Raw genomic sequence first — 56,237 nt, 5'->3', positions numbered from 1 at the left:
CCCGCGATCCAGTACTCGCCGCTGTCGGGCTTCACCCAGGGGTGCGACCCGCCGGTGAGGACGTTCAGGACGTCCATCGGACGCGGATCGTTCCCGCCGAACAGCGCCGGGTCGTCCACGCCACGCAGCAGCGGGAACTTGTCGATCTCCGCGACACCGGGCAGCCGGACCTGGCTGTTGTAGCCGCCGCCCAGGCAGATGCCCTTGACCCGGAACCACGGTGGGCCCAGGCCCTGGGCGTTCTTCTCGCCGACGGAGAGGCTGCCGAACAGGAAGAAGGAGGCGAACGGATCGCCCGTGGGACGGGCGTACGCTCCGACGACGGTGGCCACCAAGGAGGGCAGGGTCAGGAGTCCGGCCCCCTCGACGAGCGGATCGTAGTGGTCGTCGGACCGATAGCGCAGCGCCGCCAGCAGCTCGGCCGGGCCGGTCCTCACCTCCACTCCCAGGCCGCTGATCGTCGGCTTCTGCCGGCCGTGTTCGGAGCCCTTGAGACAGTAGGCCAGCCCGAGCCCGTAGACCTGGAAAACGATCGGCCCCAGGGCGAAGGTGAGGTCCATGGTGATCGCCATGGTGCCGCCCTCGTATCCCAGGCTCACGGTGTCCAGACGCAAGGGCCCCTCCGAGGCGGGTCGTGGGTGTTGCTCGGCCTTGGCATCAGGAGGGGTGTCGTCCGACTCGGTGTCCTTGGACAGAGCGCCGAGCCGGACCTTCACGCCGTCCCGCGGGATGCCGCCGATCTTGTAACCCAGTGTCGCGATCGCGCCGGCCTCCAGCGGCGGGTCGGGGAGCGTCGGCACCGGGCGGGCGGTGGTACCGACGGTCTCGCGCAGGATCTGCTGAAACTCGGTGAGCTTCTCCGATTCGAGCTTTCTGCGGACGAAGGTCAGCCCGGCGCTGGAGACCACGAGGCTGGACGTCGACGGGATGATGTGGGCGAGGGGTGAGAGCGAGGGGACGTCCCAGCCCAGGTCGGCGGTCACCACGGTGATCCCCCAGAGGAGGGGGTCGAGCCATTGCAGGACCGCCACCCAGGCGACCTGGTGGCCCTCGGAGAGCCGGAGGCTGCCCGTGATCACCGTCGCCTTCCTGCTCGGGTCGTTGCCGATCCACAGGTCGGTGAGCTCGATGTCGAGCTGTTCGTCCATACCGAACCCGAACGCCTTGGCGGCCTTGCCGAGGGTGAGACCGCCGGGTGTGGTGACGGTGCCGGAGCCGTCGAGGGCGAACGCGTAGGGGGTGTCCCCGGAGGTGCAGGTGAGGACGCCGCTGCCAGTCGACTCCTGGCCCCGCAGGACGAGCGCGGGCGAGGTCAGGGTGCCGGATTTCTGCAGAGTGCTGTAGTCGTGGACCTTTCCGTCACTGGTGGTGACAGTCCAGCCGGAGGCGAGCGGGAACGTGAGGGTGTAACCGCCGACGTCGTCGGAGGCGGCGGTGAACGCGGCCTTCACGGCCGTCGTGCCGCCCTTGCCCGGCAGCGTGACACTGCCGGCCGCCGTCAGCCCGTCCGGGTCCGTGGCCGCAGCGGTGATGGTGAGCGTGCCGCCGGTGAGATAAGTGCCGAAGACCGTGTCGGACGCGCCCACGCCGAGTTCCGTGCCGGTCAGGGTGAAGGTCCTGCCTTGGGCGTCGGCCAGCCGGGTGCGCAGGTCCTTCAGCGTCATCGAGGCCATGGGCGGCTCCTGTCAGGTCTCTACGCGGAGGGTGAGAGTGACGCGGGCTCGATCACCGGAAGCCAGACGTCGTTCGTGCCGCTGTCACCGCACGGCCAGAGCACGACCGGCTTGGCGGAGTCGGGGGCGCCGAGGCAGTACGGGGTCTCGTCGCTCCTGATCCGGAAACCGCCCGCCTGGGGCACGAACCGCCAGTGGGTGACGTCCGACCCGGCGCAGTCGGTGTTCACGATCTGGGTGCCCTGGCTGCCGTTCGGGGCGGAGACACAGCGGATGCCACCGTCGCCGATGATGTACGGGCCTGTGCCTGCCCGGCGGTCGATGAGCCAGCGTTGGCCGGTGAGCTGAGGATCGAAGTCGCGAATGACCAGGGGGCCGCCGGGGTCGGTGAGGAGTTTGGTGAGGTCCGAGGCGAGTCGGACGGTGACCCAGTCCGCGGTGTCGGGCGCATCGGCGGATGCCGGTGCCTGGCAGCCGACCGCCGCGAGGGGTAGGGCAGCAGCCAGGAAGATCGCGAGTTGCCGATGGACTCCAGCTGTCACCGGACCGAGCTTAGGAGGCGGTCAGCACCGTCCCCTGCCCGGCGCGCGGAGCTTCACCTCGCCGGGGCAACGACGATCGAGCGCAGCCGGAGGAGCCTCACCGGGGCTCGAAGACCGGCAACCAGACTTGGTCCGTGTAATTGCTGCAGCTCCACACCATGACTTCTCCGGCGTCCTCGGTGAAACCGTGGAAGCAGGCCAAGGTGTTCGCCGCATCGGCGACCTGGAAGCCGGCGTCCTTGTGCACGAGTCTCCACGTTCGGTGAGGTGACTGGGCGGAATCACAGGCGGCGGGCACGATCCAGCTGTAGTTCTCCAGGGACGCCGAGGACAGGCACGAGCTGCCGCCCGGGTCCCTGATCGTGTAGCCGCCGGTCCCGTCCGGGTGTAGGAGCCACCGCTGGTCCGTGTGGTCCTTCACCTCCTCCTTGAGGTGGGTTTGTTGGTCCTGCCCCATCGAGGTGAGAAGTATCGTCATGTGCGACACCTGGTGCAGCGTCACCAGGGAGTTCGGCGCCGCCTGGGCCTGGGCCGACGGCCCCGGGCGACCGGACGCCGCCACCCAGGCGAAGACCCCGACGGCGACCCCCCGACACCACTTGCTCGACAGCACACGCACCTCCGCTCCTCGGTCCTTTGGATCCGGCTGTGGCCACGGGCCTCACGTCGTGGGGATCGACCACCTTCCGGTCGAGCATGAGACCCCCGGTCCCGGGGGCGTCTCCCCCAGTGACCACAGAAAAGCCCTCTCAGGCACCGTCGCGACTACACCGGTCCCGCTCCGACCAACTCCGCGATGACCGCCCTCAGTTCGTCCACCAGCTTCTGGGCGCTCTCCACGGTCAGGATCGCCGCGTAGAAGGCAAGCGCCATCGACAACCTGCCGTCGTCGAACCAACTGTGCAGGACCAAGTCGGCCTTGATGTGACCGAAGTCCTCCGGCAGCTTGGCCAGCCTGGTCTCGCCCCAACTCGTCGGGTGCGGCGGGTAATTGTGATGGTTGTAGGTGACCTGGAATCGCGAGCCGAACGCGGGGTTGTCATTACCCGGGATGCACCGGGCGGCAACCGGAGGCGGAAGCAAGGAGTGTGTTTGCGCCGTGACGACGCTCTCCGCGACCCTTCGCAGTAGCGCGGATGCCCCCGTGTCGTTGCGTACCAACGCGCGGATGACCAGCATTCCCCCGAACGGTCCGATGATGTCCGAGAGCGCGCCGTCCCGGCGGTTCGAGACGGGTGACCTGATGTACAGGTCCTCCTGGCCGGTGAACCGGTGCAGTACGAGAAAGAGCGAGGTCAGAAGGACGACGTACGGCGTGACCCCAGCGCTTGCACAGAGTCCCCTGATTGCTCTCGTCTCCCCCTTGCTGAAGTCGTACTGGAACGCGTCGCCCCGGTGGCTGAACACAGCAGGTCGAGTCGGGCTGGCGAGGGGGATGTCGATGTGCTCCGGAAGGCCCGAGAGGGTCTGCCGCCAGAAGAGTTCCTCGGCATCGAACGCCCCTGCCGCGACAGCTCTGCGCTCCGCCAGAGCGATGTCGCTGAAGCGGCGCGCTCGCCCGTCGTGGGCCGGCATCCCCGACTGCAGCCGAGCGTAGGCTTCACCGATGTCCCGGGTCAGCACGCTCATCGACCACGCGTCCGCGATGGAATGGTGCAGGTTGAACGCACAGACGAGGGAATCGTCCGATCGCCGGAACACCGAACACCGCAACAAGGGCGCCGCAGAGGTACGGAAGAGTGTTCGGCGCAGCGCCTCCATCGTGCCGGTGGAGCGGGACTCACACTGAATTTCCAGGGCCTCCACGCTCCCTGAACTCTCCGTGTGCGCAGCGGCGACTCTCCCGAACAACTTGCCGTCGGTATCGGTGACGAAGCTGGCCCGCAACGCCTCCTGCCGGTCGATGGTCGCGGCGAGTGCATGTGAGAAGAGGCCGATGTCGAACCCGTTGCCGACTCGAAATCCGAAACAGAAGTTCTTGAGGAAGGTGAATTCACCGGCTGGCTTCCGCAGGTCGTGTTCCTGCGAGAGGCTGGGGACGAATTCGTAGCTCTGCGCGGCCATTAGCGCATGCCGCGACGGGGTCTCGACCACTGACGGGGTTTCGACCGCCACGGTTCCTCCCAGGACGGCGGCGACCCCGCGGACCGTCCTGCCCGCGTAGATGGCCTCCATCGATGTCTCGCGCGAGAGCCGCTCCTTGATGGCCATCATCATCCTCATCGCCGTGAGCGAGTCCCCGCCCAGCGCGAAGAAGTCATCCTCCACCCCGGCGCCCTGGTGTCCGAGCGTCTCGCGCCAGATGTCCAGTAGCACACGTTCTGTCGGCGTCGCTGCCTCCGCCTGCGACGACGGCGCGCGCAACCCATCGTCCAGAGCCGAGCGCAGTGCCGATCTGTCGACCTTGCCGCTGGAGTTCAGGGGCAGGCTGTCGGTGAATCTCCACACTGCCGGAACCATGAACGGCGGGAGGTGCCGGGAGAGGTACTCGCGGAGGGACTCGCCGGAGACACCTGTCACACCTCGTGCGAGAACGACGAATGCCACCAACCCCTTGCTGCCGATGCGGTTCTGCCAGGACAGTACGACAGCGTTGTCAACGGAACGGTGACCGAGCAGCGTGGCTTCGATCTCCTCGGGTTCGATTCGGTGACCGTTGATCTTCACCTGATGGTCCGTGCGCCCGACGTACAGCAGCGTCCCGTCGTCGGTTCGCCTTACCAGATCTCCGGTCCGGTACAGCCGCCCGGGCGTTTCGCCGAACGGGTTCTCGACGAACCTGCCGGCCGTCGTGGCGGTTTGGACCACGTATCCCCGTCCGACCCCGACCCCGCCGATCCAGAGCTCGCCCGTGCCGGCGCCGTCCACACGATCCATGCGTTCGTCGAGAAGATGGATCTCGGCGCCGGGGATCGGCTCTCCGAGCGGAACGACGTCGTCGCCCTTGGTGAAGCCGACGTGATAGAGCACCACGTCGGAGCATTCCGCCGGCCCGTAGGAGTTCACCAACCGCACGCCGCGGTCGACGATCGCTTCCGCGAGACGGGGAGGAAGCGACTCTCCGCCGAGCACAACCACCCGCATGGAGTCGCACAACAACACGTCTTCCAACACGCGGAATGCCGAGGGCGCGCAGTTGGTCCTCGTCGGGCGACGGCGATCCACGGCGGCCCGGACCCCGTCGACGTCGCCCGGGCGCCGCCCAGCGAAGATCACCTCGCCGCCGGACGTCAGCGGCTCGAAGATGTTCTTCTGGGTCAGGTCATAAGCGATCGAGCTGACCACCAGGGTCCTGCTGTCACGGCCACCGCCTGTCGCCTCTCCTGAGTACCACGCGCAGAGATTCGCGAATCCATGATGGTGATTGAGCGCTCCCTTGGGCTTTCCTGTCGATCCGGAGGTGAAGATGCAGTAGACGAGGTTGTCCGCGGTGGTTTCGCGCGGGAGGTCGGTATTCGAGTGTGCGGCGACCTGCCCCCAGTCGGAGTCCAGACACAGCACCTGTTCTGCGACACCATGACGCAGGTCCAGGTGCGCCTGGGTCAGCAGCATTGAACTGCTGGCCTGCTGCGCGAGGATCTTCAAGCGGATTTTCGGATACGAGGGATCGAGCGGCACGTACGCCGCTCCAGCTTTGAGGACACCGAGCAGTGCGATCACCAGTTCGAGGCCGAAATCGGTGCAGACGGCGACGAGGTCGCCGCATTTGACTCCCGAAGCGATCAGGTATCGTGCCAGCTGATTCGCCCTGGAATTCAGCTCCTCGTAGGTCAGCTGCTCGTCACCGGCGGACACGGCGACCGACGTCGGGGCCTCGACGACGCGATCCTCAAACTGGTGATGCACACTGACGTACAAGGGGTGCCTCCCCGGCTCACGGTATGGCGGCCAGCCTCCGCACAAGGCTTGATGTGCGCCTATGGGTACCAGCTCGGCGATGAAGCGGCCAGCCGACACCCCACCTGGGCCTCCCCTGCCGTGCGGGAGGTGCCGATCAACTGGTCAGAGCCGGTGTGAGTGGTTCGACGGCCACTGGTTTGGCCGTCGCCCGGTCGGCGTAGTACTTCGCCTCGTACTCCTCGATCTCGTCGATGCGGCCCTGGCGCTCGCGGATCGTCGCGAGCAGAGGCCGAAGGGCGTATCGGGGTCGAGGCCTCTCGCCCGCCCCGCAGCTGGCTATGGACGAAGAGCAGAACACCACCATGCTGGTCCGACGAGGAGGGGCGCTGGAAAGGCTTCGGCACCCATTGAATGGATCTGGGCGTAATTGGTGCGAATGCTGCTGATGGCGGCAGGATTTGGCAATAATAAAAGCCTTGGGTGCAGTTGAGTCTTCCGAGGTTCGGACGCTGGGACGGGAGTATTCTGGCAGGGACATGAAGACCGCGTGGTCTGCCTTCGGCCGCCCCAGCGCCCAGCCAGCCCTCCGGCGGCCTTGGGCGGGTCGGCGGCCAGGACGGGCGTGGTCCGGCGAGTGGACAGACCACGGCACGGCAATACGGGGCGTCCGCCCTGCTTATCCGGTGGGACCGGTCGGCGGTGGGACAACCAGGGCATCGAGGGCCTGCTGGGCCCGGCCGAGGTTGTCCTTTCCGGCGCGGCGGAGGCCGGCCTTGGCGTATTTCTCGACCATGGTGGTGGACTTCCAGTCCTCGGTGATGACCAGGATCTCCGCCGCGCTGTAGCCCTGGGCGGCGAGGTCGGCGGGGACGCCGGCGCGCAGGCCGTGGCTGGTGGCGTTCTTGGCGTCGAAGCCGGGAGTGCGGGTGACCATGCGCTTGAAGGCGCGGTTCACCGAGTGGCCGGTCATGCCGGTTCCGGAGGCGGGGACGGGCATCAGGCTGCCCCAGCGGGTGATGCCGCGCAGCAGCGGCAACTGCGGCTCTGCTTGGCCGAGTTCGGCGAGCAGTGAGATGTACGTACGGACCACGGTGATCGCTACCGGGTCACGGACGACGTACTCGCGGCCGGTGGACCAGTGGTCGCTCTTCGATGTGCGCTTGCCGACGACCATCTGCTCGGCGCCGTCCTCCAGGTGCTCGAAGACGATGGAGTCGATGCGGTAGGCCGCCTGTTCGGAGCGCCGGGCGCGGGTGCGGTAGCCGAGGTGCAGGATCGTGAGGTCTCGCCAGCGGGCGAGCGGGATGTCGGCGGTCGTGCCCTGCTGGAGGTGGGCGATGCGGGCGGCGTCGACGGGCGGGCTCGACTTCGGGGTGCGGCGGGCGCGGGCGTGTTCGGCGGCCTGCTTGCGGATCAGTTCGGCGGTCGCCTTCTTCGGCGGCCAGTTCTCGTACCCCGCACGGGCGTTGGCGTCGCGGATGGCGGCCATCGCCAGGCGCAGGGAGCTGACGGGCGCGCCCGTGCCGTCGCGGCCGCCGCGGCGGCGGAGGTGGGAGACGTAGGAGACCATGTTCGCCTCGCTGGTGCGCGGCCCGGGGTGGCGGCCGTTGTCGGCGCACCAGCGGGCGAAGTAGCGCCACTGTTCGGCGTAGGTCTGGCTGGTGCGCGCGGGCCGGGCGGAGGCGAGGTCGTCGGCCGCGTCCTCGGTCAGCATCTCATTGGGATCGACCCCGGCGGGCGCGAACGGCGCGAGGGCCTGGCCGTCGTCCACCAGCTCGCCGACCACGATCTCGGTGGAGCGCTCCACCAGGACGGGCAGGCCGTCCGACGCCTCGGCATCCACGGGCGCTCTCCTTCCGGTACGGCGGGCTGATGATCCGTCCGGGACAGCCTATCTGTACCGGGCCCTGTGTCGCGTCCTCTAAATCCAGTTAGAGGACGCAACACAGGAGCTGGTACATACGGCATCTCAAGGCGCCTTCCGCGTCTCTGGCGTGTCTGTCGTGGTTATTTGTGTTCGGCCAGCGGAGCTGTAAAGGTGTCCGCCATGAAGATCACGATCACCGTGGAGAATCCGACCCCCGAGGCACTCGAGAAGCTGCTCGCTCTCGCCGCCATGCCGACTGCCGTCGTGACCGCGGTGCCCGACGACCGCTGGACGCCGGAGCGGGCCCGCTCGTACTACGACCGTCTCCCGCCCCGTGCTCAGCAGATCCTGCTCCAGATCGTCGAGGGCGAAGGTGAGTGCGCCGCAGAGGAGTTGAAGGCAAACGGCCGAAGTCTTCGGGGATCCACCGGCGCGTTCCGCCGGGTGCTCACGGAGGGCAAGCGGACCGGTCTCTGGCCCGACGCGCTTCCGGTGCCCCTGGTCTCCCACATCGTCGGCGGGCAGCTCAAGAAGCTCGAGATGCCAGGACCCGGCACGGAGCAGTACGCACTCCCGGTCTTCGAGGAAGGACTGCGCGATCTGCGGACGGGTGGCTGACAGGGCCGATCCGATCAAGTCTGCGAAATCACTCGGCGCGATGATCAGCCACTGAGTCGATCCCGGCGCCGCTCGCAACCACCGGGCGGACCCGTCCTCGGCAGGCCGGGACAGGTCCGCCTCAAGAGACCGAGACGACCGTCACGGGGTCGGTAAGCAATCGAAGCAGTCGGTGTACCAGCCCTGGTAGATCAGCTCCCGCAAGGCGCCCCCGGTCTGCGTGCCGACCATGCCGTCGATGTCCAGCCGGCCGCGCGCCCGCCCGAACGGTCTCCACCGTGCCGGGCGGGCGCGCGGTCAGCAGGAGAACCGTCTCGTCCACCTCTTCAGGGGTCGTCATGGCCGGTCAGGGTTGAGGTCCCGCACAGCCGTGATCCAACGATTTCCCGCCGGCACCGGCCCGCCCACCGGCACTGGCGGAGGCGGGACGATCCGTTCGCGGCGGCCGAGGCCGGGCCCCTCGCCGCCCGGGTAGTGTTCGGCTCCAAAAGATCAAGCGATTCCGTCGGGCTGCGCCGCGGCCTGCGGGCAAGGGGAGGCCAACGTGATCGTGGGTACCGGCCGGAGACTCGTCCTGATCCGTCATGCGCAGGCCGAACGGGAGACGGCGGTCGACAGGGAACGGCGTCTCGACGAGCGGGGACGGGAGGAGGCGTCCCGGGCCGGGCGATGGCTCGCGGGTTCCGGCATCACGCCCGATCTCGCGCGGGTGTCCGGCGCCCGCCGGACCAGGGAGACCTGGGAACACGTGGGCGCCGCGTTGCCGCGGCTCCCAGAGACGGTCCACGAGCCAGGACTTTACGACCTCAGTGTGAGTATCCATCGACGGGAAGCGGGGATCGGCGAGCTGGTCGCGATGGTGCGTGAGAATTCGGACCACGTGGGCGACCTGGTCGTCGTCGGACACAATCCGAGCCTGCCCGAGCTGGTCCGGCTCCTCGCCGGAGCAGCCGACGGCGACCTCTCACGGTGGGTGGAAGAGTCCGGGTTCCCGACCGCCTCCGTGGCCGTCCTCGAATTCGACGGTTCCTGGCAGGGGATCGGGCCCGGCGCAGCGAGGATCACCGCGTTCTGGACGCCGTCGCAGGGTTGAGACGGTGCACCCCGGGGCGTCGGCGCATCCGACCCCACGCACCACCACCATGGCCAGCCCCACCGGCTACTGAAGGTCTACCGGGGTGAGCCGCTCGGCGGAGGACACACACGGACGCGGCGCTCGACACCCTGCTCGGTGCCCTCGGGACCGGTCGCGAAGCGCTGGCGTTCACCGGCAGCGTGAAAGACGGCCTCGAGAGGTGCAACGGCTGGCCCGGGCAGGGTGCCGGCCCCGGGCCCGCGCCAGCGGTGCTCGCGGCCATCGCGGTGACGGACGACGAACGCGCCGCCGAGTCGACGACGGGCAAGCCACCATCGACGGGCTACTGAAGCGGATCTCCGACGTCCCCGCGCCGGTCGAGCCGACACCTCGGCAGATCGGCATCCCAGCGCAGGCTGCCCTGCCCAGTCGTTGGAATCGTCCAGAAGTCGGCTGGGTGGTAGCGATCAGCGGTTCAGCCGGTGTCGGATGTAGTCCGGCGGGGTCGCGCCGATCTCGATGCGGTTCTCGTCGAGGCCATTGACGATTCGCAGACGGCCCTCGGTGAAGGCGAACTCCACCGCCACCGTTGCGGCCGCCAGGTCACGGTCTGCCGGCCGCCACTCAAGCAGCGCGACCTCGCGCAGTTCCTGGCCGATGAACTGCCCCAGCCGTTCATCGCTGTGGGACCACTGGGGCGTGAGCTCGGACCGCTCCCACCCGGTGATGGCCGCTGCGGTGTCGATGGTGTTCCAGCCGATCGAGAGTTCGTCGAGCTTCGCGTGGCAGACCTCCACCCGGAGGCCGTCGAAGTCCACCACCACCGGGCAGTCGGCGAACCAGTCGTCGTCCCCGGCGAAGCGCACCAGCGCGAACCCCGTCAGCCGCCTGCCGACGAGCGTTGCCAGACGTGATTCGTGCGCCTGCCGAACCGCCTCGACTCCTACCAGGAAGGACGGTTTGAAGCCAGAGATTCCCATGTCCACAGCAGCTGAGTCTTCCTGCCCGCGACGCAATCGGCCAGCACGTATTCGAAGCGGCAGGATCCTCGGCGGCACTTGACAGCGTCGATTCCACGGAACGATACGGATGACGTGTCCTTCGACGACGCCGGAGTTCGAAAGCAGGGAGCGTCCTGCGACGATGACGGCGGCGAGGGCGCGGAGGCCGGGCTGGTCATCCTGGCGGACCGCGCCAAGCCGTTCCGGGAGCCCTCCGCTCTGGTGTCCCGTCAACATGACGGCGAAGGAGCGGATGCGCGGTGTGAGAATGTCGAGCCCGGAGTGATGGATCAGGAGGACAAATGCTCGCGGGGAGCGCTCTCGGAAAGCTGCGTGAACAGCCACTGCGTACTCACCGGCTCCGAGCTCACGGGTGCTGCTCCTCCTCAGGGTAACGACAGGTCCGCTGCCAGGAGTTCGGCCGCGTGCTCGCGAGCACGGTTTCCTCGGCGCCAGGCTGAAAGAACGGGGCTTCCGGGTCGGCCTCGAGCTTCAGCCGTGCGCAGGCTGGGTTACGGATTCGAACTGAATAGATTCGCGTATCCTGAGACGAATCACAGCAGGTCAGGAAGTGTCGGCCCCGCACACGCGGGGATGGCTCGACCACCCAGCACGAGCAGCACGAGCAGCGGCTGTCGGCCCCGCACACGCGGGGATGGCTCCGGCGCCCCGATCGTCGGTCCGTTCAGCGGGTAGTCGGCCCCGCACACGCGGGGATGGCTCCGAAGCGATCTTGCGCATCGGCCCGCCGCCGATGTCGGCCCCGCACACGCGGGGATGGCTCCTGCCGAGTACAGCCGAGCTTTTCAGGAAGCACGTAACGGTACGGAGCCGGACGCAGCCGGGCCGGCGGACGGACAACAGGATCCGATCACGCCCACGACCCGTCGGCTGTGACGTTACCGTGAGCGGATGAGTGAGAAGTCGAAGCCACAGGTGATCTCGAATCGCTGGGCCGGCGCCGTCGCTCCGGACGGCGACGAGTCGCCCCGCGATCTGTGCACATGCCTCGAGCGCCTCAGCACCAGGCCCCAGCGGCCGACCCGCTTCCACCGGGAGCGCCAGGACACCACCGCACCGGGATGGATCCGCCTTCTCGAACTGGTCGAAGAAGCGGCAGCCGACGGACGTGAGGTCTTCGAACCGCTCGTGGAACTCACCGCGGAACAGCGGCGCCAGGTCGTCACGCTCCCCCCGACCATCGCCGGGCTCACCTCGGTCAAGCACCTCGTGCTGTACGGCAGCAACCTGGTGCGCATCCCACCCGAGATCGGCGCTATGCGCAGCCTCGAGGAGTTCACCCCGTACACCTCCTACCGCCTGCACTGGTTCCCGTACGAGATCACCCGGTGTGCCGGCCTGCGTCGCAGTACGGTGAGCACCCGGGCCGTCTACGGGAACTACAAGCGACGGCCGCCGTTTCCGCGGCTGTTGGCGACGACCGCCGCCCAGGGCGTCGACTTCGAGGACCTCGACCCCGGTGTGTGGGGTGCCGCGGTGATCCGTACGTGCAGCGTCTGCGACCAGCGCATCGAGGGCGTGAACCTCCGCCAGGCCTGGATCTCACTGCGGACGTCGGGCGCCGACGTCCTGCCACTGCTGGTCAACGCTTGTTCGACGGCCTGCATCGACGCGCTGCCGGTTCCGGCCGAGGGTTACGTCCAGGCGCCGCACGCCGGCGGACCGGGTGTCGAGCAGCCGCCGGCCGGCCCGAGCCCCCGCTGACCCGTTCAACTGCCTCAGCAGGTCCCGCGCCGGGCACCCCAGGACGTCACGGTGCTTGTCACGGCGTCACGGCAGCGAAGGCCCCATGGCGCCCCGCCGGCGTTTTCCGGTCGCGCCGGGGGGATGTGCACCTGCCGTCCTTGAGGGGGACGACCAAGGCTGCCGCCCCAGGCGCAGGCGAGCGGGATTCGATGCCTGGGTGTCAATCAGGACGGCGCTCGGCCCCGGTACGTCTCTCTGAACTACGCATTGTCCTGGCGATCACCCGGCGGGGCAGGTGCCTCGCGGTATTTTGACCGGACATCGTGGGAGGGATGGGCAGGCAGGTGGACAGTGATCGGCGGCGGCATGCAGCCGTCATGGCGCTCGGTGCGCTCGGGCGGAGCCACGACTACCGTGACCGGGCGGATGCCGGTCACGGCCTGGCAGGCTTCGCCGAGATGCGGGAGGCACTCGGGCCACTGATCGAGCTCGTGCTCGACCCAGGTGACACCTTCGTGACCCGAGTGACCGCAGAAGCCCTGTTTCGGCGAAAGGACAGGGTCGGGCTGGCGATAGTCGCGTCTGCGCTGGCAGCCGCTGACTCGAATCACAGCGATTGGATCCACACCGCAATCGTCGACGTATTCGGCATCTTCTCGGACGACCGGGACAAGGCGTTGGAGCTCTGCGAGGAGTTGTCACGGGACATCGACGACCGCGTCGCCCTGGGAGCCTGCCGGTTGCACGAGATGCTGGCCGGGATCGACCCTGTCCTTCGTCCTGCGTAGCACGGGGCGAACGCGGCCGTGAGAGTGCAGGAGCTCCACAGCAGGGGTCACCTGGCCGAGCAGCGGGCCACCGGGGCCGCCCTGTCCCCCTCGGGACCTGGGCGGCCTCCGGACCGCTCCCCGTCGTCCGTTCCGCCACGACTGTGGAGCCCCACTCGAGGGCCCGCGGCTGCGCCCTGCGGCCCCTGCGGTGACGCGTAGTCCGCTGTGAACGGGCGGAAGTGCTCGTAGCGGACGGTGCGAGGCCGTTTCAGCACATGCTGCTCGGCGTCGGGGAACCGGAGCCGTTCATGCTCCGGCAGGCCCACGGCGGGGAGCCGGCGGCAACCGCGCCGACTGCCGGCGGGGTCAAGCAGGCAGATGGTCGTCCACGAACCCCTGCGGCCCCGTCCGGGCCCCTGCCGTGTTCCGGCGGCGCACCGCCTCTGCCGCGAGCAGCGCAGTCGGGATGGCCGCGGCCGGCACCGTCCACCACGGCAGGTCGGCCCAGAACGCGAGCACCGCGGGCATGACGCAGGAGAACAGCGTCCAGAAGAAGAGCGACCGGGCGAGGGCGAACGTGGTGGGACGGCCGGTGAACAGGAGTGCGCCCAGGGCGGCGGCGAGCACCGCCAGCAGCGCGGCGAAGGTGCCCAGCCCGGCGATGAGCTGCGCCTCGTCGCGGGGCTCGTCGACGGAGGCCTGCGCGACGCCGGCCCGCTCCAGGCGCATCACCTGGCCGCGCCACACCGTGCCGTCCACCCGGTCGCCGGGCTTCAGGTCCTCCAGCAGCGGCCCGGGGTTGCCGAACCGCACCGTGCCGCTCCAGGACGGCGCGCCGTCCAGCGTTGCCAGGTGGTCCTTGTGCCGGAGGACCGTGCCGCTGACGGTGAACGGCACGGTGCGCACGCATTCCTCGACCGCCGTGCCCGGGTTCCCGGCCGGGCAGGTCGTGGCGACCGAGTACGAGCGGGACCGCTCGGTGTCGTCCGGCATCCGGACGGCGAACACGTACCAGGCAGCCGCTGCCGGAACGAGCGCCGTCGCAGCGAGCAGCGCGCCGCCGGTGCGGGTCCATGGTGAGGGACGGTGGGTCATGACGGTTCTCCCCCCGGTCCGGTGCGTGGCCGGAACGCCTGGGTTGCCGTCGCCGGGGCGTGCCGCCCCGCCCCTTCCGGGGTCGGACGGCACCGGGCGGCCCGGAACGCCGGACGGTGTCTCGGTTCTCGGAATCTGTCCGAAGTCCACTGAAGCCCTGTGGACGGTGTGTTACGCCTGAGGGGCCGGGGCCGGCGGGTCCGCAGCCGGGGCCGGGCCGACGGCGTGCCGGCGGACCTCGCGTCGAGCGCCACGCACACCACCCCCGGACCGGCCCGCGGACACAACTGTCCCTTGTTCGCGGCCGTGGGCACAGGCGGTCCCCGTTCAGCGGGCCGTGTTCGCATCGGTGCTCGAAAATCTGGTGGCAGACTTCCGGACCGGTTCCTCCGCCACAAGCGGAATTGCCGACTTTCGCTTGTGAAGCGGCGGGTGGCGTTCCGCATATTCGCCTCGTCATCTGATGGAAAACACCATCAGATGATTTCCCCGTATGGCACAGTACGTCGATGTGACAGACAGGCTGATGTCTACACAGGGGTATTGGGATCCGGATCATCCCGTGCTCGAGATTCTGCGCGCCAGGCGCGACTCCGGGAGCCTTCCGGGGAGCCGCACGGACGGGGCGCGGGTCGCGCTTGCCGTCGAGGGTGGCGGCATGCGCGGGGTGGTATCGGCCGCGATGTTGTGCCAGTTGGAGGACCACGGCTTCAAGGACGCCTTCGACGTGGTCTACGGGTGTTCGGCGGGCGGGATCAATGGCGCCTACTTTCTCATGGGGAACACCTGGTATTCACTGTCGATCTATTATGACGACCTGGCGACGCGCCGGTTCGTCGACTTTTCCAGGGCGCTGCGCCGAAGGCCTGTTCTGAACCTGGGCTACGCCTTTGACCACGTCATGGAGCGAGTCAAACCGCTGGACTATGCGGCGGTGATCAACTCTCCGGCTCGGCTGGCCGTTCCGGTCACGGATGTCGACGCCCTGCGAACAGTCGTGCTGCACGACTTCTCCTCCAAGGATGAACTCAAGTCGGCGCTGCGCGCCTCCGCCTGGCTGCCGATCGCAGTACCGGGCACCGCGCGGACTTCCGACGGGAGGCGGGCCGTGGACGGCGGCGTGCTGACGGCACTCCCGTTCCGGCTCGCGCTCGACGACGGCTGTACGCACGTGCTCTCGCTGAGTACCCGCCCGATGCGCGAGCGCATGGGCGGAAGCCTGTCCCTGATGCACCGCTACACCTACCTGTACCTCGAACGGCTCCGTACCGGGCTGGGAAGCGGCTACCTGGCGGCAATCCGGCAGAAGTACCGCGATCAGGAGTGGCTGCGCAGTCAGCGGCGTTCGGTCGGCGAGGTCGGGCCGCACGTGCTGGACCTCGCTCCCCTGCCGTGGATGCCGGAGCTGAAGCGGCACGAGACGGACCGGAACCTGCTGCTCGAACACGCTCGCACGGCCTACGAGACGGCATTCTGCGCGTTGGAGGACCGACCCACCGCAATGATCGCCCAGGGCCGCATCCATGCCGTACCACGGCTGACGGTGGTGGAGACCGCGAATGGCGCCCCAAGGAGCAACGCTCGACCCGGTGCTCGCCGCCCTGCGCGACCTGACGGGCTATAGCGAGGACCGGACGGCCTCGCTGCGGTCGGCGCTGAGCCTGCCGCCGTCCGGGCCGGAGAACGCCAGGCGGCGTGCCGGCCGGCTCGTCGCCTGGCAGCGGGTGCTGCGGGACATACCGGTGGACGAGCGTTCGTTCGACACCCGTTTCGGACTCGGCTCGCGAACGGCCACGATCGCCCACCTGACAGCCTGGTGCACCCGCTACCGGGAGCAGAGCGAAGCGCTCCAGGAGGCGTGCGCCGACGTCTTCGGGTTCACCGGGTTCTTCCTGCTGACGTTGATCGGTCTTGCCGAGTCCGAGGCGCAACGTTCCCGGGTCTCGACCGCGGCCCCGGGAGACGGGGGCGACACCGCGCACGGTGCGGACGGGGGCACCCTCACCCACGACTGCCCGGCGGTCTGCGGTGTACTCGCCGCGAACGAGGAGGTCGGCCGGGTGGTGTCGGCCGTCTACAGCCCCGAGGCCGCCGCAGGGTACCGCCCCGGCCCGGACACCGCGCAAGCGGTCCTGGAATGGCGGGCCATGGCGCCGAACCTGCGCTTCCACCGTCACGGCAGCACGTCCGTGATCCTCCGGGGGAGCACCGTCGGCCCGGTGCACGGGGCCCGCCCGGACTTCGCACTGAAGCTGATCCTCTACCCGTTCACCCGGATCGAGACCTTGGCCAGGGCGACCCGCGAGTACGCGCGGACCTACGGGTCGGCTGCCCAGGGCCTGCGGCACCTGGTGCGGGTGTGGGCCAGCTCCGATGACTGGATCATGATGGAGTTCATCGAGGGCAGCACCCTCGCCGAGACCGTCCGGGCCGAGGCGGCCGGCCGTCCCGCGGGTGAGCTCCGGCTGAGTCTGGACCGGCTCCGCGAACACGGACTGAAGCTGTTCGACGCCCTGGCAGAGCTTCAGCAGGCCGCTGCGGACAATCCGTTGCACGGCCGGCTGGGCGGTGTCCACGCGGACCTCTCGCCTTCCAACATCATCGTCTCGACCACCGACGGGACCTTCCGACTGGTCGACCTCGGCCGCAACTACCTGTACACGCACACCATCACCGGCACCACCGGCGTCGCCTCCTCCTACATCGCACCCGAGGTCCGGGCCGGGGACGGCGACATCCGGCGCGCCGACCTCTACTCGCTGGGCCGGTTGCTGATGCTCTTCGGCACCGGGGCGGAGAGCACCGAACGGGTGGTGCCGGACATCTTCTACATGCGCGCCCCGCAGCTGGCCCGGTTCCTGGAGGACCTGGTCGACGCCGTCCCGCAGCGGCGGCTGCTGATCTTCTCCGATCCGGCGCGGCGGGACTTCTCCTACGTGCAGCTGAAGGAGCGCTTCCTCGCCGAGCTCGAACTGGTCCGGGCCGCCGAGCGCGACATCGGCGAGCTGCGGGTCCAGACCGGGTGGCGGGCGCTGCGCGAGCTGGCCCGACCACTGGCGGGCGACCCCGGCCGGGAGTGGCGGCTGTGGCGCAGCCGCCGGCGAAGCGGCACTCCGTCGGCTACCGGCAGCCGACAACCGCTGGCCACCTGGCTGCTCGGCTGGTCGTTGCTGTCGGCCCTGGTGTGGGCGCTCACCAACTTCGCCGTCCTGACCTGGCTGGCCCGCGACCTGAACCTGTCCTGGGACAATCGGCTGATCGAGCTGACCCAGCACCTTGGCGGCAACCGCGACGGCCTTCCGATCGTCGACTCGTGGCGGCACGCGGACTACGCCGTACCGGACTGGCGGGCCAATCTTCCGGCCCGCATGGTCGGGTTGTCCTACGCCATCGCCGCCCCAAAGTACTACCAAATGCTGTTCTCCGGCCTGACGCCGCTCGCGATCGGCCGACGGGCCGGCTCGTTGAGCCGGCTCGCCCTGACCACCGAGACCATCATGCGGATCATGGCGGTGGTCCCGTGCGGCCTGGTGCTGGCCATCACCCTGGTCGAACCGCGCTGGTGGCCCATCAACTCGGCGATCGGACAGATCCTCACCTGGCTCGCCAACGCCGTCACCCTGGCGTACGTCCGCGCCGTCATCGCGCGCTCCCGGCGGCTCGGGCTGACCACGGTGCCCGAGGATGACAGCAAGATCACCGGCCTGGCGGCGTTCACCCAGTGGTCGCCGACCTCGATGTTCTACGCGGTCGCGGTCCTCAGCGTCGGCACCCTGCTCTACCTGGGACTTCTGCACGACGTCTACGTGTACGCACTGGCAGTCACCTCGACCAACCTCATCCTCTTCTATGTCATTAAGTGCGGCCTCGGCGGCCCGCTGGTCCGGGTGGCCATCGTGCGCGCCTGCCTGACCGCCGAACGGATCGGCCGCCTCAGCAGTCGGTGACACCCCTCGCCGACCACGAGCGGGGCAGCGAACGGACCGCTGCACGTCCGGGCGGAGACGGCGGACGAGGCGGCTCTGTGGGCTCGGCGGGCCGTCCGGTTGATGCGAGGTGCTTCGATCCGGTTCCGTCGGATCCACGATGACGTCGCGGACCAGGTCATGGAGCTGGGGCGGCTGTACGACGGCTGGCAGCGTGCGACGGCCATGGCCGCACGGGCGCTTGCCGCGTTCTACGCCTCGGGCGCCTCGCTGAACCCCACGATCGTGGCGTTGCGCCGGGCCGAGACGGACGGGGTCATCGCGGCCGACGAGGGCAGCGTGAGCGAGCTGCGGGCGCTCCGGTACGGTCTGCTCGAACTGCAGCGGAGAGCAGGGGATCGGTGGCTGCGGGTGGGGCGGGGAAAGCTGGTCTACCTCTACCCGTTCGCCGTGCGCGGCGTGGAGCCCTCTGAGCTGGTCGAGGCGGTCGAGCAGGACGAGGCGTCGCGTTGGGAACTGGCCGGCACCAGCCCGGTCAGGACACACGGCTCGCTCGATCTCGACGACGTCTGGAAGAGCCACGACGACCTGGGCCACCGCTACGACGGTGCGCTGGTGGTGATGCCGGACGCCGTCGTCCGTGCGCCGGATGGGCGGGCGCTGGCCGGGCTCGGTGTCCAGGTGCGCCATTCGCTTCTGGGGAACCACTACGTGCGGTTCGAAGCGGATCTGGCCGATGTCTCGGCGGTCGAGCTGTTCGCCATGCTGTTCTGGGCCGGACCGGAGGTCGGGGCGCTGGACATCGGATTCGACGGCACTGGTGGTGACAGCACCGGCGGCGCCCGGCCGGCACGTGACCGACCGCGGTGGCCCCGCTTGTCGGCCCTGGCGATGGACCTGGCGCAGGACTCGGTGCCCGCGCGGCTGGGGGCGACGCGGGCGGTCGTGTGCCGGCCGGGCCTGTACTTCCCCACCCCGGGGGACACGAGCATCCACGAGGCCCACCCCAACGGCTACAACCGGGAAGCCGACGGCTCGCTCCGCGACTACACCGAACTGGACCCGTCCTGGGGCTGGACGGCGGGCGCCGTCGTCTCCACCACTGGCGACATCAGCCGCTTCTACACCGCGCTCCTCGGCGGTCGCCTCCTCCCGGCGGCGCAGCTCACCCAGATGCGCACCACCGTCCCCGCCGACGAGGTGGCTCCGGGCGTCCGCTACGGGCTGGGCCTGGTGAGCCGGCCGCTGTCGTGCGGTGGCGTGTACTGGGGCCACGGCGGGACGACCCCGGGCTACCGCTCCCGCGACGAGGTCACCGACGACGGTCGCGCCGCCGCCATCACAGTCACCACCGTCCCGGACGAGGCCGGCGCACAGCACATGGCGGCCGCCCTGGACGCGGCCCTCTGCCGCTGACCCTCCCCTCGGCGTGCAGCCGACCGAGCTCGGCCCACCTCAGCCCACTCCGGCCCGCCTCAGCCCGCCGGGTTCGTGCGCCGGGCCTCCACCAGGCCCGACTCGTAGGCAGCACGATCACACCGGTAGGCGCCAGCCGGGTCCGTCCTCGCCGCCGAGCCAGACCCGCTGTCCGTCGCCGGTGACGGTGATGCCGAAGTGGTCCTGGTGCGGTGCGCCGGCCGCCTGCCAGGCCTCGACGGCGTGCTCGACCTGGTCCCACAGGCGCAGCGGGCCGCGTTGGGTGACGGTCCATCCGCCGTGGCCGTCGGGTTGGGTGCGGGCGTGGGAGCCGGTGGCGTGGTCGATGAGGATCTGTTGATCGCCGGCGCCGATGCGTTCGGCGGAGGGGGCGGAGAGTTGGGCGACCCAGGTGCCGGTCCAGGTGGTGATGGTGGCGGGGTTGATGCGGGTGGGGCGTTCGTCGCCGGGGAGGAGGGTGGGGTTCTGGCGCGGGGGGCGGTCGTGGGGGCGGGCGATCATGAAGCTGGTCCAGCCGGGCAGGAAGCGGCCGGTCGCCTCGCCGGGTTCGGTGACGGTCAGCAGGGCGAGGCCGTAGCCGAACTGCCAGCCGGAGAAGGTGACGAGGATCTTTCCGCCGGGCCTGACCTGGTGCAGCCAGGGGTAGGGCAGGGTGCGCACCGCGCAGGTCGCGATCAGTCGGTCGTACGGTGCGGCGGGCTTGTGGCCGGCGAGGCCGTCGCCGACGACCAGGCGCGGGGCGTAGCCGGCGGTCTTGAGGGAGGTGGCGGCGCGTTCGGCGAGGCCGGGGTCGACTTCGACGCTGGTGATGTTCTCCTCGCCGAGGCGGTGGGCGCCGAGCGCGGTGGAGTAGCCGGTGCCGGTGCCGATCTCCAGGATGCGGTGGCCGTCGTAGACGTCGAGTTGCTGCCACATGCGCAGGACCAGGGACGGCAGGGTGGACGAGGAGGAGGGGGATCCGGCGACCGGTTGGTCGGTGTCGGCGGGGTGGATGCGGCCGTCGAGCTGGGTGATGAGGGTCTGGTTGGTGCAGACGGCCTCCAGCCAGCCGTCGCCGCCTTCCCGGACCGGTTCCCAGGAGGTGGGGAAGGAGCCGGGGACTTCGCGGAAGTAGTCGCCGACGAAGACCTCGCGCGGCACGGCTGCCGCGGCGGCACGCCAGTGCGGGTCGGTGAGGCCCTCGTCGGCGGCGAGCTGCCGGACGAGGGCTGCGCGCAGGTCCGCGGCGGCGGCGGCGGTGGTCATGCGGCAGGGCCCTTCTGGAGCTGGTCGGCGATCGCCGTGGCGATGGCGTCGGTGGTCGGGGGCGGGAAGAACGCCCACTGCCCGTTGCTGTTGCATTCGAGGAACCACCAGCGGCCGGAAGCGTCGACGGCGAAGTCGAAGGCGCCGTAGACGAGCCGGAAGTGCTCCAGGTAGCGGGCCACGGACCGGCGCACGGACGTGGGCACGTCGATCGGGGTGTGGGTGAGCAGGTGCTGGCGGCGGCGCCAGTCCAAGTCCGGGCTGTCGATCCGGACGGCGAAGAGCTCGCGGCCCACCGCGGTCAGCCGCACGTCGTGGTCCTTGGCCAGTCGGGTCTGGAACAGGTTCGGGCAGGCGGCGACGGCGTCGGTGATCTCCTTCGGGGCGACCTCGGCGACCCAGGCCTGCACCGGCCGGCCGTCCTCGTCCGTGCAGGGGGAGTTCCACAGCGGCTTGTAGACCGCGCCGTCCGGCTGCTCGGCGCAGAAGGCGCGCGCCTGCTCGGGGTCGGTGGTGACGATCGTGTCGGGGACGGCAGAACCGGCCGCGAGCGCGGCGTCGAGCTGGGCGGGCTTGTGCTCGGCAGCCCGGATCCGCCAGGGGTGGTTCACGTAGTGGGCGCCGGGCAACGCGGCGAGGACACCCCCGACGCCCCACTGGGCCTGGGCGCGGGCGAACTCGGCGTCCTGCCCGTCCATGCCGGCCGGCGCGGCCCAGCCCGAGGGGCGCCGGTACCAGACCGCGCGGACCCGGTCGAGGTCGAGGGTGCGGCTGGAGGTGGCAAGGGTGCCGCGCCGGCCGGCCGCGGTGTAGCGGGCGGTCAGCACGGCGCCCTGGTGGAGGTCGGCGCCGGGATCCGCTCGTACGACCCGCACCTGCCGCTCGGCCAGGATCCGCAGCACGATGTCGGCCGTCGGATCGTAGGCGCAGGTCAGCACCAGGACCGCCGTCCGCCGGTCACCCGTCATGGTTCAGCTCTGGTCCTGGTCGTTGGAGGTCACGGTGTCCACGTCGGTCGGCTGGGCCTGGCCGCCGCTCTGCCCGTCCCCGCCACCGCCGCCGGTGCTCGTCGGGCCGGTCCGGTCGGTACTGGTCCCGTGCTTGCCGAGCTCGACGGTGCGGCCCTGCTCGTCGTGGAAGACCGCGACCTGGGTGTCCGGGTCGATGACCGGAGTCAGGGCGGGCCAGGGCGGCGTGTCGGCGAACGGGCGCATTCGGGTGGCACCCCACGGGGCGGTGACGGCGTTCGGCATCCTGATCTCTCCCACACCTGATACGTGACTCTGGCGATGTGAGTGGTAACCATCGGTCATCATGCCGGTCGGCGGGACCTGCTGGGAGAAGTTTCGCCGAACTGCCCGTCGGCAAGGACCTGAGCCCGGTACCGCTGCATGCGGCCCTGCAGATGGACCTCGACCACCCCCACTTCCCGCGATCCGCCCCCCGTGAGTTCCAGACCGAGGACCGGGAGATCCTCAGCGAGGCGGTCGAGGGGCTGACCTTCGAAGACGACTGAGATCAGGTTCCGGACAAAGGCATGAGGGTTGCCGTTCCCCCGCACCATCGACCGCGGGGGAACGGCAGCTCCAGCGGCTCGTGTTTCGCCGCGGACGGGGGCCGGTGATGCTCGCTGTGGTCGATCCGCGAGGTCACGTCGGCCTGCATGACGAGCCGGACACCCGGATGCCCGACCGGCTGACCCCCAAGGGGGCCGGCACGTCATCTTTGCAGGTCAGGCGCCAATGGCTCCCTTGTAGCCGTCGGCCTGCGCGGGCGTCAGGAACTTGGACACGCGGATCAGCGCGGTGCCGCGGACATAGTCGTACTCCACCGCCGCGGGGAGGGACTTGACGATGCCCTGGATGTACTGCGCGCGCGCCTTGGCGTCGGCCTCGGTGGCGAACACCTCCACCGCGCCGCCGCGGGCCACCGAGTCGGCGTCCTCGCCCTCGACGTCGGCCTCCTTGACGCGCGAGTCCGTGAACGTGACCTTCGAGGTGTACTGGCCGGGCCTGCCGAGCAGGTGATTCGGGTCGTCCTCCGCCGTCACGGACCGGCCGAACTTCGCGGTCTGCACGGTCATGGCGATCATGGCGAAAGTCGCCGATGCGCTACCCGCCACCGAGCCCGGCGCCATGTTCGTCGCGACAGCGGGAGAGGTGGCAGGAGTGTCCTTGACGAGCGTGGCGCTGCCCGTCGCGGTCGGGGCGCTGACCGGTGGCTTTTCGCCACCGGACCCAGAGCTGGAACATGCGACGACGGTGGCTGTCAGGCCGACGGCAAGCAGGACGAGGGCGGTGCGGCGCATGGGGTTCCTCTGAGAACGTGGTGCAGGTGATGGGGTGACCGTAGCGATACGCACCGCTCGGCGCAGGCGATGTGACGGTTCCGTGACCGGCCTGGGATCTCCCCCGCGTCAGCCCGGACAGCCTGACGTCTCCGACCGTGAGCGGTTGAGCCTTCCAGCACCGAACACCTCGAACAGCCCCTCGGAGCGGCGGCAACGCGGAAGCATTCGAATCGACTGCAATTGGTGGGCCTCATCGGCCTGCGCCCACGCCAGGCCTGATGCCACCGCTCCGCTGGGCTACCGCTGCCGCCGGCCGCACCCGCTGCCGTCTGCCCCGGGACCATGCCCTCGCCGAGGCCATGGAACCAGTGGGAGCATCGCCGCGGAACCCGCCACGCCAACCCTCGGAGCTCGACGACGGTGCCCGCCCCACAAGCGAGAACTCGGCCCGGACACCGCCATGGGGTCCGGGCCGAGTCGTTTGACCGAAGTCGGCATGATCAGAAGAGGAGACAAGGGCGTCTCCGGTCCCAAGCTGCTGACCAGCAGGAACGGAGAAGCCAAGTCGGAGTGTCGGAGGGCGTGATCACCGTGCTGAGGAGAGGGCGGACGAGCGCGCCTCTTCCAATTCGGCCACGAGCTGCTCGATCCGCTGGTTGGGCGTGTTCCCCGACCCGTAGCCCGCCAGCATCGGGAACTGGTCGGTCTTGCCCGAGGCCAGGAGCAGTTCCGGGACGGTCGAGGAGAACAGGGTTCCCGAAACGACGGCGGGCCTCACCTCCTGGATCTCGGACCAGGTGTAGGAGCGCGAGTTGAGCAGGCCGGAGTACTTCAGTCCGGTGTCTCCGAAGGCGACGCCGTACATCGGGGCACGGATCGTCAGTACCAGGCCCGGCACACCGCCAAGGACGATGGGGATGAGGTCGTCGACCCTGGTGGCAGTGGCCGCTACAGCGACAGCGATCAGCAAGAACACGAGCCCGACCAGGAGGTAGGCGAGCGCCCACGGATTACGCCTCCTGCGCATTTTCCATTCCACATTTCTGGCGCGCCGGGGCGCCGCCCGGGATACGGACGGCGCCCCGACAGGTTGGTTCAGTGGATCGGAGTCCACCGTTGGGTCAATCTAGAAGCTGAACGGCTTGAAGACGAAGTTCAGCACCGCTGGGACGATGGCGGCGGCGTCGTCCTGAGCAGCGCCCCGGTGGCCGGGGCGTACTCGATCTAGCACTTCGGGACGGGGTAGCCCTCGTCACCGGTGGTCTCGGCGGACAGAGTGCGGCCGACGGCGTCGAAGGTGGTGACGGTGCGACGGGTCTTGCCCGCGACCGTTTCCGTGATCTCCCACCGGACGGCCTCGTCCGGCGCAAACCATGGGGACGATGGGTCCTGGCCGAGTCCTGGCGCAGCGGCACGGCCGAGGAGCGGCCAGCCCCTCGGCCGATGGCAGGTGTCGGCCGACTGCTGCAGGCGGCCCGCGCGCGCGGCAGGGTCGCGCCCTGTCCGACGTGGATGCCCGGCTGGGTGTCACGGAGAAGCTGCTGACGAAGATCGAGTCCGACGATGTCCAGAGCTTGGAGCTCCGCAGGATCGTGATGGCGTTCTCCGCGGACGTGGGCGCCAGTCCCATCAGGACCATGGCCCTTCTGAGGCGTCAGGTCAGGCATCCGATCGACGAGTTCTCGTACGCGCCCGCGTCCTCGCGCAAGACCTGATCGCCAGCCACGCATCCGTGGTGCTTCCCGGGGCGTTGCGCACCCCGCAGCGCCCCCGTGGGCGCTGGGTCCGTCCGGTGGACATGGGGCCGGCAGGACGCCGCACCCGTGCGTGGGGTCGGCTGGTCAGCTGAGGGAGAACTGCCAGTACGCGGTGTCGCGGTACCCGGGCGACTTCGGGGTGACCTCCACCGTGACCGGGCCTCCGTCCTTGTCGGGCTTCACCCGTACCGCCACGGTGCGGTGCTGCTCCGTGGCGAGGGGCGGCGTGAGGGCGGTGACGGACGCGGCCCCGTCCAGGAAGGTCATGCCGGGGGCAGGGACGGGAGCGGGGCCGGCGCTGGAGGCGGGGGTGGGGGTGGCGGAGTCGAGGGCTTTCCCCGGGCGGACGACGACGGGGGCGGAACCGCGGGTCGTGCCGAGGCCGGTGTCGGGGGACGTCCCGCCCGGGCGCAGTTCCCTGCCGGTGCCGTTGTCGTAGGTGATCGTGAAGCTGTAGCTGTTGTCGGGTTCCCGGTGGGGCGGGCTCACGGTGATCCTCAGGCCGTCGTCGTAGCGGGCGGTCCCGCCGGCGTGCAGGGGCTCGACCACGGTTCCGGGGCCTTTGACGTACCCGTGCTGGGTCAGGGAGTCCTCGAACTTGGCCAGCACGATGGCTCCCAGGACGACCAGGGCGGTGAGGAGTGCCACCGCGATCCCGCAGCCGGTGGCCCAGCGCGGGTTGACGGAGGGCTGGGGGTGGGCGGGAGCCGCGTTCGTGTCCATGTTGATCACGGTAGGAAGCGGCCGGTCGGAAGCGCATGGGCGAGCGTACTCAAGAGCCGCCTGAGTAGTGCCGAGGCACCGCTGGCGGGGCGTCCATGCTCTGCCTGAGCAATCCCCGCGAGCGCGGGGCCGACGGCGCCGGTGATGGACACCGGGACCAGGGCGGGGAGCTATCCCCGCGAGCGCGGGGCCGACCCCAGCGCTTTGGCGATTGGCCCCGGGATCATGGAGCTATCCCCGCGAGCGCGGGGCCGACCCGCTGGACGGCACGAAGGAACCGGGGTGGAGGGAGCTATCCCCGCGAGCGCGGGGCCGACGCCCGTCTGAGGCTCCGTGACGGCATCCAGGACGAGCTATCCCCGCGAGCGCGGGGCCGACCCGGACCAGGTCAGGTCCTGGTGGACCGGGCGGGAGCTATCCCCGCGAGCGCGGGGCCGACCCGGTCCCGCCGGGCGCACCGTACTGGGCGCCGGAGCTATCCCCGCGAGCGCGGGGCCGACGCGTCGGTCGCCAGGGCGACCCCGCGGAAGCCGGAGCTATCCCCGCGAGCGCGGGGCCGACACTTCCTGACCTGCTGCGATTGGGCGCAGAGTGCGCCAATCCATTCAGTTCGAAATCCGGAGCCCGCGTTGCGATATCGACGTCCCAGAGGCCATCTCTCCCAGCTGCGCCCCTGTGAGCCGACTCTGAACCTTCAACAGCATCGTACGGGCTGTTGTCAGGCATGGGTGCAGGAGACGGGTTCGCCAGTGAGGGCGTCATGGCCGACAACGGCACCCGCTACCTGTCACGTGCCTGGCCCGATGCCCTCGCCACCGAGGGCATCGCGCACAAACGCACCCGCCCCTACCGCCCCCGGACCAACGGCAAGGGCGAACGCTCAGCCGCCCCTGCTCGACGAATGGGCCTACGCACGGCGCTACCGCATCGAACAGGAACCCCGCGACGCCTGCCTCGCCAGGCTCCAGATCTACAGTCACCACCACGGACACACCGCACTCGCGGGCAAGCCACCCGCCAGCCAGCCGCATCCCCAACTTCACGGGACAGGACATCAGGAGTTCGCGCAGACAGGCACGATGGGGCTCCTCGGGAGATGAAGAGGTACAGGGCCTGGCGATCACCGGGAACCCTGCTTCTCTGTGCCGTGTCCTGGAACTCAGGCAGTGCACGAAGTCGCGGCGGGGCGCAGGCCAGCGGTGAACGCGGCCGGTGGGACACCCATGAAGTGGCGGAACTCGGCGGTCATGTGGGACTGGTCGTAGTAGCCGGCCGTCGTGGCGATGTCCGCCCATCGGCCCGCGTCGGCCGCGAGCACGGTGCGGACGCGGTCGATGCGTGCGAAGTGCTTGGGGGACAGGCCGGTGGCGTCGGTGAACAGGGCGTGCAGGCGGCGCTCACTGGTGTGCAGCCGGGCCGCGGTCGCGGAGACGGTGGTGTCGGCCAGTAGACGCGCTGCCTCTTCGAGCCGCTCCGACGGTTCCGAGCGGTCGGCCAAGGCTTCTTCGAGAGCGGCGACCGGGTCGGCGGCGAGCTGGTCGATGTCCAGGCCCGGTAGTTCGCCGAGCGGCAGGACACCGTCGGCGAGGCCGTTCAGCGAACGTCCGAGCAGGGCTTGGGCACGACCCGGCCGCATACGGACCCGCACGCACGAGCGGCCGGGCGCGGCGACGTGATAGGCGGCCCGGGTGCGGGGGCCCATGACGATCAGTTCGCGCTGGTCCGTGCGCACGAGAAGTGTGGTGGCGTGGTCGGGCACGTCGACCGCCGCCGAACCGGTCGCCGTGGCGACATCGATCCCGGCCACCCACCGCAGAAGGGCGGGCGGCACGACGAGAGTTCTCACGCGGCCCACGACAGTGCCGAAACTTCCTATCAGGAGCGGTGAGGGCGCTGTCATCGTCGGGACATGATCCTTGTTACCGGTGCCACCGGCACCATCGGTAGTCACATCGTGCGCCTGCTCACCGAGCGGGGCGTGCCGTCGTCGGCGCGTGGCACCTCGCCGCGGAGGAGGCGATCGAGGCCAGCGGGCTCGTGTGGACGATGCTGCGCCCGCCGAGCTTCGCGTCGAACCTCTTGTGGCACCGGACCCTGATCCACGCCGGAGAGCCGATCCCGAACCTGACCGGCGACTCCCGGCAGGCCGTCGCCGACCCGAGGGACGTGGCCGCGGTCGCCGTCGCCGCCATGATCGGCGATGCGCACGACGGGCAGCGGTACGACCTGACCGGGCCGGAGCTGCTGACGTCCGCGGACCAGGCGGCGATCCTGGAGGGCGTGCTGGAACGGCCGGTGAGGATCACCGACACGAACGCGCTCGACCGGTTGCCGGCCGAGATGGTCACCGGCATCGGCTGGGCACGTGCCGGCGGTGCGGCCTACGTCACGGACCACGTGCCGCGGGTGCTCGGCCGGCCGGCGGGCACGTTCGAGCAGTGGGCGCGCGACCATCGGGAGGCATTCGAGGCAATGCCGTAGCCGACGGCCGCCAGGGCTCCGGTAGTTCAAGGGACACAGTCCTCAGGAAGATCGCCAGGTCCAAGCCGGCCGAGCAGGGCCTGCCCTTCTCGACGTTCGAGAGCGGCGACGAACGAGTTCGGCCGGCCCGGGACCATCAGGTGTCGGTCCCGGGCCGGCCGAAGGCGTGGCAGAGCAGCCTGTCCGCGCTGCCCTCGGCGTCCGGCCGCAGCCGGTTGCTCACGTCCATGGCCAGGACGAGCCGGCCGTCGGCGGCCTTCGGCCGGGGCAGCGCGGCCGGCGTCTGCCGCAACCGGTCGGCGTCGAAGCGGCCGCGTTGCCGCGTTGCCGCGTGAAATCGGTGGTGGCGGGCTTCCTGTGTCGGCCATCCTGGGCACGTGGCTGACCGCGCGAACTTTGTCGTCGTCCGCGAGAACGGCGAGTACGAGCTGTATCTCTCCCGGTTCGGCGCGGTGGGGATCGACCTCGACCTGCTGGCCGGACCGACGGAAACGCTCTCGATGGTCCAGCGGCTGAGAGTCGATGACTGGTGGCTGGACGACGTGCACTGCCAGGGGGCGGCGCTGATCGACCTCGGTCGCAGGGTACTGCTGGTGTTCGCCTGGGAGGGGCCGAGTGCCGTGATGCGCCACAGGGCTGCGGCCCTGGAGCTGTTGCGAGAGGCCTGGGCGGGTTGGGATGTGCGGTGGTCGTACGACGGTCCCGCGGAGTTGCGGAGCTACCTGGGGCTGGATCCTGAGCTCGTACGCGACCGCGGCCACGGTGTTCTCGCCGGAGAGTTGCTGGAACCGGATCCGGAGGACCTGGCCGACCCCGAGCCGATGGTCGCGGTGGTGACGGTCGGGTCGGACCGCTGCTATGTGGTGGCGAACGTTGCCGACCATCCGATCCGGGAGGGGATTTCGCTTCTCGACCGGCTGAACGGCGGTCCGGAGCAGGCGGTGTGTCGTATGCCGGCGGAAGGCGGGGTCCATGTCGATCCGGTTCGGCGCCGGGTGGGCTGGTGGGTGCTCGGGGCGTCGGCCGAGGCCTACGAGATGCCGCAGCGATGGCCGGGCTGGACGGTGGAGTTCTGGCAGGACCGCTGGGAGGAACACGTCCGACGGTCCGGCGGCCGGTTCCGGCCGCCGCCGGTCGACCGCGACCGCGCGCTGGCAGAGATCCGGGCGGCGGTCGCACATCGCCGGGACACCCGAGCGCGTCCGTAGGCGGCTGCGTCGAGCGCGGGACCCGCGAGCACGGAGCCAGCAGGAGGACGGGACGGCGATCGCCGACGCACGGTTGGTCGAGCGACCGTAGGTCGGGGCCGGGACTGCCGGGCCCGGCGGTACGGCGGGCGGCTGCCCGTACCCGGGGGACCTGGTCGCCGGGTCGCTGTCGGTGCCGGTCACCCGGATCGGGGTGACCGGCACCGGCGGCGTGGTGTCAGCCCTCGGCGCCCATGTCGACCCAGTTGGTGACGTTGGCGACGGCGCCCTCCTTGACCGGGGCGTGGTGGTCGCTGGTGAGGACGCCGATGCGCTGGCCGTTCAGGACCAGGGCGACGGCGTTGCCGTTCCCCGCCACGTCGAACCAGTTGGTGAAGTTGGCGACGGCACCCTCCTTGACCGCGGCGTGGTGGTCGGTCGTGATGACGCCGATGCGCTGGCCGTTCAGGACCAGGGCGAGAGCGTTGCCGTTCCCCGCCACGTCCACCCACTGGGAGAGGTCGGCGACGGCGCCGTCCTTGACCCAGGCGTGCCCGTCGGTCGTGATGACGCCGATGCGCCGGCCGTTCAGGACCAGGGAGGTGGCGTTGCCGTCGCCGCCCATGTCGGCCCAGTTGGAGAAGTCGGCGACGGCACCCTCCTTGACCCAGGCGTGGTGCTCGCTGGTGAGGACGCCGATGCGGTTGCCGGACAGGGCCAGCGAGAGGGCGTTGCCGTTCGCGGCCACGTCGACGTATCCGGCGGAGAGGCTGCCCTCCTTGACCCAGGCGTGATGGTCGCTGGTGACGACGCCGATGCGGTTGCCGTCCAGGACGATCGAGAGCGCGTTGCCGCCCTCGTCGACCCATCCGGCGAACAGGCTGCCCTCCTTGACGTAGGCGCGGCCGTCCCTGGCGATGACGCCGACGCGGTTGCCGGACAGGGCCAGCGCGGTCGCGCCTTCGTACTGCTGGACCCATCCGCGGGAGTCGACGGTGCCGTCCTTGACGAACACCCGGCCGTCGGTGGTCAGGACGCCGATGCGGCTGCCGTCGACGGCGAGGCCAGCGATCGTTCCGGGCGCCGGGGCCGGGCCGGCGATGCGGGTGCTCTCCACGGCCGCCGCCTGGCCGACGGCCGGTGCCGCGGTCACTGCTGACGCCGCGACGGCCAGGACGGCCAGGACACGGCGCACGGTCTGGGTGGCGTTACGCATGATCGTTCCCCTTTTCTTCTGGATGGACGTACTGGCGTGGGACGTCTCCCGGGAGGCCGGCTGGTGCGTCGAAGGACGGCCCGCCGCCCTGGGCGCAGGTGACAGTCGGGGCGGCGGGCCGAAGGTCTGCCGCACGTCGGAGCGTCGGAGCAGCAAGGGCGGAGAAATTCATGTACATGACATAAAGCGCGGCGGATCGATCCCTTGGGACGCGTTTGGCCGGATGTGAAGCAACTATGCAGAGCATCCGTCAAATCTGCAAGGCCGGACTTCCGTGGACACAACCCCCGCCGCCCGGTCGACCGGAAAGACCTGCGCCTTCGGTTCCCAGAAGTCCCAACCTCCTTTTGGGTACGGGCTGTTCGGGCGCGGGACCTCCTGGAGGACTCGGATACCGGCGGTCCACCGCTGTCCACCCGAGACGAGGAACTCCTTCACGCCGACGCTCGTGGGCGCCGCCCACCGCGTCTCTTCCCCCTGGGAGCCCGTCAGGGAACCGCCGGCATCGACACCGGCGGGATCGGCACCACCGGCGTGTTCACCGACGACCTGTCCGACGACCTGTCCGACGACCTCGACGGCGCCTCCGTCGTACCCGGATCCGTCACCGCCGGCGCGAACAGCACGGCACCGTCCTGACCTGGTCCGGGCGGCCGGGCGTGCCCGACGAGGTGTTCGGGAGCCGAGGGCCGCACGCTGATCGCCCGACGGTCCCGCAGGTACCGACGCACCGCTTCCGCCGTACCCCGCACAGCCCTGGGCACGTCGGCTCCGGGCGCCGTCGCGAACACAGCGGCAGGGCCGGGGGCGGACTATCGTGTCCGGTTCGGGTGCCGGCCGCCTCGCGCGGCAGGAGGAGCGGTCGTTCGGCGGGGGGCGTGCATGCTGAAGGGACTGGCCCAGTGGGGCCAAGATCTCTACTGGACGAGGATCGGGGACCAGCGCCTCGGCCTGGCCCCGCCGGGCAGCGGGGACCCGGGCCTGCTGCGCAGTGGGTCCACCCCCTGCCTGCTGACGGTCCTGCGGCTGGCGGCGCACCAGGAGCGCGGCAGGAGGAGCGATTCGGACCTGGCGGCGGCGCTGGTGCGTGCGGGTCGTCCCGCCCTGGCGGTCGAGCTGGTTCGCTCGGGCGCCGGTCGGTCCGGGCCGGAGGAGGATCTCGTCCACCTGGTGCGGACGGCGGGCGAGGCCGGGGATCTGGACGGTGCACGGGCGCTCGCCGAGTCGCTGACCGACCGCGCACTGCGGGACAGCGCCCTGGTCGCCCACATCCCGGCGGTGGCACGCGCCGGTGACCACGAGGGTGCCGCCGGCCTGGCGCGGACGGTCCGCTACCCGCACAACTGGCCGCGTGCCTGGGCCGGGCTGGCGAAGGCGGTGGCGGACGGCGGTGACCTCCCGGCCGCACTCGGGTACGCCGCCAGAGCCGTCGAGTGCGCCGGCGCCGGCGCGGAGTCGGGGCGCGCGCTCGTGACGGCGATGGAGATCGCGCATGCCGCCGGCGATCACGTTCTGGCGGGCGTGTTCGCCGACCGCGTGGAGGAGCTCGTCCGCCGCGAGGGCCGCAAGGGTACCGGGCAGCGCGCTCTCCTCGTCGCGGTGCTGGCCTTCGAGGCCCGCAACGGCGACCTGGACCGGCTCGACGCCGTGCTGCGCAGCGTGGCCCGTGCCGCCGCCGCGAGGGCGGCCGAGAAGGCCGAGACCGACGGGGCCGAGGCCGCGGCGGCGGGGTCGCGGCAGCGTGACGCCGACCCCGATGTCCTGTGCCTCACGATCCGCGCCCGGCCCAGCCCGCACTTCGACGCGAGGATCGTGCCCGAGCTGCTGGAAGCGGTCGCCGAGAGCGCCGACCGGGACGTGGCCCTCGCCCTGGCCGACCGGGTCGAGGAACTGCTCCGCCCCGACGCCGGCTTCGAGGGCTTCGAGGGCTTCGAGGGCTTCGCGCTGCGGGAGGCCGTGACCTTGCTGCTGGCCCGGCACGGGCAGGTCGAGCGGGCCACGGCGCTCGCCGACCGGATCGACGATCCCGATCTGCGGGCGGCGCGGAAGGCCGGAGTCGTCGAGGCGCTGGCCCGGTCCGGGGACACGGACCGGGCCGAGGCCCTCGCTCATGCCCTGGCCGACCGCCGGGCGCGGAGCCGGGCCTTGATGGCGGTCGTCGGCGAGCTGGCCCGGCGCGGCGAGACGGCCCGGGCCGAGGCCCTCGTCCCCGCGATTCCCGACCGCTGGGGGCGGGGCGAGGCACTCATCGACGTCGTCGGTGCGTTGGCCCGCCAGGGTGAGCCGGAGCGGGCCGAGGACCTGGCCCACACGATCCCCCACGGCCGGGCGCGGGCGCGGGCCCTGGCCGCCCTGGTGGAACGGTCGGAGCCCGCCCGCGCCCGCAGGCTGGCCGCCCGGGCCGTGTTCCTCGGCGGCTGGGCGACGGTCCTCGACGACCTGGAGGAGATCGCCCCCGGTGGGATCGTGGCCATCGCCGACGAGGTGATGAGCGGGCGGAGGGCACGCACTCTCGGCACGGGGGGCGGTGCAACGGCGGGGACGGCCCCCGGGCCCCCGGGCCGTCGCCCGTGACGCGGGGCTGAGAGCGGCGCGGGAACGGACGAGGCGGGCCGCCCCCCGTACGGGAGCGGCGCAGGAGCGGGGCCCGCCTTCGGCGGTGCACTCCCGAGCCTGGTGCCCGGCGGGGTGGTTCGACAGGATCTTCCGGTGGCGAACCCGACCCGGATCCTGACCGTGACCCGTACCAACTTCCGCGCGGCGGACCCGGTCGAGCGGTGGACCGCGCGTGCGGCCTGGGCAGTGCTGACCGCGACGGCCTGGCCGGCGGTGATGTTCACGACCGATTTCGGAGCCGAGGTCGCCGGGACTCCCACGGGCGTCGTGACGTGGTCGGCGATCCTCCTCTCGCCGGCGGTCCCCCTCGTCTCGTGGATCGCCGTCACCTCCGAACCCGGCGGACGCCCCGGCGCGCCGGCCCTGACCGTCGTCCTCCTGCTGGCGGCCGTCCTGCTCGTCGTCGCCTTCGTCTGAGCCGAGGACCCGGGAACCCTGCCGGGCCGGCGTGTTCGAGGACGCGCTCAACGCACAGCGAACTCCTCAGCGTTCCGTGGCGGACGAGCCCCGCCACGCCACCGCGGCCGCCCCGGCGCCCAGGGCCGTGCACAGCGGCGAGTAGTACCGCAGGTTCTGCCGCCGGAACCGCTCCGTACGCTCGCTGACCCGCCCGAACACCACCGGCCCGGCCACACCGCGCGCCAGCAGCACCCCGGCGACCGCCAGGACCCCGGCCCGCCGTACCGCCGGCGGCCCGACCCGCGGCAGCACCCGCGCCTCCGCTCCCACCACGTACGACGCCGCCCCCAGCAGCCCCGCCACCGCCAGGCACGCCCCGGCCGGCGGTACGCCGTCCCCCGTCCCCACCACGACGTCCGCGAACTCCTCCGGCGTCCGCAACGGCCACGGCGTCACCACCCACACGGCGTGCAGCGCCCCCGTCGCCGCCAACGCCGCCGACACCGCACCTCCGACGACGCGCACCGGATCAGCCATGTTCGAACCCCTCCCGCAGCCGTTCATGCTTCTCCCACCGTACGGGTGCCAACACCCGACCCGGCGGCCGCCGTCGGGCTTGATCACTCAGCCGGTGCGGAGGTGCTCCCCTGTGCCGGGACCTGGCCGCCGTCGGCGCGGGCCAGGAGGCAAACACCAGGCCACGGCCCCGACCAGCTCACACGACACGTCGGACAGGCCCAGCTGCAGGACGACCGTCAACGGCAAGGTGGCGGAGTTCCGTGCGCCGAAGGGGCGACGGCCTCGCGGCGCCGGTCCTTCCGGTCGGTGCACCGAGTCGGGAGGCGTTGGCCTGAGCGAGTTCCTTGTCATCGGCGAGGCCGATGTGGGACAGACTTTGGAGACGGTCTTCCCCCGGGCGCTGGTTCAGGCACTGCGCGGCGGCTCGGCGGCCGCCGGAAAGCGGTGGGCCGAAGGCCCCGCCCGCCGACATACTGGGGCGGTTGTCCCGTTGCCGGAGGAGATGCGTCCGTGGAGGATCCGCAGTTCACCGCGCTGGTGACCGGACCCGGGGACGCGGGGCCGGATGCCCTGCGGGCCGTCAGGGCTGTGACCGGGCTGAGTCTGTGGCACAGCAAGCTGCTCCTGGGCAGCGCCCCTGTGGTGGTTCTGGAGGATGTCCCGTTCGACACGGCGGTCGGTGCGGCCCGGCGGCTGCGGGAGGCGGGTGTGCCTGCGGCTGTCCGGTGCACCTGGTGCGACCGGACGGTGCCCGGGGACGGGACGCCGCTCGATCCGGAGCCCTGTGCGTCGCGCTACTGGCCGACCGCCCATTGCCTGGCGAACTCCCTCACCAGCTGTGGCTGCGGGTTCTGCGGCACCTACGGGCCCACCCGCCTCACCCTCTGAACGCCCTGGCGCTCCTGGGGGCGGCAAGGGCAGAGGGTGAGTGCGGGTGAGCCGGGGCCGTCACGCAGGCGGCCAGCCGTGGTGGGCCAGGCCGCCGGGGTCGGTGAGGGCGCCGCGGATGCCGGCGGCGGGGTACGGGATCAGGTCGTCGGGCAGGCCGTCCTCGGTGAACCAGCGCAGGTCCAGGCACTTCTCCGGTTCGCGGTTGACCGGCTCCCCCTCCCACTCGGCGGCGAGGTAGAACAGCCCGAGGCGCAGGGTCGCCGGGTCCTGGTGGTGCAGGACGGTGTAGGCGAGGCGCAGCCGGGCCGGGTCGGTGGTGATCCCGGTCTCCTCCTCCAGTTCGCGGGCGGCGCCGTGGGCCGGCTTCTCGCCGGGGTCGAGTTTGCCGCTGGGGGCGTGCCACTGGCCGTAGCCGTAGGGGCCGCCGCGCTGGGAGAGCAGGATCTTGCCGTCCGGGGTGCGCAGGACGACGTGGACGTCCACCACCGGGAGCGGGGCGGCCGCGGTGGCGGGGCTGGTGTTGCTGGTGCTCATGTTCTCTCTAACTCCCGTACGGGATTTTGGTGTTGATCGTCCGGGGCGGGACCGCCTCCAGGATGGCCTGTGCGGTCTGTTCGGGGGTCAGGTGGGTGGTGTCCACGGTGTGGAGCCGGTAGCCGAGCCGTTCGAGGACGGGGACGGCCTCCTGGTAGAGCCGCAGCTCGCGGGCGGTGGCGGCGGCGTCGAGTTCGAAGCGGTGCCGGGTGCCGCGGTGGGCGAGGCGGCGCTGCACGGTGTCGGGGTCGGCGGTGAGGATGACGGCGAGGTCGGGGACGTCCGTGCCCTCGTTGACGGTGAGGAGGAAGTCGGTGTCGACGCCGTCGGCGCGCTGGAGGACGAGGGTGGAGGGCAGGTAGCGGTCCAGCAGCACGGTGGTGCCGGCGGCGCGGCGGGGGCGGACGTCGGTGTCGAGCTGGTGGAGGCGGTCGGCGGCGACGGCCAGGGCGAGGGCGCGGCCGCGCATCGTCGCGGCGCTCGCGCGCACGGCCTGGCCGTAGGGGGTGGCGGAGGGGCCGGTGGCGGTGTGGACGGTGTGTCCGGCCTCCCGCAGGGCGCGGGCGGTGGCGGCGACGGCGGTGGACTTGCCCAGGCCGCTGGGCCCGTCCACGGTGAGCAGCAGGCCGTTCACGCGCTCACCTCCCGGCGGGCCGCGGCGGTGTTGCGGTGGTGCTGTTCGCGGGAGATGTCGGCGAGCCAGTCGTACAGCCGGCTGAGGGGGACGTGGCCGAACTGCTGGCCGGTGGCGAAGTTGAACTCGTCGCGGCCGCGCATCGCCTCGTCGGCGCCGTGCCCGGTGAGGTCGACGTCCCGATAGGTCTGCAGGGCCTCGGGGTCCCAGCCCTGCCGGACGAGGTCGGCGAAGACGGGCGAGCCGGGGTAGGGGCGGAAGGTGAACGCGGAGGCGCGGAAGGTGCCGGGCAGGCGGTCGGACAGGGCCCAGAGTGCGCGGATGTGGGCGAGGGTGGCGAGGGCGTCGTCCCTGGTCTCGCCGGGGTAGCCGAGGATGAAGTACCCCTTCACGCCGATGCCCTTCTCCAGCAGCCGGCGGGCGACGGTGAGGGTCATGGCGGGGGTGATCCGCTTGTCCATCGCCTCCAGGACCCGGGCGGAGCCGGATTCGATGCCCAGCGCGACCTCGCGCAGTCCGTTGGCGCGCAGCCGCTCCAGCACGGTGTCGCTCTCGCGGTCGAGGACGTTGATGCGGCCGGTGGCGTCCCACACGTACCTCTCGCCGACGCGCTCGGCGGCGAAGGCGTCCAGGGCGGGGTGGATGACGCGGCGGGCGCCGAGGAAGAGGTCGTCCACCGCGCGGAAGGCCGTGCAGCCGAAGTCGGCGTCGAGCCGGTGCATCTCGGCGATGACGTCCTCGGGGGCGCGGGTGCGGATGCTGACCTCGGGATTCATGGAGGCGGCGGCGCCGCAGAACCCGCACTCGTAGGGGCAGCCGCGCGAGCACACCAGGTTGGCCTCGATGCGGCCGTCGGCGGCCCGGTACGGGTCCTGGGTGAGGAAGCGGCGGTCGACGGCGAGGGCGTTGATGTCCGGGGCGAGCCAGCGGGCGGTGTCGCCGCGTCGCGGGATGCCGCAGGCGGTGGTGCCGAGCAGGCGGTCGCGCCACATCACCTTCGGCAGTTCGCGGCGCCGGTGGACGTCCCCGAGCAGGGCGGTGACCCGGGTCTCGCCCTCGCCGATCACCAGGGCCTCCAGACGGGCGAAGCGCGGGTCGGCCAGGACGCGCCGCGGGTCGGCCTTCGCGTGGTGGCCGCCGGCCATCAGCGCGATCGCCGGGTCCAGGGCGGCGGCGATCCGCGCCGTCAGCTCGTACGTCGGGGCGAGGAGGTTGAACGCGGCCCAGCGCGGCCGCAGCGCGTTGACGACGTCGGCGGTGCGCCGGATGCCGAGTCCGTGGGCCTCGGCGTCCAGGATCCCGACGTTGAAGCCGTGCGCGGCGGCGTGGGTGGCGATGTAGCCCATGCCGAGGACCGGCAGCGTGTAGTCGTTGACGCGCGGGCGCAGGCCGTAGTCGCGCAGCGGGGCGTTGACGAACAGGCAGTCGAGGGCGCGGTCCGGGTCGGCTCCGGCGACCAGGTCATGGGTGGTGCGGGTCTGTTCCTCCGAGCTGATCGGTGCGGGCATGGGCCCCCCAGGTGAGTGTCGACAGAGTGAGGGTGTGCAGGTGGCGCGGCGCGTTGCCGGCCAGGCGGTGCCAGTGCGCGCCGAACAGGGCCTCGGCCTTCTTCGGTTTGTCGGCGGCGGGCCAGGGGTGGTCGGGGGCGATCCGGGCGGCCCAGGTGCGGACCGCGAGGTCAGCGTGCGGGTACACGGAGAAGTCGCCGGTGAAGTCGGCGGCGGCCGCGGCCGCGGTCCAGGGCCCGATCCGCGGCACGCCGACGAGCTCGGCGACCAGGACCGGGGCCTCCAGCTGCTCCCAGCGGGTGCGGTGCTCCAGGTAGGCGCCGGCGGCCGCGCGCAGAGCGGTGCGGTGGAACGTCGTTCCGACGGCGGCGAACTGCTCGTCGGTCAGGGTGAGGACGGTCTCGGGCGTCGGCGCGGTGCGGAGGGCGTTCCAGGGGACAGGCAGTTCGGTGCCATGGGTCGCGCACCAGCCGCGGTAGAGGCGGCGGGCCTGGTCGGCACGGACGACCTGGCGCAGGACCGCGGTGGTGATCGCGTCCCACAGCCACGGGTTGGCCGCGCGCACACTCGGCCCGAGACCGCGCAGGCTGGTGAGGAGGGCGGCCGGGACGGTGGCGGGCAGCGACGTCGGGTCGGTGGTGACGAGGGTGGGCTTGGTGTCCTCCGTGCCGTCCACGCAGGCCAGGTCGAGGCCGTCGGGGGTGAGGGTGGCCAGCCAGCTGCCGTCGGCGGTGCGCAGGGGACGCTGCAGGTGGCCGGTGGCGGTGTTCTCCTGCCAGGCTGGGTGATCGGTCGTCAGGACGGTGTGCACGGGGAGCTCCTTGCCTCGGGTGCCGCGACGGGTCGCCCCAGCTTGCCAACTCCGGGCGGCCGCCGGGGCCGGTTCGGCCGGGATCCCGCCGGTGCCGCAGCGCCGGAGCGCCGGGGCCGCGGGGCCGGGGGCCGGTCAGCGGCGTGCGGGCGGGAGGTCGATCACGCCCGCAGCGGGGAGGCTCCCGTAGAGCGCGTGGTGCTCGGCGTCGGTCATCCTGCGCGAGTGCACCGGTTCCCCACCGTCGACGGGCGCGGGCCAGGCGGAGACCGGCGGGATCAGGTCGGCGGCGGCATGGGCGGCGGCGCTGTAGGGGCCGCGCAGCATGAGGGTGGTGGTGCCGGGCAGCATGACGGCCCGGTGCACGAGTGCGGGCGCGAGGGTGTAGGCGCTGCCGGGGAGTTCGGTGGTGGTGACGGCCGGGCGCAGGTCGCGGGAGGTGAACGGGCCGTCGGCGCGGTCATCGGTACGGCCGTCGGTGCGAAGGAAGACGGTGTGGAGGTAGCCGCCGGTCAGGACCCGGGCGGTGAACGGGTAGGCGTGGTCGTGCGGGAGCAGTTGGTTGCCGGGGCGGGGGTTGGTGTTGAGGCGGATCTCGTACCCGAGATCGTCCGCCGCGGACAGGACGAGCCGGTCCAGCAGCAGGGTGGTGCGGGAGGCCTCGTACCGTTCGGGGGCGAGGACGGTGGTGGTGACCAGGCGCTCGGGGCGGTCGGTGAGGGTGTTCGGGTCCAGGTCGGCGAGGTCGGCGGCGGGCAGCGGGATGACGTCGGCTCGGGTGCTCTGCGACGGGGGCATGGTGTTGTCCTTGGCGTTCAGGGGGGCCGGCCGATGGGGGTGTCAGGGCCTGGCCTCGGAAGGAACAGGGGCCTTTTCGGGGCGCTGCCCGGCTGGTTCGGGCTCGGACAGGACGCTCCGGGCTCCGCAGGCCGGACAGGGTTCGTCGTGGACCACGGGGCTCCCGTCCCACGGGCCGGCCCGGAACGCACCGCTCCTGCCGCTCACGCCTCGTCGCCCGTCGCGCAGATCTGGCAGGTGGCGTCCAGGACGGCGGGCACCACGCCGTGCAGGCGGTAGACCGCAGCCGGGGTGCCGCGGGTGCGCATCCGGTGCCGGATCGCCTCCAGGTGGCTGCCGACGCAGCCGGGCGAGACGGTCCTCATCACGGCGATCTGCTGATTGGTGTAACCGTCGGCCAGGAGCTGGAGCGTGGGCACGGCCGTCTCGGGCAGCGGCGTCGTCAGTACGGCACGGGGCGGGAGGAGGAGCCTCATCCGGCAGGCCGTGTCCACCATCTGCGTCCAGGTCCGTGCCCGCAGCCGTCGCTTCAGCGAGTTCAGGTGCTCGCGCACCGCCTCGGCCGTCGTTCCCGTCGTTCCCGTCGTTCCCGTCGTTGTCCCGGTGGCGTCCTGACGTTCGGGCACGGCGTTGACGGCGGCCGCGATCTCGATCGCGTTCAGGTCGGTGACCAGGTGGATCAGCGCCAGGGCCTCGGGCCCGGTGATCTCCTCGGTGATGTGGTGGCCGCACCGCAGGATCAGGGGCTCGTGGACCTTCGGCAGCGGGCGGGCGTCCGTACGGGAGGCCGTCATCGCGGCCCCCAGTTCCACGGGGCGGGGTGCGCGCCACGCAGGCACGCGACGCGGTGGGCGGCCTGCCGACGGGCGCCGGGGTCGAGGCGGGCGCGGCGCACCGTGTCCATCACGGCGGTGAGGACGACGGTGTCGCGTACGACCTGGTAGCCGGACCAGGCGCCGATGTAGGGATGGTCCACGGCTTGCTCTTCGCGTTCGTAGGAGAGGTAGGTGTCGGCGTAGGTCCGGTGGTCCTCGCGGGGGCCGGTGAGCAGTTCGGAGCGCCAGCGGGCGGCGACGAGGTCCCACTCCCTGTGGCCGCGCGTCAGCGGGCGGCGCAGCAGGAGTCCGACGTGGGTGCCGTCGTCGTGGACAGGGGCCATGCCGAGGGCGCCGAGGACGACGGTGTCCGGTGTCGGCCAGTCGAGGTAGTCCCACTCCTCGCGCAGCCGGGCCGTGTGCTCGCGCAGGAAGCGGCGGGCGGTGTCGTTCAGCGGGGCGTCGTCCAGGCCGTCCAGCAGGCCGGCGAACGGGTCGTGCTCCCGCAGCCAGGGCGCGGACGCGGGGTCGATGCGATGGGTGAGGGCGGTCACCCACGCGGACAGGGACGTGTCGGGGCTCCGCTGCCCCGGGTCCGGCCAGAAGGTGACGGCCCGGCCCTCGGCGCACGCGCGGACGTCCCTGTACCAGGGGGATGTGACGGCGACCCGGTGGTCCCGGAGGAACTGTGCGCCCTTGATCAGGGCCCAGGCCTCGTCCGGGTCCGGGTGCACGATGGCGAGCGCGCGCGAGGCGGGCAGCGACCACAGGTGGTTCGGGCTGTCGCTGAGCAGCTCGGCCCGCCCTGCGTCGTCGGCGGTGGCCACGCAGGCCTGCGTCAGAGCCTCGAAGGAGGCGGCGACGTCCAGCCTGCGGGCCGGGGTGGTGGTCTTGAGCAGCGTTCTGGTGCGCGGTCCGACGCTCACGGCGCAGTCCTCGGGTACGGGGTGGACGGATGGACGGGAGGGGAATCTGCCGGGAGGACCCCGACCTCGCGGTGTGCGTGTGCGGGCCCGGCCGGGCTCCCAAGGCCGGGCCCGCACACCGGGTGGCACCGTCTGCGGGAACGGCGCCACCCGGAACCGCAGGACCCACCCCTCGTACGGGGCCCTGCGGGTGTCCGGGCCCGCCCCCTCCCGGAGGGAGCGAGGGAAGCGGCCCTGGACGCGGTGAGCGTGCGCGCCCCGTGCGGGCGGGGCGGTGCTCTTCCGCCACCCGCCGCCGTGTTGCTCCCGGGGCGGGTGTTCTGGAGTCCGGTGGCACCAGGGCGCGAGGCAGCAGGTGCTACCGGAGGCCTACGAGGTGCCGGTCACGCCGGTATTCGGTCGAGCGCCGGCTGCCCGGGCAGCCGGCCCACCGCGGGCCGAGGCCGGAACTCCCGCACGAGCGCGTCCGCGCGTGGCGCCGCGGCCCGCAGGCCGACCTGCTCGCCCACGGTGGCTGCCGGACACACCTGTTCGGGAAGCCCGATCTCGGCCCAGATTTCCTTGCCACCCTCGGGGAGCTCGTCGACGCCGAACCGGGACACGACCGCCGTGACCAGCATCAGCCCGCGGCCGCAGGTCGCCTCGTCGGTGGCCGACCGGTACTTGGGGCGGCCGAGCCCCGGGTCGGTCACGGACACCCGCAGCACACCTGTGTCGTACCGCAGGCAGGCGGTCAGCATCACGTCCGGCCGCTCGCCGCCGCAGCCGTGCATGACGGCGTTCGTGCCGAGTTCGCTGAGCACGAGCTGCACGTCGTCCAAGACGGCGTCCTGCTGACGACCGTCCAGGCCGAGCGTCGGCAGCACCGTCCTCGCCCAGCGGCGGAGACCGCCGATCCGCTCCCGTTCGGCAGGGAACTCGATGTCGGCCATGAGGCGGGTGTCCGGCCCCCGGGCCTCGTCGGTGGAGCCTTCACTGCTTGCGGCATACACGGCATACCTCCGCTGGGAGCCACCCGTCGAGGCTCTCGGCAGGTGTTCGGGGAAGCGGTCAACCGACCGCACGACGCGGCAAGGTGTCTCGCTCGCCGTCGTTCTACGCGTGCTCGGGCATCACGGCCGCCGCTCACTCACCGAAGGCGAGTCCCTGCGGTCCGTGACATTGAGCATGGCGGCTGACCCAGCGTCAGTGCAAGCCCATCCATGAAATTTGTGAATTCTCATTTGGTGATGAGAGTTGCCGCTCCATCGAACAGGGAGCTGCTGGCGACCCACTCGACCGACGGGGCACACTGGCCACCCAGGCCTGGATAGCGAGAATTGGGGGTACCCATGGCGGAAGCCACGGTTCGGCAGCGCCAACTCGGCCGCCAGCTCCGTACGATCAGAGAGACGCGCCACCTCACGCTGGAGGACGTCGAGCAGGCCACGGGCATCACCAGCGCGAAGTTGTCACGGATAGAGCTGGCCAGGTCGGCTGCCAAGCCGGCCGATGTCCGGGTGCTGGCTCAGATGTACGAGTGCGACGAGCAGCTTGTCGAGTCGCTTGTGGCAGTCGCCCGGGATGGGAAGAAGCGCGGATGGTGGCTCAACTACGGGGAGGTCCTGTCGCCATGGCTGGCCGACCAGATCAGCCTTGAGGAAGACGCCACCACGTTCCGGACCTACCAGGTACAGCTCATCCCGGGCCTGTTCCAGACGGCGGGCTACGCTCGCGCGGTCCACACGCGGCTGGCGATCGGGGCGACTTCGGAGGACGTGGAGGCGCGCGTCCGGATCCGAAGGGAACGTCAGGCCATCCTCACCCAGCCCAAGCCGGTGGAGATGCAGGCGGTCATCCACGAGACAGCGATTCGCAGTCTGGTCGGGGGCGCTCAGACGATGCGCGAACAGTTGGAGAAGCTGCTTGAGCTCGCGGCGCTTCCCAACATCACCATCCAGGTGATGCCGTCGGAGACCGGTGTCCACCAGGGCATGAACGGCCCGTTCTCCGTCCTCGGATTCCCCAACGGCAATCTCGACGTCGTGCTCCTCGAGGGGCTTCTGACCAGTGAGTGGGTCGAGGAACCCGAGCGCGTCACCGTCTTCGACCGAGCGTTCCGCGACATCGTCGCCGAGGCCTGGTCACTCGACCAGTCGCTCGAGTTCATCACCGCACAGAAAGACAGGCTGAAGTGACATTCGTTCCCAACTCCACCACCCTGACCGTCAGGTGGAAGAAGAGCACTCACAGCGGCGGCAACGGCGACTGCCTTGAGATGGCCACCAGCGGAGACATCCGATACGTACGCGACTCGAAGGACCCCGCAGGCCCCGCGCTGGCCTTCAGCGCTGCAGCCCACAGCTCCTTCATCGCTGCCGCAGCAACCGGCATGTTCGACTTCGATCTCATCTGACCCGTGCGGCACCATGGTCCGGCGCACTTTCCGCGCCGGACCATGGTGCCGTTCCACCCATGGCCGCAGCCGACGAACAGCCACTGAACCAGCAGCTGGCGAGCTGCGGCCAGAACGGTCCTCTCCTTGTCCGGCGCGATCCCGTGTTCGTCCAACGCTGCCGCGGGACTGCAGGTTCGTGAAGCTACTGCACGAGTTCCATGTTGCGGATGAGCCCTGAGAGGGCAGCAGCCTGGGAGGGCACTCCGACCTGGACGAGCTCAGTGAGCGTTTTCAGGTTCGCCACTTCCGGGGTGACGCCGTGGCCCTCGCTTGGGTCCTGGAAGCTGTTCGGCTGGGCCCGCCGGGCACAGTGGCTTGTCTGTGAAAGTCGCGGGCGGGCAGTTCGCTGAGGGGCCGACCCTGCGCTTCGGGGCGGAAGACGATCACGGGGAGGAATGGAACACACGCTCGAAGTACCATCCCTGCAAGGTTCTCCGGCCGGTACTTCTCAACCTCCGCAGTGGCGTAGTCGGACGGAGACATCCCTGCAGAGAGGGCAGAGGGCGATGAGTGTGGCTGAGAGTTGGTCGCGTGTGATGAGTCTTCTTCGGGAGCACGCGCCGGCCGATCACGCGGATCTGCCGGGGCCCGCTACGGAGCAGATGCTCGCGGCAGCCGAAGAGCGGATGGGGATCTCCCTGCATGTGGACCTGCGGACGTGGCTGTTGCAGAACAATCCGGATCTGCCGGTGGAAGACGTCGACGACGACGTGATGTGCTGCGGCTTCGACGGGTTCCCCGACGAGGGAAGCTTCTTTCTGGGTATCCGGGCGATGGAGAGGCTTTACGCGAACCGCTCGACGTCCTGTGGATTCGACCCTCCGGACCAGCCGGACCACCCGTTCTGGCGTAACGAGTGGATCCCGTTCCTGTCCGACCAGGACGGCTGGAGGGGAAGGTTCATCGATGTGCGGGACGGGCGTGTCGGCAGCTGGTTCGTGGGTGAGATCACGGTCACGGGCGAGTACGAGTCGATGGCCCAGTACTTCGACTCCGTGGCAGAGACGCTGACGAGGATCGCTGATGGAAGCTCCCCGGTCTGTCGGTTCACCGAAGGCCGACTTGTCTGGTCGTGAGACGGTCCTCAACTGGATTACGGCCATTGCCGGGCCGCCCTCACCTTGGAACGACAATGAGCCTCGTCAGCGTTGACGTTCCAGCGTGAGGACGGCTGCGGCGATGACGGTCATCCGGTTGGGGCTGCAGCGGGCCCGGCGGAGGATCTGCCAGGACTTGAGTCGCGCGATGCTTCGTTCGACCGGTGCTCGTGCCGCTGCCAAGGCTCGGTTGATCGTCCGCCGGGTCGTGGTGAGGTCCCGGCCGGGAAGCCGTCCGATGGGTGTGGTCACCCAGGAGCCGGCCCCGATGCAGGCGCGGTCGGCGAGCACGGGGACGCCCTGGCGTTCGCAGATCCGGATGACGCGGTGGGCACGGGCCGCGGTCAGGTCGTGGGTGCGGCCGGGCAGCGCGGGTGAGATCCACAGCAGCTTGCCGGTGGGATCGGCCACGACCTGCACGTTCACGCCGTGACGGCGCTTGCTTCTGGGAGAAGTCGGCCCGACTGTCGCCGACCCGGTCGCACGCGGCGAGCGTCCCGTCGAGCAGGACGTCATCCGGGTCGGTCCCGCGCAGGACCCGCAGGAGGCCGGCTGCTTGGCGGGACAGGTGCCCGACGACGGCCGTGACGTAGGTGTGGGCGGTCCCGACGGATATGCCGGAGCCGGCGGCGATCTGTGCGAGCGTGTCGTGCCGGCGCAGGTAGACCAGGCCGACGAGAGCGCGCTGGTGAGGCGGCAGTTTGCAGCGTCGGTCACCCTCACGGGTGACGATGAGCATGGATACCCACTCGACCAGAGTGTGCGGCAAGTCGAGTGCGGCAGGACGGGGAACCAACGAGGCACCTGCGCTGATGAATTGAGACGTCGAGCACACTTCTCAACGGCACGGGAGCCTCGTGTGTTACGGGACGCTGGCCCGCCACCCGATCAGTGGCCACTCTGAAAGAGCTCACTGACCAGGGCGCGGCCCATGGGGTCGGCGTACACGTAATACGGTGCCGCCGTCGCGGTTTCCCTCAACTTGACCACCGCGGCCGCGCTCCTGCCCATCCGGTGCATCGCTCGCACCTCGTCGATCGCATAGTGTGTCCGGCCCTCCTTCGACGGCACCTCGTGGATGTCCACCTCCGGCGTGGCTCGCCTTCGTCGGCCCCGGTGAGCTGCTAGGCGCCGCCGCGATGGCCCACATGGACCTCGGCCAGGCCGATCGGGCAGCTGACCAAGAAGAACAGGGGATGCGCCTGCTGGACCCATCGACCTTGACGGGGCCCGTGCCGGGATCGCTCAGATGATGCGGGAACAGAGCAAGTAGACCGCCCCGTGCCTCATGCGGGCAGCCAGACGATACGGGTCTACCAACCTGATCCGAGAGTGCGGGCTACAGCGTTGGAAGGGCCTCCCCACGGTGGGGTGGGCGGCGCTGGTCCAGCCAGAAGATGTAGCTGCGCAGATACGTCTCGAGCCCGTCGTCGATGTAGGCCACGAATTCCAAGTGGCCCCGGGCCGCGTCGTGATAGTGCCCTTGGAACTTGACGGAACCGTTGCTCCCCCAGTCAGGGTGTGTGGCGGCACCCCAGTCCGCCGCGATGGCCAGGGCCCACTCGCGGACCCGGCTCCGTTCGCGCCACCATGCGCGAACGGTGGCAGGGGTCCAGTGCTCGTCGCCGTCCCAGCCGTATCCGCTGTACAGCTCCAGGCAGGCAGCCGAGACCACTGCCTCGGTCTCCGCTTCGTCCATGGGCTGTCGGTAGACGAACTCCGTCCCGAAGCCGCCGCCGAAATCGTCGTCGTAGGCGATGTGATGCGGCGCGTCCAGCCGGCCGGTCGCCATCGAGTCGGTCGCCGCACCGTAGAACGGGCCTGGAACGTTGCGCCAGTTCCGTTCCGCCCAGACGCCTGTGAAGACTTCCCTTTCCGCAGTGGCGACGAGCCGCCGCGCCACGGGCAGCGGGTCCCAGTAACCGTGCAAGACAATCCCTCCTCGGGCGAGAACACCAGACGAGATCATTCTCAGCCCGGCCAGTAAGTCTTCGGCCCCAGGGGCGAGATCCTGCCGCTGGGGCATAAGGAGCCAAGCCTCAGCGAACTTGCCGAGCCTGGACTCGTCGAGGACCTGCAGGGGCGGGTACAGGTCGAGTCGAGCGGCGCGCAATCTGTTGGCCGGGCGTGTCGGCGGCGTGATCCACTGACGTCATGAGTCTGTCGGTCGATGTGTTCGTTACCAGGGAAGACGGCGCCGTCCTCTATCTGGATGTACCTCCGGGCTGCTCTGATCTGGCGGGGCATGAGAGCACCCGCGTCGGTCTGTGGGGATCTGAGGCAGCCCGGTCTCTCGGTGCACGGTTTCTTCCGCAGCTCGCAACGTCAGACCTCCGGGTCACTCCCGATCAGATCCAGGAATTCCTGGACGAGTGCGCGACACTCGGCAGCAACATCTCCCTTCTCGCGTGGAGCACGGGTCGGGCCGAGGACTACATAGCTGCCCGCCTGGACAACATCATCGGCGCGGCAAACCGAGCTACTCAGGTCGGAGGCGGGATCGTCATCTGGTAGCTCCCTCCGAGGGTGTGCCGTCATGTGCCTCACGTACCTCATGGGCATATTTCGTGCTGACCAGCGGGGATGGTCGACAGCACTAGAGAACCTGGGCCGACGTCAAGCACCTCTACGGCCTGTCCGTCACCGCCCCGAGAAGGCCGCGCTGACCGAGATGCTCGACACCTGCCAGCAGTAGCGTCCCGCACCACACCGGTGGTGCCGTGTTGAGCTCCGGGCCGCGGCGCGTCCCGGCCGTGACCCGGGCGCCGGTACGCCCGTTGAACGCAGGGCACATCCCTGGCATCCAGAGAACAGGACAAACACCGATGACGACGTGGCTCGACTTCACTTCCCTTCTCGTCAAGACCCTCGGCCCCGACAACGTCGACGTGGACACGCAGAAGGGAACACGGGCGGCCGCCACCTTCGAACAGTCGTTCAAGCTCGACGACGGCACGACCGAGAAGCGCCAGCAGAACCTGTACTTCGAATACGACGGCAAGAACGCCGGCTGGATCGCCGTCACCTCCTTCATCGGCCCCGCCGACGAGATCAAGGTCCCCGAACTCCTCGAATTCCTCGGCGAGGACTGGAAGCTGCCCGCCGCCGTCATCGTCGACAAGCAGCTGGCCCTGCGCCACCACTTCGGCCTGCCCGAGACCGACAGCGGCGAGGAGACGGAAGCGGTGAACAAGGAGATCCTCGACAAGGCATTCGCGTCGGCGGTGATCGTCGGCAGCCTGGCCGACTTCCTTGAGGCGAACATCCTGGAGCAGGACGAGGAGTAGCGGGACACCACGGTCTCCCGGTGCCCCGCCCGCGCGGGCGGGGCACCGGAACTCGCACGTCGTGGTAGAGGTTGGCGATCACGGTGGCCAGGACATTGAGCTTGTTCTGCAGCAGGATGACGTCCTGCGTCGCCTCGCGGAGTCGGCGACGGAGATCGGCGACAGCCTGAGCCGAGAGCGGTTCCACCGATTCGGGGCGGGCGCATCCGCGGCGGGCGGTGGACACGCCGAACTCCACAGATTCGCAACTGTTTGTGATGGATCTTGCGCACCAGGTGACTATCCTTCGAGGGGCAAAATACCACCAAAGCCGTGTACCTGGAGGATTCGTGGCACGTCCCCGCACCCGCCTGGCCCTGCTGGGCTCGGCCGTGGCTCTCACCGCCGGCGCCGTCCTTCCCGCGCAGTTCGTGGGGGCGCAGCCCGCCGCAGCGGCGGACTACGAGTGGGTCGCCCTGGGCGACTCCTACACCGCCGGGGTCATCCAGGCCGCCGGCGACGTCTTCGAGATTCCCCGGGACGGCTGCGAGCGCACCGACCGGTCCTACCCCCAGATCATCGACCGGGACCTGGGCTCGTTCTTCGAGCTGACCAACGTCAGCTGCGGCGCCGCCACGATCGAGGACGTCACCTCCAACGCGCAGGTGCCGATCGGCCGGAGTGTGCCGGGGCAGCCCGACCCGGAGGCCCCCTTCGACCCGGTGCCTCCGCAGTCCGAGGCGGTGAAGTCCAGCACCGACGTGATCACCGTCGGAGTGGGCGGCAACACCCTCGGCTTCGGCGACATCCTCTTCAAGTGCCTGCAGCTGGGCGAGGGCAGCGGCGGCATGGGCACGCCGTGCAAGGACGAACTGGCCGCCTCCATCCCCGCCAAACTGACCAAGGTCGGCAAGGACTACGACCAGATGCTCGCCAAGCTCCACGAGAAGGGCCCGCACGCCAAGATCCTCGCCGTCGGCTACCCCACGATCATCCCCAAGGACACCTCCAAGTGCCAGTACAACCACCCGCACCAGTTCCTCTCGATCACCGCCGGTGACCTGGACTGGCTGCGCCAGGACGTCCTGGAACCCCTCAACAAGACCATCGAGAAGTCGGCCGGCACCCACGACTCGGCCACCTTCGTCGACCTCTACGACTCCTCCGGGAAGCACAGCGTCTGTGACGCCGGCAAGTGGGTCGAGGGCGTTCTCGACAGCGACAACCGGCCTGCCCTCGTCCACCCCAACGCCAAAGGCCACCTCAACGCCGCCGACCACATCACCTCCGCGATGCTGAACGCCATCACCCCGAAGGACTGACCCACAGAGGACAGCCCGTCCTCGACCCAGCACCGAGTTGCCTCCGTTCCTTCGGTCCGGAGGCAACGCCGTTTTCTGAACCTTGTCCTCCACACGAGCTGTGGCCGTGCCCTGCCTCGACGACCTGGGCAGCGTGGCGATGCGCCCGAGGAGGGCTGCGATCGGGTAGCGCATTTGCGGTGCCCCTGGCGGGCTCCTGTCAAGGGAATATGGCACGTTCGGAATGACGCTCCCCGCCAGTCGGTGCGGTCACCTGGACCACCGACAAGCGCAAGGCCTTCGCCAACGACCTGCAGCACTCCCAGCTGATCGCAGTGTCCGCCGCCTCCAATCGGCCCAAGGGTGACAAGTCGCCGGACGCGTGGCGCCCGCCGCGACCGGGTACTGGTGCACGTACAGCCGCGTCTGGACCGACACCAAGCTCGTCTACAGCCTCAGCGTCACCTAGCCCGAGAAGACCGCGCTGAACGACATACTCGACACGTGCTCGCAGCAGTCCACCCTCCCCAGGCCTGACCGAACCGGCCGCCGCGCCAAGGGGCGGCGGCCGCCGACCTTCCCGGCCCAGCAGCCCGGACAGCCCCGGGAGACAGCCAGTCCGTGCCACGAAAGAGGCCACGACGCATCCACCGCACACGACACGCGAGGTCCCGGGAGGCAGACCGGCACCGCGCCCGCCGACGACGCGGACACAACGGCACCGGCACCGGCGGATACGCCAGGACCGACCGAGGGCGGACGGGTTCACGCGGATGGGTGGCTACACAATGCCTGATCGCTGCCCATGGGTTCAGGGCCTCGTTCGGTCGGGTGTGGCCGTGGGCTCGGCCAGCACTGCGGGTGATGGCTGTCGCCAATCCCTGAGGGTGATGCAGATGCCCGTGACAAGGGCGTCCCGGCGCGCGAGGATTGCGTCCGCAGGCCTGGTCGTCACGGTCCGTGCCTGGCAGCTCACGATCCATCAGGCGGATCCCGAAGGAGTTCCCTCCATGCACAAGGTCGACGTCGGCTACGCGAGTCAGCTCCTCATCACCGACTCCGAGAAGGAAAGGGCAGTCTTCGAGAACGCCTACGTCCTGCTCACCGACCATGTGATCGACAACTTCCGTGACGTGCTCGTCGTCGTCGAGGAGGCGGCGAAGCACGGCAGGCCCCTGCTCGTCCTGGCCCGTGGCTTCGATGGGGACGTGCTGCCCTCCCTCGTGACGAATCACATGCGAGGAATCGTCAAGGCGTGTGCGATTGCGCTCGGAACAGCCAAGGTGGAACCGGGCTCGGACCCGGACGACGCGCTGCGGGCAGTCCTCGCCGGCGTCACCGAGGCCACCGGCGGCCGCGTCGTCTCGAAGGAACTCGGGATGGAACTGAAGAACACGCAGGCCAGCGACCTGGGGCAGGCCGCGCACGTCGTGGTGACGGAGAAAGTCACCCTGCTCTCGAACGACCCCATCCCGGAGGAGGACATCCCTCCGGTCATGACGGCCGATGAGATCGCGGCACGCGACCGCACCATGGCCGAGATCGAGGCCAAGGTCCGGGCCGAGTTCGAGGCCAAGCAAGGCACGGAGGGACCCGGCCTGGGCTAGATACCCGTACGGATCGAAGTCCCTTCCCCGCCACCCTCCCGGGTCCGCACCGGCCGTCGACGTGGCCGCCGCGCCCAACGAGCCGCCTCCTGGACGCCGACGCCGGACACGAAGGGGACGGTCACGGCCTGCGCGGCATCCGAGGCCCAGGCGCCGAGACCGTGTGCTCAAGCCGTTCCCGCAGGTCGCTGGCCAGAGAATGAGCCGCGCCGACACCGAGGCGGAGACGGACACCCACTTCGCAGCATCACGACACAGCGACTGTCCACGAAGGGCACCTACCCGCATGACCACCATCGAAGAGCAGATCATCAGCCACATCTCCAAGGAGCTGGCGCCGGGTCACGACATCGCCGCGGACACGGACCTTTCCCAGGTATTGGACTCCACAGCCGTCATGCAAGTGGTGGTGTGGATCGAGGAAGCTTTTGGCTTCACGGCCGAACTCGCTGAAATCAACCCCGACAACTTCGGCTCGCCCGCCCGCCTGGCCCAGTGGGTTCGCCGGAACGTCGAAGGCACTGCCGCCTAGCCAGGGCCCGCCCGGCTATGCACGGTGATCGGCGGCGGTTCAGGGCAAATCCCGACCAGGTGTCAGGACAGGACGAGGAACAGGAACCGAAGACGACTCCCATCCGGATGCACCGGTGAGCCCAGCCGAACCGGGTGGGGTCGATCAGCGGCGCAGCGGGTCACGGCCACCTCACGGAGCCTTGCCACGGCCCGTGCCACCCCGCAGCCGGCGGCCTCCCGTGCTCCGCACGATCGTCTGAGCTTCAAAGAGCGTTCTGTCCCGGCGGGGGTGTTTGGCAACTGGCGCGCGCCAGCGCCTTGGGGCGGACCGTGCTGACCTGTGAGCTTGTGGTTCAACCAACGGTCGCACCCCCAGCCTGCCTCGGGCCGTTCGGCCCCGTTTCGCCAAGGGGTACGTTCGCTTCTGTCAGCGATGGCTGACCGAAGCAGCAGTGCAAAGGGGGCTGGTGTGACGCACGAGATGGACATCCAGGTCGGGACTGACGTGCGGATTACCGGAGGACCGTTCACAGACTTCACGAGCCCTGTCGTGGCTGTTGACCATGTTCGGGGCCGTGTCGAGTTGACGGTGGACATCTTCGGTGACGCGACCAGGATCGACGTCCCCTTGTCGGATGTCGTGAGAGTTGTCTGAACTTGTCCCTTATAGCCTGATCCGGTCGCGTTCGGCGATGGACTCGGGGCGCCGGACGGTTCTGCCCACCGCGTGGCGGGTGACGGGTTGCTGGTTCCTCGAGCCGAGCGGTCTGCCGGGGCCGGGCCGTGTCGGTTTGGGAACTCGGGCCGGGCAAGGCAGTGGCTGTCGCATGACTTCACCCGGCCGGGAGTCAAGCGAGGCGGCACGCCCGGCTGGCGCCGTCGCCGCCCAGCAGGTCGGAGAGGAAACTGTGCCACTGCTCGTCGGGGAGCAGCCAGTTGACGATGTGCGCGCTCATGACGCCGAGGAAGGCCTCGGTCGCGTCCGCCAGCTGCCGCTCGGCCGCTGCACCGGGACCGAGGGAGAGCCGCTGTTCCAGGGCGAGGAGGGCCCCCCGCCCTCGATGTCCACCATCCGCACCACTACTAGGGCCACCCACATGACTACGCTCAGCAGCGACACCGCTTCCGCCGCGCCGACCGCCGAGGAACTGCGCGCCGCTCTCACCGACCGGCTGCTCGACCAGGGCGCCATCCGCACCGCCGCGGTGGAGAACGCCTTCCGCACCGTGCCCCGCGAGCACTTCCTGCCCGGCTTCCCCCTGGAGGCCGCGTACGCGGACAACCCCACCTACACCAAGGCCGACGGCTCCGGCACCCAGATCAGCGCCGCCTCCCAGCCCGCGATCGTCGCCCTGATGCTGGAACAGCTCGACGCCCGGCCCAGCGACAGGATCTTCGAGGCCGGCGCCGGCACTGACGTCAACGCCGCCTACATGGGCCGCATCGTCGGCCCGGACGGGCACGTCGTGGCGGTGGACGTGGACGAGGACCTCGTCGACGGCGCCCGCAAGCACCTCGCCGACGCCGGCATCACCAACGTCGAGGTGGTCCTCGGCGACGGCGCCCTCGGCCACCCGGCCGCGGCCCCGTTTGACCGGGCGATCGCCACCGTCAGCACCATCGAGATGCCCACCCCGTGGCTGGAGCAGGTCAAGCCCACCGGCCGGATCGTCCTGCCGCTGCGGCTGCGCGGCACCGCCAGTCGGGTGATCGCCTTCGAACGCGGAAAGGACGGCTGGGTGTCGGTCGACGACCAGCTCGCGGTCTTCATGCCGCTGCGCGGCAGCATGGACGACGCCCGCCGCACCGTCCAGCTCACCGGCGAGGGCGACGTCACCCTCCAGGTCCACAAGGACCAGGACCCGGCGGTCGACGCCTCCCTGCTGCTCGGCATCCTCGACAGCCGGCGCCACGAGACCTGGACCAGGGTGACCATCCCCGCCGGCACCACGTACGAGTACCAGGACCTGTGGCTGGCCCTGACCCTGCCCAACTCCCTGATGCGAATGAGCACCACCGGCTCCGCGCGCGAGCGCGGAGCCGTCACACCGATGTTCGGCTGGGGCGCCATGGCCACCGTCCAGGGCAGCTCCCTCGCCTACCTCACCCTGCGCCCCGGCGAGCCCACCGCCGAGGGCCGCAAGACCTACGAGACCGGCGTGATCGGCCACGGCCCCGACGGCGCGGCGCTCGCCGACCTCGTGGCCGAGCAGATCCGCGTCTGGAACACCAGCTTCCGCAACCGGACCCTGCGCATCGCCCTCCCCGACACCCTCGGTACCGCCGCCCCGGCGGCCGGCCGCTTCGTCCTGGAGCGCCCGAACCACCCGATCACCATCACCTGGGAGTAGCCGCCGTGCACCCGACCGGACCCGTCGCCCAGCGCTTCCCGCTGGTCGCCAGGATCCGGCCCGCGTGCCTGCCCTTGAACGCCCGTGTCGGCCGGCTCCGCGAGCTGGCCGACACGGCCTCCCGGCAGGCGGATCCGGGCCAGGCATCCACCGTCTTCAACCAGGCAGCGCTCCTCGCCTCCGATCTCGGCCTGCCCGAGTACGCCCGCGAGCTGTGCCACCGCCACGCCAACCTCTACCTGCCCCGGGGACCGATCCCGGCGATGAGCGCCATCCTCGGCCTGGAGCCGATCGTCAACCTCGCCCGCCTCCACATCCGCGCCGACCACCACCAGCGCGGCCACCAACTCCTCCTCGACCTCTACCACGCCGTCACCAGCGCCACCGCCACCGTCCTCGACGGCATCACCGTCCCGGCCAAGTTGACAGAGACCGACCAGCAGCACGCCGAAGTGCGGGCGTGGCTGTGGCGGGTCGTCATCGCCGACGGCACCCGCGCCCTCACCGCCGCCGGCCGCTGGAAGGATGCCCTGCGACACATCGAGGAGCACCGCGGCATCGGCCAGCGCATCCTCGACGGCCGCCAGGTCGCCGTCCTCGCCTGCGCCACCACCGGCGACCTGCCGGGCGCCCTCGCCCTGCTGGAGGGCACCGAGCCGGGCGATGCCCGGGAGGACGCTGTCACCGCCGTGCTCACCGCGCTGTGCCGCCCCCGCGACCAAGACGCCGCCGACCAGGCAATCGACCACTGCCTCGCGCTCGACGCAGAGGAGGGCCTCGCCGCCTTCACCACCCGCCTCACATTGACCACCCTCGACGCCGCTGACCCGGACACCCCCTCCGCGCAAAACCTGCTGCGGCGGCTGACCAGCCGAACGAGTGAATCCGGCGACGGCTACGCACTTCGCGACCTCCTCGCCCACGAGGGCATCCGCAGCCGCCTCGAACCGAACCGGATCAGCCCGCTCGAACGGGCGCTCGCCGCCTGCGCACTGGACTCCGGCACCCTGCCCAAGGCCCTCCGGGGCCGCCTGGAGGAGGCCCTCGACCACGCCCGACGGGTGCTCGAAATAGCCCCGTTCGACCCGGGATCGCCCGGGGGAAATCCGCTTGAGCGACGCAATCGAACAGCACCATCATCAGTCGCCACCCCACACTCCGAACCATCCAACTCGACGTCCTGACAGCGCACTTGCGGCGACCTTCCCTGTCGACAGCCGGTTCGGCGTGCCCGAACATCACCAGTGCCCGGAGGCACCCCTGTGGAAGGCCCGACCATCCCGGCTCTCAGTACCCGCGCCCGGCCTCACGGCCGGGTGACCCTGCCCGCCCGCGACGCCGAGGAGCTCCTCCAGTGATCGACTTCGACACACTCACGGGCCTGGCCGCCCGCGAAGGCATTGAGCGGATCGGCGTCGGCGTGGTAGTCCGGGACGCCGCGGGCCGGATCCTGATGATCCGCCGATCCCCGCACGACGTTCTGCCCGGCCTGTGGGAGTACCCGGGCGGTGGCCGGGAGGACGGGGAGAGCGTGCCGGTGGGTGCGGCGAGGGAGTTGGCCGAGGAGACCGGGCTGACCGGGTGGCCGCTGGAGTACGTACGGCACCTGGACTTCACCAACCAACGCGGGCGGCGCGTGCGGCAGTTCGTCTTCACCACCGTCGTGCCCGACGGCACCCCGATCCACCTTTCCCGGGACCACGACGGCCACCAGTGGACGAGCCCGGGCGCCCTGCCGCCGACCAGCGACGGGCAGCGGGAGGTCGTCGAATGGCTGAACCACCGCCTGGCCGTCCCCGGCTGGCGGCCGGTCGGCACCTGCGTCACCACCATCGCCCGGCCCACGACCTACGCCAGCCTCCTGATCACCGACCCACAGGGCCGCATCCTGGGAATGCGCTCGACCGTCAACCAGGCCATGTGGAACTTCCCCGGCGGCAACGTCGAGCACGGCCGGACGCCGTTCACCACCGCGCTGATCGAGGCCGAGGAGGAGATCGGGCTCGATCTCGCCGCCGAGAATCCCGAGGTGGTCGCCCGCCGGCGCCTGGTCGCCGTCATCCACGAACAGGCGGGCACCGAGTACCCCGTGCCGGTCTGCAGCTACGTCTTCGACGGCGGCGTCCTCACCCCCGAGCAGCAGGCTCGGATCCGCCTCGATGCGGCCGAGCACACCGAGTTCCGGTTCGAGACGGCCCACAACTGGTGCTCCCTCATGGAGCCGGACCGCTACCAGCGGCTCCGGCAGGTGCTGCGCGCCCACCGCTGCGGTGTCCCGCTCTACCTGGAGCGCCCGGCCCCGTACGACGACGACTTCGAGGGCGTCCTGGTCTTCGTCACCGACCCCGCGGGTCGACTGCTGATGCACCAGCGCGAAGACCGGCCCGGCATGCCCTGGCCCGGCTACTGGACACCGATCGGCGGCTGGCGCGAGGCCGACGAGAGCGCCCGGGAGAGCGCGGTGCGCGAGGTCCGCGAGGAGGCCGGCATCGATATCACCGGACTGCGGACTCTCCCCGACCCCCACCACGGCTTCGGCCTCCCGCTCACCCGTGTCCTGCACGCCGTCTGGGACGGCCGCGAGACGGACCTGCGGCTCGGCGACGAGGGCCTGGCCGTGCGCATGGTCCCCCTCGACGAGGTGCCGCTGCTCAACGTCCCGCCCTATGTGCAGCACTACCTGCCGCTGCTCGCCGACGCCGCCAGCCTGTCTTCCGGGAGGACTGCGTGAACCAGCGCGACGACCTCCGCCTCGCCGCTTCCC

General features: G+C 70.5%; 54 protein-coding genes, 1 pseudogene and 2 CRISPR repeat arrays (2 of these 57 cut by a window edge). Of the genes and pseudogenes, 27 read left to right on the top strand and 28 right to left on the bottom strand.

Annotated elements, in window-relative coordinates; all coding sequences use genetic code 11:
- The 5 genes from ACGFSC_RS15025 to ACGFSC_RS15005 all read right to left on the bottom strand — a co-directional run.
- A protein-coding gene (locus ACGFSC_RS15025; protein ID WP_359907329.1) for a DUF6603 domain-containing protein crosses the window boundary here: on the bottom strand, window positions 1-1,673 show its 5' portion. It extends 1,570 nt beyond the left edge of the window; the window shows 1,673 of its 3,243 coding nt (coding positions 1-1,673); the start codon lies at window positions 1,671-1,673; its stop codon lies off the left edge, out of view.
- Window positions 1,674-1,693: 20 nt separating this feature from the next.
- The gene (locus tag ACGFSC_RS15020; protein WP_359907332.1) at window positions 1,694-2,215 is read right to left on the bottom strand and encodes a ricin-type beta-trefoil lectin domain protein; all 522 of its coding nucleotides are present in this window, start codon (window positions 2,213-2,215) and stop codon (window positions 1,694-1,696) included.
- A gap of 97 nt (window positions 2,216-2,312) precedes the next feature.
- The gene (locus ACGFSC_RS15015; RefSeq protein WP_359907335.1) at window positions 2,313-2,693 is read right to left on the bottom strand and encodes an RICIN domain-containing protein; all 381 of its coding nucleotides are present in this window, start codon (window positions 2,691-2,693) and stop codon (window positions 2,313-2,315) included.
- Between the two features lie 287 nt (window positions 2,694-2,980).
- Window positions 2,981-6,073: an amino acid adenylation domain-containing protein gene (locus ACGFSC_RS15010; RefSeq protein ID WP_359907338.1), complete on the bottom strand. Its 3,093-nt coding sequence runs from the start codon at window positions 6,071-6,073 to the stop codon at window positions 2,981-2,983.
- 658 nt (window positions 6,074-6,731) lie between these two features.
- Window positions 6,732-7,898 carry a hypothetical protein gene (locus tag ACGFSC_RS15005; RefSeq protein WP_359907341.1) on the bottom strand — a complete coding sequence of 389 codons (1,167 nt, stop codon included), beginning with the start codon at window positions 7,896-7,898 and terminating at the stop codon, window positions 6,732-6,734.
- 204 nt (window positions 7,899-8,102) lie between these two features.
- Here ACGFSC_RS15005 and ACGFSC_RS15000 point away from each other — a divergent pair, with 204 nt between their 5' ends.
- Both ACGFSC_RS15000 and ACGFSC_RS14995 read left to right on the top strand, forming a co-directional pair.
- Complete coding sequence (locus ACGFSC_RS15000) at window positions 8,103-8,540, top strand: hypothetical protein (protein ID WP_359907344.1); 438 nt, start codon at window positions 8,103-8,105, stop codon at window positions 8,538-8,540.
- A gap of 544 nt (window positions 8,541-9,084) precedes the next feature.
- Window positions 9,085-9,633 carry a histidine phosphatase family protein gene (locus ACGFSC_RS14995; RefSeq protein ID WP_359907347.1) on the top strand — a complete coding sequence of 183 codons (549 nt, stop codon included), beginning with the start codon at window positions 9,085-9,087 and terminating at the stop codon, window positions 9,631-9,633.
- A gap of 449 nt (window positions 9,634-10,082) precedes the next feature.
- On the opposite strand, the gene ACGFSC_RS14990 is transcribed toward ACGFSC_RS14995, so the two are convergent.
- Window positions 10,083-10,595, bottom strand: a complete 513-nt coding sequence (locus ACGFSC_RS14990; protein ID WP_359907380.1) for a hypothetical protein — start codon at window positions 10,593-10,595, stop codon at window positions 10,083-10,085.
- A 593-nt stretch (window positions 10,596-11,188) separates the two neighbouring features.
- Window positions 11,189-11,401: direct repeats of the CRISPR family, unit length 30 nt; unit sequence TGTCGGCCCCGCACACGCGGGGATGGCTCC.
- Between the two features lie 127 nt (window positions 11,402-11,528).
- On the opposite strand from ACGFSC_RS14990, the gene ACGFSC_RS14985 reads away from it, so the two are divergent.
- Window positions 11,529-12,341 carry a leucine-rich repeat domain-containing protein gene (locus tag ACGFSC_RS14985; protein ID WP_359907350.1) on the top strand — a complete coding sequence of 271 codons (813 nt, stop codon included), beginning with the start codon at window positions 11,529-11,531 and terminating at the stop codon, window positions 12,339-12,341.
- A 314-nt stretch (window positions 12,342-12,655) separates the two neighbouring features.
- A complete protein-coding gene (locus tag ACGFSC_RS14980) occupies window positions 12,656-13,111 on the top strand; it encodes a hypothetical protein (protein WP_359907353.1) in 456 nt (151 codons plus the stop codon).
- A 348-nt stretch (window positions 13,112-13,459) separates the two neighbouring features.
- Here ACGFSC_RS14980 and ACGFSC_RS14975 read toward each other — a convergent pair whose 3' ends face one another.
- Window positions 13,460-14,188, bottom strand: coding sequence for a hypothetical protein (locus ACGFSC_RS14975; RefSeq protein ID WP_359907356.1), 729 nt, complete (start codon window positions 14,186-14,188; stop codon window positions 13,460-13,462).
- 493 nt (window positions 14,189-14,681) lie between these two features.
- On the opposite strand from ACGFSC_RS14975, the gene ACGFSC_RS14970 reads away from it, so the two are divergent.
- The 3 genes from ACGFSC_RS14970 (at window position 14,682) to ACGFSC_RS14960 (ending at window position 19,530) form a co-directional block, all read left to right on the top strand.
- A complete protein-coding gene (locus ACGFSC_RS14970) occupies window positions 14,682-15,812 on the top strand; it encodes a patatin-like phospholipase family protein (RefSeq protein ID WP_359907359.1) in 1,131 nt (376 codons plus the stop codon).
- Complete coding sequence (locus ACGFSC_RS14965; RefSeq protein WP_359907362.1) at window positions 15,748-18,135, top strand: hypothetical protein; 2,388 nt, start codon at window positions 15,748-15,750, stop codon at window positions 18,133-18,135. The genes ACGFSC_RS14970 and ACGFSC_RS14965 overlap by 65 nt, the downstream gene beginning before the upstream one ends.
- 159 nt (window positions 18,136-18,294) lie before the next feature.
- Complete coding sequence (locus tag ACGFSC_RS14960) at window positions 18,295-19,530, top strand: serine hydrolase (RefSeq protein ID WP_359907365.1); 1,236 nt, start codon at window positions 18,295-18,297, stop codon at window positions 19,528-19,530.
- A gap of 117 nt (window positions 19,531-19,647) precedes the next feature.
- Here the strand turns inward: ACGFSC_RS14960 and tgmC are convergent, their stop codons facing one another.
- From tgmC to ACGFSC_RS14935, 5 genes are all read right to left on the bottom strand, one after another.
- Window positions 19,648-20,796 carry an ATP-grasp peptide maturase system methyltransferase gene (tgmC, locus tag ACGFSC_RS14955; protein WP_359907368.1) on the bottom strand — a complete coding sequence of 383 codons (1,149 nt, stop codon included), beginning with the start codon at window positions 20,794-20,796 and terminating at the stop codon, window positions 19,648-19,650.
- On the bottom strand, window positions 20,793-21,764 hold the full coding sequence (gene tgmB, locus ACGFSC_RS14950; protein ID WP_359907371.1) for an ATP-grasp ribosomal peptide maturase: 972 nt from the start codon (window positions 21,762-21,764) through the stop codon (window positions 20,793-20,795). The genes tgmC and tgmB overlap by 4 nt, the downstream gene beginning before the upstream one ends.
- A 3-nt stretch (window positions 21,765-21,767) precedes the next feature.
- A complete protein-coding gene (gene tgmA, locus ACGFSC_RS14945; RefSeq protein WP_359907374.1) occupies window positions 21,768-22,049 on the bottom strand; it encodes a putative ATP-grasp-modified RiPP in 282 nt (93 codons plus the stop codon).
- A gap of 479 nt (window positions 22,050-22,528) precedes the next feature.
- Window positions 22,529-23,104 carry a hypothetical protein gene (locus tag ACGFSC_RS14940; RefSeq protein ID WP_359907377.1) on the bottom strand — a complete coding sequence of 192 codons (576 nt, stop codon included), beginning with the start codon at window positions 23,102-23,104 and terminating at the stop codon, window positions 22,529-22,531.
- Window positions 23,105-23,672: 568 nt separating this feature from the next.
- Window positions 23,673-24,113, bottom strand: coding sequence for a hypothetical protein (locus ACGFSC_RS14935; protein ID WP_392863382.1), 441 nt, complete (start codon window positions 24,111-24,113; stop codon window positions 23,673-23,675).
- A 481-nt stretch (window positions 24,114-24,594) separates the two neighbouring features.
- Here ACGFSC_RS14935 and ACGFSC_RS14930 point away from each other — a divergent pair, with 481 nt between their 5' ends.
- Entirely contained in the window at window positions 24,595-24,801 is a 207-nt protein-coding gene (locus ACGFSC_RS14930) for a hypothetical protein (RefSeq protein WP_359907616.1), read from the top strand.
- Between the two features lie 126 nt (window positions 24,802-24,927).
- On the opposite strand, the gene ACGFSC_RS14925 is transcribed toward ACGFSC_RS14930, so the two are convergent.
- Both ACGFSC_RS14925 and ACGFSC_RS14920 read right to left on the bottom strand, forming a co-directional pair.
- Window positions 24,928-25,566, bottom strand: a complete 639-nt coding sequence (locus tag ACGFSC_RS14925; RefSeq protein ID WP_359907619.1) for a hypothetical protein — start codon at window positions 25,564-25,566, stop codon at window positions 24,928-24,930.
- Window positions 25,567-25,671: 105 nt separating this feature from the next.
- Window positions 25,672-26,127: direct repeats of the CRISPR family, unit length 28 nt; unit sequence GAGCTATCCCCGCGAGCGCGGGGCCGAC.
- Window positions 26,128-26,725: 598 nt separating this feature from the next.
- On the bottom strand, window positions 26,726-27,412 hold the full coding sequence (locus ACGFSC_RS14920) for an AraC family transcriptional regulator (RefSeq protein ID WP_359907622.1): 687 nt from the start codon (window positions 27,410-27,412) through the stop codon (window positions 26,726-26,728).
- 63 nt (window positions 27,413-27,475) lie between these two features.
- Here ACGFSC_RS14920 and ACGFSC_RS14915 point away from each other — a divergent pair, with 63 nt between their 5' ends.
- Window positions 27,476-27,664 (top strand): NAD-dependent epimerase/dehydratase family protein, encoded by a 189-nt coding sequence (locus ACGFSC_RS14915; protein ID WP_359907625.1) that lies wholly within the window; start codon window positions 27,476-27,478, stop codon window positions 27,662-27,664.
- Entirely contained in the window at window positions 27,613-28,047 is a 435-nt protein-coding gene (locus ACGFSC_RS14910; RefSeq protein WP_359907755.1) for a hypothetical protein, read from the top strand. Before ACGFSC_RS14915 ends, ACGFSC_RS14910 begins: the two co-directional genes overlap by 52 nt.
- Before the next feature lie 136 nt (window positions 28,048-28,183).
- Here ACGFSC_RS14910 and ACGFSC_RS14905 read toward each other — a convergent pair whose 3' ends face one another.
- Complete coding sequence (locus tag ACGFSC_RS14905; protein ID WP_392863377.1) at window positions 28,184-28,339, bottom strand: hypothetical protein; 156 nt, start codon at window positions 28,337-28,339, stop codon at window positions 28,184-28,186.
- 85 nt (window positions 28,340-28,424) lie between these two features.
- On the opposite strand from ACGFSC_RS14905, the gene ACGFSC_RS14900 reads away from it, so the two are divergent.
- Window positions 28,425-29,255 (top strand): hypothetical protein, encoded by an 831-nt coding sequence (locus tag ACGFSC_RS14900; RefSeq protein ID WP_359907627.1) that lies wholly within the window; start codon window positions 28,425-28,427, stop codon window positions 29,253-29,255.
- 217 nt (window positions 29,256-29,472) lie between these two features.
- Here the strand turns inward: ACGFSC_RS14900 and ACGFSC_RS14895 are convergent, their stop codons facing one another.
- On the bottom strand, window positions 29,473-30,450 hold the full coding sequence (locus ACGFSC_RS14895; RefSeq protein WP_359907630.1) for a hypothetical protein: 978 nt from the start codon (window positions 30,448-30,450) through the stop codon (window positions 29,473-29,475).
- Window positions 30,451-31,332: 882 nt separating this feature from the next.
- On the opposite strand from ACGFSC_RS14895, the gene ACGFSC_RS14890 reads away from it, so the two are divergent.
- Window positions 31,333-33,024: a hypothetical protein gene (locus tag ACGFSC_RS14890; RefSeq protein WP_359907633.1), complete on the top strand. Its 1,692-nt coding sequence runs from the start codon at window positions 31,333-31,335 to the stop codon at window positions 33,022-33,024.
- A 135-nt stretch (window positions 33,025-33,159) separates the two neighbouring features.
- A complete protein-coding gene (locus ACGFSC_RS14885) occupies window positions 33,160-33,483 on the top strand; it encodes a hypothetical protein (RefSeq protein WP_359907636.1) in 324 nt (107 codons plus the stop codon).
- 66 nt (window positions 33,484-33,549) lie between these two features.
- Here ACGFSC_RS14885 and ACGFSC_RS14880 read toward each other — a convergent pair whose 3' ends face one another.
- Entirely contained in the window at window positions 33,550-34,002 is a 453-nt protein-coding gene (locus ACGFSC_RS14880; RefSeq protein ID WP_359907638.1) for a DUF3995 domain-containing protein, read from the bottom strand.
- 492 nt (window positions 34,003-34,494) lie between these two features.
- Between ACGFSC_RS14880 and ACGFSC_RS14875 the strand changes: the two genes are divergently transcribed.
- The gene (locus tag ACGFSC_RS14875; RefSeq protein WP_359907641.1) at window positions 34,495-34,872 is read left to right on the top strand and encodes a ribosomal protein L7/L12; all 378 of its coding nucleotides are present in this window, start codon (window positions 34,495-34,497) and stop codon (window positions 34,870-34,872) included.
- Between the two features lie 60 nt (window positions 34,873-34,932).
- On the opposite strand, the gene ACGFSC_RS14870 is transcribed toward ACGFSC_RS14875, so the two are convergent.
- The 8 genes from ACGFSC_RS14870 to ACGFSC_RS14835 all read right to left on the bottom strand — a co-directional run bounded on the left by ACGFSC_RS14870 (window position 34,933) and on the right by ACGFSC_RS14835 (window position 41,833).
- Window positions 34,933-35,409, bottom strand: a complete 477-nt coding sequence (locus tag ACGFSC_RS14870; RefSeq protein ID WP_359907644.1) for an NUDIX domain-containing protein — start codon at window positions 35,407-35,409, stop codon at window positions 34,933-34,935.
- Window positions 35,410-35,416: 7 nt separating this feature from the next.
- On the bottom strand, window positions 35,417-36,043 hold the full coding sequence (locus tag ACGFSC_RS14865) for a dTMP kinase (RefSeq protein WP_359907647.1): 627 nt from the start codon (window positions 36,041-36,043) through the stop codon (window positions 35,417-35,419).
- Window positions 36,040-37,551 (bottom strand): B12-binding domain-containing radical SAM protein, encoded by a 1,512-nt coding sequence (locus ACGFSC_RS14860; protein WP_359907650.1) that lies wholly within the window; start codon window positions 37,549-37,551, stop codon window positions 36,040-36,042. The genes ACGFSC_RS14865 and ACGFSC_RS14860 overlap by 4 nt, the downstream gene beginning before the upstream one ends.
- Complete coding sequence (locus tag ACGFSC_RS14855; RefSeq protein ID WP_359907653.1) at window positions 37,505-38,362, bottom strand: hypothetical protein; 858 nt, start codon at window positions 38,360-38,362, stop codon at window positions 37,505-37,507. Before ACGFSC_RS14855 ends, ACGFSC_RS14860 begins: the two co-directional genes overlap by 47 nt.
- 135 nt (window positions 38,363-38,497) lie before the next feature.
- On the bottom strand, window positions 38,498-39,160 hold the full coding sequence (locus ACGFSC_RS14850; protein WP_359907656.1) for a hypothetical protein: 663 nt from the start codon (window positions 39,158-39,160) through the stop codon (window positions 38,498-38,500).
- A gap of 203 nt (window positions 39,161-39,363) precedes the next feature.
- Window positions 39,364-39,954, bottom strand: coding sequence for a LuxR C-terminal-related transcriptional regulator (locus ACGFSC_RS14845; RefSeq protein WP_359907659.1), 591 nt, complete (start codon window positions 39,952-39,954; stop codon window positions 39,364-39,366).
- On the bottom strand, window positions 39,951-40,901 hold the full coding sequence (locus ACGFSC_RS14840) for a hypothetical protein (protein WP_359907661.1): 951 nt from the start codon (window positions 40,899-40,901) through the stop codon (window positions 39,951-39,953). Before ACGFSC_RS14840 ends, ACGFSC_RS14845 begins: the two co-directional genes overlap by 4 nt.
- Before the next feature lie 383 nt (window positions 40,902-41,284).
- Entirely contained in the window at window positions 41,285-41,833 is a 549-nt protein-coding gene (locus ACGFSC_RS14835) for an ATP-binding protein (RefSeq protein ID WP_359907663.1), read from the bottom strand.
- Between the two features lie 399 nt (window positions 41,834-42,232).
- On the opposite strand from ACGFSC_RS14835, the gene ACGFSC_RS14830 reads away from it, so the two are divergent.
- The 3 genes from ACGFSC_RS14830 (at window position 42,233) to ACGFSC_RS14820 (ending at window position 44,414) form a co-directional block, all read left to right on the top strand.
- On the top strand, window positions 42,233-43,078 hold the full coding sequence (locus ACGFSC_RS14830) for a helix-turn-helix transcriptional regulator (protein WP_359907666.1): 846 nt from the start codon (window positions 42,233-42,235) through the stop codon (window positions 43,076-43,078).
- On the top strand, window positions 43,075-43,296 hold the full coding sequence (locus tag ACGFSC_RS14825) for a DUF397 domain-containing protein (protein ID WP_359907669.1): 222 nt from the start codon (window positions 43,075-43,077) through the stop codon (window positions 43,294-43,296). The genes ACGFSC_RS14830 and ACGFSC_RS14825 overlap by 4 nt, the downstream gene beginning before the upstream one ends.
- A gap of 548 nt (window positions 43,297-43,844) precedes the next feature.
- Window positions 43,845-44,414 (top strand): SMI1/KNR4 family protein, encoded by a 570-nt coding sequence (locus ACGFSC_RS14820; protein ID WP_392863365.1) that lies wholly within the window; start codon window positions 43,845-43,847, stop codon window positions 44,412-44,414.
- Between the two features lie 66 nt (window positions 44,415-44,480).
- Here ACGFSC_RS14820 and ACGFSC_RS14815 read toward each other — a convergent pair.
- The 3 genes and pseudogenes from ACGFSC_RS14815 to ACGFSC_RS14805 form a co-directional block, all read right to left on the bottom strand.
- Window positions 44,481-45,231, bottom strand: a pseudogene (locus ACGFSC_RS14815) (transposase family protein).
- Between the two features lie 92 nt (window positions 45,232-45,323).
- Window positions 45,324-45,521, bottom strand: coding sequence for a hypothetical protein (locus ACGFSC_RS14810; RefSeq protein WP_359907672.1), 198 nt, complete (start codon window positions 45,519-45,521; stop codon window positions 45,324-45,326).
- 253 nt (window positions 45,522-45,774) lie between these two features.
- Window positions 45,775-46,365 carry a ferredoxin gene (locus ACGFSC_RS14805; RefSeq protein WP_359907675.1) on the bottom strand — a complete coding sequence of 197 codons (591 nt, stop codon included), beginning with the start codon at window positions 46,363-46,365 and terminating at the stop codon, window positions 45,775-45,777.
- A 224-nt stretch (window positions 46,366-46,589) separates the two neighbouring features.
- Here ACGFSC_RS14805 and ACGFSC_RS14800 point away from each other — a divergent pair, with 224 nt between their 5' ends.
- The 10 genes from ACGFSC_RS14800 to ACGFSC_RS14755 all read left to right on the top strand — a co-directional run.
- The gene (locus tag ACGFSC_RS14800) at window positions 46,590-46,949 is read left to right on the top strand and encodes a hypothetical protein (protein ID WP_359907678.1); all 360 of its coding nucleotides are present in this window, start codon (window positions 46,590-46,592) and stop codon (window positions 46,947-46,949) included.
- A gap of 311 nt (window positions 46,950-47,260) precedes the next feature.
- Window positions 47,261-47,722, top strand: a complete 462-nt coding sequence (locus ACGFSC_RS14795) for a hypothetical protein (RefSeq protein ID WP_359907680.1) — start codon at window positions 47,261-47,263, stop codon at window positions 47,720-47,722.
- Window positions 47,723-48,051: 329 nt separating this feature from the next.
- Window positions 48,052-49,023 carry an SGNH/GDSL hydrolase family protein gene (locus tag ACGFSC_RS14790; protein ID WP_359907682.1) on the top strand — a complete coding sequence of 324 codons (972 nt, stop codon included), beginning with the start codon at window positions 48,052-48,054 and terminating at the stop codon, window positions 49,021-49,023.
- A gap of 989 nt (window positions 49,024-50,012) precedes the next feature.
- Window positions 50,013-50,609, top strand: coding sequence for a hypothetical protein (locus ACGFSC_RS14785; protein WP_359907685.1), 597 nt, complete (start codon window positions 50,013-50,015; stop codon window positions 50,607-50,609).
- Window positions 50,610-50,895: 286 nt separating this feature from the next.
- On the top strand, window positions 50,896-51,141 hold the full coding sequence (locus tag ACGFSC_RS14780) for an acyl carrier protein (protein ID WP_359907688.1): 246 nt from the start codon (window positions 50,896-50,898) through the stop codon (window positions 51,139-51,141).
- A 450-nt stretch (window positions 51,142-51,591) separates the two neighbouring features.
- Window positions 51,592-51,777, top strand: coding sequence for a hypothetical protein (locus ACGFSC_RS14775; protein ID WP_359907691.1), 186 nt, complete (start codon window positions 51,592-51,594; stop codon window positions 51,775-51,777).
- Between the two features lie 289 nt (window positions 51,778-52,066).
- Window positions 52,067-53,473: a methyltransferase, FxLD system gene (fxlM, locus tag ACGFSC_RS14770; RefSeq protein ID WP_359907694.1), complete on the top strand. Its 1,407-nt coding sequence runs from the start codon at window positions 52,067-52,069 to the stop codon at window positions 53,471-53,473.
- A gap of 5 nt (window positions 53,474-53,478) precedes the next feature.
- Window positions 53,479-54,657: a hypothetical protein gene (locus ACGFSC_RS14765; RefSeq protein ID WP_359907697.1), complete on the top strand. Its 1,179-nt coding sequence runs from the start codon at window positions 53,479-53,481 to the stop codon at window positions 54,655-54,657.
- 170 nt (window positions 54,658-54,827) lie between these two features.
- Window positions 54,828-56,204 carry an NUDIX hydrolase gene (locus ACGFSC_RS14760; RefSeq protein WP_359907700.1) on the top strand — a complete coding sequence of 459 codons (1,377 nt, stop codon included), beginning with the start codon at window positions 54,828-54,830 and terminating at the stop codon, window positions 56,202-56,204.
- On the top strand, window positions 56,201-56,237 hold the beginning of the coding sequence (locus ACGFSC_RS14755) for an NUDIX domain-containing protein (protein WP_359907703.1). 455 nt of this gene lie beyond the right edge of the window; the window shows 37 of its 492 coding nt (coding positions 1-37); the start codon lies at window positions 56,201-56,203; the stop codon falls past the right edge of the window. Before ACGFSC_RS14760 ends, ACGFSC_RS14755 begins: the two co-directional genes overlap by 4 nt.

The sequence above is a fragment of the Kitasatospora sp. NPDC048715 genome, assembly GCF_043198905.1.
In the GTDB taxonomy this organism is placed as follows: domain Bacteria; phylum Actinomycetota; class Actinomycetes; order Streptomycetales; family Streptomycetaceae; genus Kitasatospora; species Kitasatospora lactacystinica.
The sequence above is the reverse complement of the archived record's forward strand: the minus strand, read 5'-3'. Positions and strand labels throughout refer to the sequence as shown.

Coding starts and splice junctions, on each gene's coding strand:
- ACGFSC_RS14925 (WP_359907619.1), bottom strand. CDS start 25,566: ATGGACACGAACGCGGCTCCCGCCCACCCCCAGCCCTCCGTCAACCCG.
- ACGFSC_RS14830 (WP_359907666.1), top strand. CDS start 42,233: ATGGCGGAAGCCACGGTTCGGCAGCGCCAACTCGGCCGCCAGCTCCGT.
- ACGFSC_RS14800 (WP_359907678.1), top strand. CDS start 46,590: ATGAGTCTGTCGGTCGATGTGTTCGTTACCAGGGAAGACGGCGCCGTC.
- ACGFSC_RS14960 (WP_359907365.1), top strand. CDS start 18,295: ATGGAGCTGGGGCGGCTGTACGACGGCTGGCAGCGTGCGACGGCCATG.
- ACGFSC_RS14835 (WP_359907663.1), bottom strand. CDS start 41,833: ATGGCCGACATCGAGTTCCCTGCCGAACGGGAGCGGATCGGCGGTCTC.
- ACGFSC_RS14785 (WP_359907685.1), top strand. CDS start 50,013: ATGCACAAGGTCGACGTCGGCTACGCGAGTCAGCTCCTCATCACCGAC.
- ACGFSC_RS14940 (WP_359907377.1), bottom strand. CDS start 23,104: ATGCGCCGCACCGCCCTCGTCCTGCTTGCCGTCGGCCTGACAGCCACC.
- ACGFSC_RS14895 (WP_359907630.1), bottom strand. CDS start 30,450: ATGCGTAACGCCACCCAGACCGTGCGCCGTGTCCTGGCCGTCCTGGCC.
- ACGFSC_RS14990 (WP_359907380.1), bottom strand. CDS start 10,595: ATGGGAATCTCTGGCTTCAAACCGTCCTTCCTGGTAGGAGTCGAGGCG.
- ACGFSC_RS14795 (WP_359907680.1), top strand. CDS start 47,261: ATGACGACGTGGCTCGACTTCACTTCCCTTCTCGTCAAGACCCTCGGC.
- ACGFSC_RS14860 (WP_359907650.1), bottom strand. CDS start 37,551: ATGCCCGCACCGATCAGCTCGGAGGAACAGACCCGCACCACCCATGAC.
- ACGFSC_RS15000 (WP_359907344.1), top strand. CDS start 8,103: ATGAAGATCACGATCACCGTGGAGAATCCGACCCCCGAGGCACTCGAG.
- ACGFSC_RS14935 (WP_392863382.1), bottom strand. CDS start 24,113: ATGCGCAGGAGGCGTAATCCGTGGGCGCTCGCCTACCTCCTGGTCGGG.
- ACGFSC_RS14880 (WP_359907638.1), bottom strand. CDS start 34,002: ATGGCTGATCCGGTGCGCGTCGTCGGAGGTGCGGTGTCGGCGGCGTTG.
- ACGFSC_RS14985 (WP_359907350.1), top strand. CDS start 11,529: ATGAGTGAGAAGTCGAAGCCACAGGTGATCTCGAATCGCTGGGCCGGC.
- ACGFSC_RS14910 (WP_359907755.1), top strand. CDS start 27,613: ATGCTGCGCCCGCCGAGCTTCGCGTCGAACCTCTTGTGGCACCGGACC.
- ACGFSC_RS14975 (WP_359907356.1), bottom strand. CDS start 14,188: ATGACCCACCGTCCCTCACCATGGACCCGCACCGGCGGCGCGCTGCTC.
- ACGFSC_RS14870 (WP_359907644.1), bottom strand. CDS start 35,409: ATGAGCACCAGCAACACCAGCCCCGCCACCGCGGCCGCCCCGCTCCCG.
- ACGFSC_RS14850 (WP_359907656.1), bottom strand. CDS start 39,160: ATGCCCCCGTCGCAGAGCACCCGAGCCGACGTCATCCCGCTGCCCGCC.
- ACGFSC_RS14970 (WP_359907359.1), top strand. CDS start 14,682: ATGGCACAGTACGTCGATGTGACAGACAGGCTGATGTCTACACAGGGG.
- ACGFSC_RS14915 (WP_359907625.1), top strand. CDS start 27,476: ATGATCCTTGTTACCGGTGCCACCGGCACCATCGGTAGTCACATCGTG.
- tgmC (WP_359907368.1), bottom strand. CDS start 20,796: ATGACCACCGCCGCCGCCGCCGCGGACCTGCGCGCAGCCCTCGTCCGG.
- ACGFSC_RS15015 (WP_359907335.1), bottom strand. CDS start 2,693: ATGACGATACTTCTCACCTCGATGGGGCAGGACCAACAAACCCACCTC.
- tgmA (WP_359907374.1), bottom strand. CDS start 22,049: ATGCCGAACGCCGTCACCGCCCCGTGGGGTGCCACCCGAATGCGCCCG.
- ACGFSC_RS14965 (WP_359907362.1), top strand. CDS start 15,748: ATGGCGCCCCAAGGAGCAACGCTCGACCCGGTGCTCGCCGCCCTGCGC.
- ACGFSC_RS14780 (WP_359907688.1), top strand. CDS start 50,896: ATGACCACCATCGAAGAGCAGATCATCAGCCACATCTCCAAGGAGCTG.
- ACGFSC_RS14890 (WP_359907633.1), top strand. CDS start 31,333: ATGCTGAAGGGACTGGCCCAGTGGGGCCAAGATCTCTACTGGACGAGG.
- ACGFSC_RS14820 (WP_392863365.1), top strand. CDS start 43,845: ATGAGTGTGGCTGAGAGTTGGTCGCGTGTGATGAGTCTTCTTCGGGAG.
- tgmB (WP_359907371.1), bottom strand. CDS start 21,764: ATGACGGGTGACCGGCGGACGGCGGTCCTGGTGCTGACCTGCGCCTAC.
- ACGFSC_RS14980 (WP_359907353.1), top strand. CDS start 12,656: ATGGGCAGGCAGGTGGACAGTGATCGGCGGCGGCATGCAGCCGTCATG.
- ACGFSC_RS14845 (WP_359907659.1), bottom strand. CDS start 39,954: ATGACGGCCTCCCGTACGGACGCCCGCCCGCTGCCGAAGGTCCACGAG.